Here is a 57,671-nt window from a genome sequence, read left to right as displayed (position 1 = left end):
AAAATGCCCTAAGTGATGGCGTTGTGGATATTTTTAAAGCTAATAATTTAAATATTTTTGGCCCTACGAAATCGGCTGCTAGATTAGAGAGCTCAAAGGCTTATATGAAGGAATTTTTGGCTAAAAACGGCATAAAAACGGCTAAATTTATTAATACTAATAGCTATGAAGAAGCGGCTAAATTTATAGATAGTTTAGGTGATATAGTGGTGGTAAAGGCCGATGGCTTATGTGCTGGTAAGGGCGTTATAATAGCAAAAAGCAAAGATGAAGCCAAAAAGGCTGCAAAAGATATGTTAAGTGGCAAGAGCTTTGGTGAAGCTGGAAGTAGGGTTGTGATTGAAGAGTTTTTGGATGGATTTGAGCTAAGCTTTTTTGCTATTTGCGATGGAAGCAACTTCGTATCCTTGCCAGTAGCACAAGATCACAAAAGATTATTAGATGGCGATGAGGGGCCAAATACCGGTGGAATGGGTGCTTATGCTCCAAGTCCTTTGGCTGATGAAAATTTGATAAAACGAGTTCAAAAAGAGATTATAGAGCCAACTCTTAAAGGAATGCAAGATGAGAATGCTCCATTTTGTGGGGTTTTGTTTGTAGGATTGATGGTGGTAAATGGTGTGCCTTATGTGCTTGAATTTAATGTAAGATTTGGAGATCCTGAGTGCGAGGTTTTAATGCCACTTATCAAAGGCGAATTAGGTGAGATATTGCGTGGTGCGGCGCTTGGGAGATTAAATAAATTTGATCTTGATGATGGATATGCTGTAGGCGTGGTATTAGCTAGCAAGGACTATCCATACAAAAGCAGCCCACTAGCCAAAATAGCAGTAGATAATATCCCGCAAAACTCACACATAGCATATGCTGGAGTATCATTAAAAGATGGTGACTTATATGCTAGTGGCGGTAGAGTCTTAGTAGCCATTGGCAAAGGTAGTAGTGTAAAAGAGGCTAGAGATAGAGCCTATGATTTAGCTAAAAATATTAAATTTGATGGTATGCAATACCGCAAAGATATCGGATATCAGGCACTTTGATGAAAGAGAGTTTAGAAGAGAAATTATATAGAGAAAATATCACTATAGCTAGTATCAATAGACGAATTTTGGCATATGCTATAGATGATATTATCATATCTGTGTTATTTATGCTTATATATTGGGATTTTATAGCTAATACTAGCGCTATTGGGGTTGAAGCGACATTAAATGCGATATCGGGGCTATTTTGGCAAATTGCGCTTATGAAGGTTATATATCATACATTTTTTATATGGTATTACGCAGCCACGCCAGGTAAGATGATCTGTAAAATAGTCTGTATAGATACAGTTATGCTATCTAGGCCAAGCCTTAGTAGTAGTTTTCTTAGGGCTTGTGTGAGACTTTTGAGTGAGAGTCTGTTTTATATTGGATTTTTATGGGCATTTGGAAATTCTCAGCGCCAAACTTGGCAAGATAAATTAGCTAAGACTGTGGTTTGTAATGCGTATTAGATCGCTAGCTTTTGCCTTGCTTTTGTGCGGTGAGCTTTTTGGTAATGTAGAAAATGTAGAATTTTTGGCTAGTGATGTCCAAAAAGATGGCGATATAATCACTGCTAGCGGTAATGTTTTGTTGTATTCGCAAAACTACTTAGCTAGTGCTGATAGTGCTAAATATGATCAAAAAAACAATATTATAGAGCTTTTTGGTAATGTCAGCTTAATGCGTGGAGAGTATGAAACCAGTAGATCTGAGTATGCTAGGATAGATCTAAATAGTAATGAGATGATCTTTGAAAATAGCTTTGTAATGGATAAGAAAAAAGAAATTTGGCTACAAAGCGATGAGAGTTGTAATAGCGATGAGAGAGTTAGCATAACGAACTCTATAGTCTCAAGTTGTAATGTAAGCGATCCAGATTGGCATATAGGATTTAGTAGTGGCGAGCTAAATAAACAGAGTAAATTCTTACATCTATATAATCCAGTATTTTATGTCAAAAATACCCCGGTTATGTATCTACCATATTTTGGTTTTAGCACAGATAAGACTAGAAGAACAGGGCTTTTAACTCCGCAATTATCATATAGCGGGGATGAGGGGCTTGTGTATTTACAGCCTATTTATATAGCTGAGTATAATGAGTGGGATTTGGAATTTGACCCGCAAATTCGAACTAGTAGAGGCGCTGGGATATACTCTACATTTAGATTTGCTGATTCCCCATACTCAAGTGGATATATCCGTGGTGGGATATTTAATGAAAGAAGTGATTATAAACAAAAAGAGAATTTAAAAAACAGGCAGCACGCCGGTATAGAGCTAGGATATGATCGAGATAGACTAGTTGCTTATCTAATTGATGGTGATTTTCAAGAGGGATTGTGGATTGAGTTTATAAATTTAAATGATATTGATTATCTGAATTTACGAGGGCGAAATGAGGGTAATCACGACTCACTAGTTCAATCTAAGCTAAACTATTTTATCACCACTGATAATCACTATTTAGGAGCTTATAGTAAATATTATATCGATACGGCAAAGATAGGAACTAAATACGGCAATGACGATACGCTTCAAGAGTTGCCAAGAATCCAATATCATAGCTTTTTTAATACATTTATATTGCCGAATTTAACCTATGCATTTGATTTTAAATATCATAATTACACAAGAGAGATTGGTGCTAGTGCTAATCAATATGAGATGGAAGTGCCTATTGGGTTTCAATTTGGGTTATTTGATGATTATTTAAATTTATATTTGAGTGAGAATTTATATGCTTCTCATGTAGATTATAATAGAGCTAAATATTATAATGGCAAGGATTTTTATACCAATAATTATGATGATATCATCAACCACTATCACAGAATTTTGCTAGAGAGTGATCTATCTAGGGCTTTTAGTGAGTTTTATCATACTTTGAATTTCAAATTTGATTATATAAAGCCAGGTTATAATAATGGCGATATCAATGAAAAGCTTTTGAAATATTATCTAATTGAAGATGGAGTGGCATATAATGCTGATAATTTAGCACTTTTTGAAGATAATTTCATAGATAGAATTTCAAATACCTACACAACAGAGCGTATAAGATTTGAAGGTTCGCAGTTTTTTTATAACCAAAATGGCGAAAAGATATTAAGGCATAGCCTAAGACAGAGCTATAACTTTGATAGCGATGAGATGGAGAGTTTGGAAAATAGGGTGAATTTATACTATGGAAATTTAGATTTTGCTAATAAGATAGAGTATTCTTATATAGATAATGACTTATCAAAGATCCAAACAGGCCTTTTATATAAATGGAGTAAGTTTAGCGCAAAGGTGTGGCATACATATGACAAAAACTATTATAATGGCAATGCGTATGACAAAGAGAGCTATCTAAGTAGCAATATGAGCTTGAAATTACCGTATAATTATGAGTTTTTTGCGGGAGTGGATTATGACTTACAAAGAGATTATACAAAGATGTGGCAAAGTGGAATTCACTATAAAAGAAAGTGTTGGGACTATAGCTTGATATACAAAGAAGATATCGAACCTAAAAATACAAGCGCTGGTATAGAGTCTAAAAAGAGCCAAGGAGTATATCTATACTTTAGCTTCTATCCATTAGGTGAGGTTTCATATGATTTTGCTGTTGAACAAGATAATAAGGCGTTAAATTGATAAATCCAAATGAGTTAAAATTTAAAGATGAGCTAGATGCTGCGAATAAACTATTAGAGGTATTACCGCAAAAAGAGCTAATAGATGGCGATTTTGTTGTGGTTTGCTCATCATTAGATAGTGTTGTGCTAGCTGATATGGTGGCTAATAGACTTGAGCTTAGCTATGAGCTACTTTTTAGCGAGAGATTATACGCACCAAATAATCCAGAATGCGAGATCGCCATAGTGAGCGAGACTGAAGAGATAGTCTATAATAGTGAGCTAGTAAAGGCTTTTGATATTAGCTTGGATTTTATCTATGGTGAAGCGCACCGCAAATATGAAGAGAAAATTTTAAAAAATGTCTATAAATATCGCAAGGGTAAGCTTTTGGAAAATCTTCAAAATAGAAATATTTTATTAGTTGATTTGGGTTGTCAAACAGGCATTACAGCACTTGTGTGTATAAAATCGCTGATAAATTTAGGTGTTAAATCTGTAGTATATGCTACGCCACTTATCGCATCTGATATATTATCATATTTTAATACCCTAGTTGATAGCTTATATTACGCTAAAAAAATAAGCAATTTTGTAGATGTGGATTTTTATTATAGTTCTAGAGTCAATGTAGAGTCTGTGATGTCTATTTTAGAAGATAGTCCGCACTATTTGCCATTACAAAAAATACAAAAATCAAAAGGAGATATAAATGCAGTGTAGCATAGAGGTAAATAATCAAATTCAAATTTTCGATCTAAACAAGGTCGCTAAACAAGCTAGTGGAGCAGTGCTTTTAAGAGTGAAAAATACCGTAGTATTAGCTACAATAGCCAAAGAAGATAAGCAAGTTGAAGAAGATTTTTTGCCTTTGACTGTTCAATATCTTGAGAAGCAATACGCAGCCGGCAAAATTCCAGGCGGATATGTCAAGCGTGAGACCAAGCCGGGAGAATTTGAGACTCTTACAAGTCGTATAATAGATAGAAGCCTTCGCCCATTATTTCCAAAAGGCTACGCATATCCTACGCAAATAGTAGTTATGGTATTAAGTGCTGATCCTGAAGTAGATTTACAAGTTGTTGGGTTAAATGCAGCTAGTGTGGCTCTGTATTTGAGTGATATACCAGTTGAGCGTCCAGTTTGTGGGGTGAGAGTTGGGCATATTGATGGCGAGTTTGTCTTAAATCCTAGCAATTCTGAATTGAAAAAATCAACCCTTGATCTATATGTAGCCGGGGTAAAAGATGAGCTTTTAATGATAGAGATGAGAAGTTTGCCAACTATGATGAGCGATCTAGCACCTATGATGATAGTAGATCCAGTGGTGGATATGGGGCTTTGTAGTGATTTTATCCAAAAGCAATCTATGAATGAATTTGGCGAAGATAAGATGCTTGAAGCGATTAAATTTGCTAATGAAGCTATCATAAATGGCTCTAATGCCTATGAAGAGGCCTTTAAAGATTATAAAAAACCAGCAGCAAATTTAGAGTATAAAAGCGAGATAGAAAATAACGATATCGCAATTTATATAGATGAGTTTTATAAAGCTGAGGTTAAAAGTGCTATAAATCAGATGGCAAAAAGCGAAAGAGCCAGTGAGTTAAGTAAAATCGCTGACAAAATCGCATCTAGTGATACCGCGATAAGCGAGTCTTGGGATAGGGAGATTATCTTAAATATATTAGGAAAATATAAGAAAAAGATTGTAAGGGAGCAGATAATTAATGAAAGCCTTAGAGCTGATGGTAGAGGTTTAAAAGATGTAAGGCCTATTAGCATTGAGACAAATATATTACCAAATGCTCATGGTAGCTGTCTATTTACAAGAGGGCAGACTCAAGCCTTAGTCGTAGCTACCTTAGGGACTGATAGTGACGCACAAATGAGCGAGATATTAACAGAAAAGGGCGTTGTAGCAGAGAAATTTATGTTTAATTATAATTTTCCAGGATTTAGTGTAGGGGAGGCTAGCCCTATTAAAGCACCAGGTAGAAGAGAGTTAGGGCATGGAAATTTAGCCAAAAGAGCCTTATATCCAAGCATAGATCTAGATAGCCCATACTCTATTAGATTAGTTAGTGAAATTTTAGAAAGTAATGGCTCAAGCTCTATGGCTAGTGTGTGTGGTGGCTCTTTGGCGCTTAGAGCTGCGGGAATTCAAAGTTCTAAATTAGTAGCCGGTGTGGCTATGGGGCTAGTATTTGAAGGCGATAAACACGCAGTATTAACTGATATTATGGGCTTAGAAGATCATGATGGCGATATGGATTTTAAAGTCGCAGGTAGCAAAGATGGTATAACTGCACTTCAAATGGATATCAAGCTTGGTGGGATTAGCTATGAGGTGTTACAAGAAGCACTCTTACAAGCCAAAGAGGCTAGGGAGCATATCTTAGGTATTATGGAAAAAGCCAGTGATGATATAGTTATAAATGAAGAGATATTGCCAAAATTAGAGCTATTTAGCGTAGATCCATCAAAAATAGTTGATATAATAGGTCAAGCTGGTAAGACTATTAAAGAGATAATTGAGAAATTTGATGTAAGCATCGACTTAGATAGAGAAAAAGGTGAAGTCAAGGTCGCAGGAGCACAAAAAGGCAGAGTAGAAGCTGCTAAAGAGTATATAATCCAAATCACCCAAAAAGACCAAAAAATCAAAAGCGGCAAAAAAGATAGCAAAAGTATAGATAACTTCAAGATAGGAGAGGAATTTAATGGAGAGGTTAAAAAGATAGCTACATTTGGTGCTTTTGTATCGCTAAGAGATGGCGTAGATGGACTTTTACATATCTCAAAGATCAAATCTCCTATCAAAGAAGGGGAGTTTTTGAATGTAAAAATAAGCGAGATAAAAGCTGGTAAAATTTCACTAGATTTAGTTTAAAAGGAGTTTCTATGGATGTTAAAAAGATATTTTTCCCATTAGTTCGTAATGATGAGGTAGAAAATCACATATATGGCGGTTTGTTAATAGCTAAGAAATTTGGGGCTCACATAGATTTTTTATCGTCTCAAATAGATCTTGAGTTGCTCTCAAATTTGGATATGACAATCAGTAGAAGCAATATGTTTGAATCCTTAAAAGGTGCTTTTGCTACTGAATTAAATGATCAAAAAAACAAAAATTACCAAATTTTTGAAAAAATTTGCGGTGAATTAGACATCAGTATCGGCGATATCGCAGGCACAGCAAGTGCGAAATTTGAGACACAAAATGGCATTAGAAGTCGCCTTTATGAGTATGAGGCGAAATTTTGCGATTTAGTTGTGGCAGCGACTCCATTAAAGGGTGAGGCGACATCTACATTTGATGCAACTGTGATAAATAGTGGTAAAAATGCGATCATAATTCCAAATTCAATGAAAAAATTTAATATGGATAATATATTAATTGGTTGGAATGGAACAACAAGTATCTCAAGAAGCCTTACAAACTCAATTAATATTTTAAAACAAGCCAAAAATATCCACATAATAGTTACCAAAAAATATGACGATACAGCCTTAGATATCAAATCCAGACTTTTTAATTACTTAAAATATCACGATATAAAGGCTACATTTGAGATTGTAACTACTACAAATATCCCGGGCGAGGCTTTATTAGAAAATACCTTAAAAGGCAATTTTGATATGGTTATAGCTAGTAGCTATGGAGAACATGGGGTAAAAGAGATATTTTTAGGTGGTAGCACGAAGTATTTCTTAGAAAATACTCCAGTGCCGGTATTTATGTAGTTTAGAAGCTACTTTTTGGGTCGTGTTGGTGATTGTCAGTCCATTTAAGCATAGTGCCACCTAGCATATGAAAATGTAGATGCATCACCTCTTGACCGCTATTTTCACCACAATTAGTAACTAAGCGATATCCGGTTTTATCCACACCTATAGCGATTGCGACTTCTTGGATGAATTTTGTCATTTCACCCATTAAAGTTGGATCCATCTCTTGAAAATTTTCATAATGTTTTTTAGGGATTATTAAGATATGAACAGGCGCTTTAGGATTTATATCATGAAATGCTAAAAATTTATCATCTTCTAAAACCTTATTTGAAGGGATTTGACCAGCTACAATCTTATCAAAAATACAAGACATTACTAAACTCCTAATATTAAAATTCGTGTTATTATATCAGATATTTTATATAATTTTTTATAAATTTAAATAATTTTTTATATTTTATTAAAGTTATTAAAATATCTTAAATCACTCACTTTTGGTATATAAATAATCATAAATTTAACTTATAGATATCAATTATTTTTAATTAAATTTTAGATACAATAAAGCTAAATTTAGTTAAGGACATAGTTTGCAAGATATTATTAACAAGATCGACTCTGCTCTAAATTTAGATGAATTGGAGCAAATTCGGCTTGAGCTATTTGGTAAAAAGGGTAGCATTACGGCTGAATTTAATAGATTAAAAGATGTTGAGCCTGAAAATAAAAAGGCTTATGCCCAAAGTTTAAATATCAAAAGAGACACTCTGACAGCTAAGCTAAATGAGAAAAAACTTAGCCTAGAAAGTGAATATATTAAATCTAAGATGAAGAGTGAAGCTATCGATATATCACTATTTAATGAGCCTTTATCTACTGGTGCTTTACACCCTGTTATGGAGACTATGGATAGGATCATTGAGTATTTTGTAGCACAAAATTTTAGTATTGAAACTGGGCCGCTTATTGAAGATGATTTTCATAATTTCGAAGCTTTAAACTTACCCAAATACCACCCAGCAAGGGATATGCAAGATACATTTTATTTAAAAGATTTTAGACTACTTAGAACTCACACTAGCCCAGTTCAAGTCCGCACCATGCTAAATCAAAAGCCACCGATCCGTATGATTGCGCCGGGGTCAGTTTTTCGTAGGGATTTAGACCTTACTCACACTCCGATGTTTCATCAAGTAGAGGGCTTAGTCGTTGAAGAAGATACGAAAGTTAGCTTTGCGAATTTAAAATATATTTTAGAAGATTTTTTGAGATATATGTTTGGTGATGTTAAGGTTAGATTTCGCCCTAGCTTTTTCCCATTTACAGAGCCTAGCACCGAAGTGGATATTAGCTGTATTTTTTGTAGTGGGTGCGGATGTAGAGTCTGTAAGCAAACAGGTTGGCTAGAAGTCCTTGGTAGTGGGGTAGTTGATCCAAATGTATTTGAAGCTGTAGGGTATAAAAATGTAAGCGGATATGCTTTTGGGCTTGGAGTGGAGCGTTTTGCGATGTTGCTTCATAGAATTCCTGATCTTAGAAGCTTATTTGAAGGGGATATTAGACTATTGGAGCAGTTTAAATGATAATAAGCAAAAAGTGGTTAAATGAGATTATAGATCTTTCAAATTTTAGCACCGAGCAGATCTGTGCTAAGCTAAATTCAATCGGATTAGAAGTAGATAGTGTTACTAATATCAAAATTCCAGATAATATAGTTGTCGGCTATGTAAAAAGCTGTCTAAAGCATGAAAATAGCGACCATCTACATGTCTGTGAAGTTGATGTAGGAGATAGAGTTTTACAGATAGTTTGTGGTGCGAAAAATGCAAGAGCTGATATATATGTTGTTGTGGCTTTAGTAGGCGCTGTGATGCCAAATGGGTTAGAGATAAAAGATGCAAAATTACGAGGCGTCCAAAGTAGCGGAATGCTATGCTCATCAACTGAATTAGGCCTACCTAAGATCAATGATGGGATTATGATCTTAGATGATAGCATTGGAGAGCTAGAACTTGGCAAAGCTCTTAATGAATATGATATTTTAAATGATGATATTATAGAGCTTGAGCTAACACCAAATCGTGGAGATTGTCTAAGCATTTATGGTGTTGCTAGGGATCTATCTGCGGCCTTTGATATCACAATGAGAGATGAAAAACCTCTTAGCGAAGATGATAGGCAGCTTGGAATCGGTCGTTTGCTTAGCATACATTGCGAAGATAAGATAGATGGAGCCTTTGCTTATAGAGCCATTGGTATCTCACAAGGCTTTAATCAAAGGCTTAAACTTGCTCTTAGAGTTGCGATGATAGGCTCAAACAAAACTACAAATTTAGAGCGAGTATTGGAGTATATCACCCACTATACAGGGGTTATATTTAGAGCTTATGACCATGGCAAATTAGCAAGCAGTAGCGATGAAAAAATCGCTATAAATATCAAAAAATCAGGTAATAAATTATATGAAATTAGCTCTTCTGATAAGATACTTAGTATAGCAGGAATCTCTCAAAGTAGTGAAGCTAGAGTGGATGAAAATACCAAAATTGCGATAATAGAAGCTAGTTATATAGACCCAAATTTAGTATCGGAGTTACTAGGCGATAACAAAAATATATCAAAAGATGAATTCACCCACAGAACAGCTCGTGGATCAGAGCCAAATTTAAATTATGCTATGAATATCTTATTTAATCTTTTTGCCAAAGATAGCAATATATCGCCATATTCTGGCACCCAACAAGTCCAATTAGATAAAGAGCAGCTAACGATCAGCTTTAGCGCATCTGAGATTAGCTCAATGATCGGAATGCAAATAAGTAGCAGCGATATCGCTAAAATTCTTAAAAAGCTTGGATTTGATATTAATGCCAATGTCGAACAAGAGCAGATATATGCCAAAGTCCCATTATATCGTCATGATATCTTAAATTCACATGATATTTGCGAAGAGATTGTAAGAATAATCGGGATTGATAATATCCCGTCAAAAGCCTTAGAATATAGTGAAAAAAACCGCACAAATCAAGCATATAATAGATATAAATTATCTCGTGATATTAGACAAAAAGCTGCGAATTTAGGATTTTTTGAAAGTGTGCATTATCTATTTGATAATCCAGTCGAGCTAAAAGAATTAGGCGTGGCTTGCTCATCTGAAGCGTTGCTAAATCCGATAAATAGCGAACTTAGTATCTTAAAGCCAACTCTTATAAATCATCTATTAAACGCAACAAGCTTTAATATCAAAAATTCAAAAAGATCAATTAAGTTATTTGAATTTGGCGATGTTATTAGCAAAGATGGGATTCAAAGAGCTAAATTTGGTTTTGTTTTTAGCGGACTTATAGGTGAGCCAACACTTCTAAATGGGGCTAAACCAGCGACGATTGATTTTATATATTTTGCTAATTTAATCCAAAATATTTTAGGTAAAATTGAGCTAAGAAAATCAAATGATATTGAATTCCTAAGCGAATTTGAACAAGCAAAAGTCTATCAAAATGGTGATTATATCGGCTATATCGGTAGAGTAAATGCTACAATAGAACAAAGCAGAGATCTATTTAAAACCTATGTTTGTGAGATAGATTTTGACAATTTAAAACCTATAAAAAAACTAGCAAATCCATACTCCAAATTCCAAAGCTTAAGTAGAGATTTAAGCATCATAATGCCAAAAGATATGCCTTATATCCGCATTAAAGAGACAATTGAGAAGCTAGAAATTAAGAGCTTAAAAGAGTTTTTGCCAGTTGATATCTATAGTGATGAGAGCTTAGGCAATAGCAGCGTGAGTTTGAGTATTAAATTTACATTTCAAGATGATAGCAAAACACTTGAAGATGAAGAGATTGTAGCTATTATGGATAGTATTTTAAGAGCATTAAAAGAGAATTTGGGTATTGGATTAAGATGAGAGTAGAACCTTTAAAATCAAAATTTGATGTAGAGTTTGACCTAGTATCAACAGATAAATCCATTAGTCATAGGTGTGCGATATTTTCGCTTTTGAGTGATGGAGTGAGTGTAATTAGCGATTATCTTGAGGCTGAAGATACTTTAAATTCATTAGAAATTGCTAAAAAACTTGGCGCCAAAATCGAAAAAATTGATAATAAATACTATATCACTCCACCAACCAAAATTAGCTCGGCTAAATCAGTTTTAGAGTGCGGCAACTCTGGAACTGCGATGAGAATATATATGGGGCTTTTAGCAGGTTGTGATGGATTTTATGTATTAAGTGGCGATGAGTATCTAAATGAACGCCCAATGAGGCGAATCGCTGAACCACTTATGAAAGTTGGTGCTACTATCGATGGTAGAGATAGTGCTAATAAAGCACCGATCGCTATTAGAGGTAGAAGCTTAGACTATTTTAGCTACGATTCTAAGATATCTTCAGCACAGGTCAAAAGCGCCTTAATCTTAGCTGGACTTTGTGCGAAGGGTTGCGAATTTAGCGAACCAGAATTGAGCCGAGATCATAGTGAGAGAATGCTAAAAGGAATGGGTGCTGATATCAGCTATAAAAATGGTAAAATCATAGTCCAACCGCTAAAATCAAAAAAGCTAAAACCACTTATAATGAGTGTGCCAAATGACCCTAGCTCGTGCTTTTTTTATGCTGTAGCAGCAGCTATAACGCCTGGTGCTAGGGTGAAATTTAAAAATATCTTACTTAATAAAACTAGAATTGAAGCCTATAAAGTGTTAGAAAAAATGGGAGCAAAAATCAACTATACTCTTACTAGCTCCCAGTATGAAGATATCGGTGATATTGAGATTATCGGTGATGAATTAAATGCTATTATCGTGGATAAAAATATCTCATGGCTCATTGATGAAGCCCCAGCTCTTGCTATCGCTTTTGCTTGTGCTAAGGGGAAAAGTGAGCTTAGAAACGCAGCTGAGCTTAGAGTAAAAGAGTGCGATAGAATTAGCGTAACTATCAACGCCCTAAAAGCTTGCGGTATAGAGGCCGGAGAGTATGAAGATGGATTTTGGGTTGTCGGTACTAAGCCAAATAGGGCATTAGTCGATAGCCACGGAGATCATAGGATCGCTATGAGTTTTGCAGTGCTTGGGCTAAAATGTGGTATGGATATATCAAAGAGCGAATTTATCGCTACATCTTTTCCTAAATTTAGCCATTTCTTACGAATGTTGGGAGCTAGAGTTGAAGATTGAACTTGCTAAAAATTATGGATTTTGCTTTGGTGTTAAAAGGGCGATTAAGATTGCTGAAAATTCAGCTGGATCACAAGAATCCACATCTGCTACAATCGGTGAGCTTATCCATAATAGCTTAGAGATTAATAGATTAAAGGATAATTTCAGGGTTAAAACCTTAAAAAATATAAGCGAATTAACCGATGAAAAAAGAGCAATTATCCGCACTCACGGCATAACAAAAGGGGATTTAGAAAAGCTCAAAACTACAGGGATTGAGATAGTAGATGCGACCTGCCCTTTTGTCACTAAACCTCAAAATATCGTTGAAAAGATGAGTAATGAAGGCTATGAAATAGTGATTTTTGGGGATATTAACCATCCTGAGGTTAGAGGTGTTATGAGCTACTCAAGCAAACCTGTCCATGTAGTCTTATCAATCGATGAGCTAAAAAGTACAAAACTACCACAAAAAGTAGCCGTCATCTCTCAAACAACCAAAAAAATTGAAGAATTTATCTCAATTGTCACCTATCTAATGCAAAGGGTAAAAGAGGTTAGAGTCTTTAATACTATATGTAATGCAACATTAGAAAATCAAGAAGCCGTAAGAGAGTTAGCCTCCAAAGCCGATGTAATGGTAATCGTAGGTGGCAAAAACTCATCAAATACCAAGCAGCTATATCTAATAGCTAAAAATTTATGTAGTGATAGCTATTTGATTGAGAGCGAAAGTGAGTTAAATTCAGCTTGGTTTAATGGTAAAAAGCATTGTGGGGTAAGTGCTGGGGCTAGCACACCTGAATGGGTTATCCAAAATGTTATAAAAGAGCTTGAAAAGATAGATAAAATTTCTAATAGTTAATATAATATAAAGCTAAAAAAAGGTAAAATTGAGCACTTAAATGCTGTAAAGCAGAAAGAAAATCTATAGATAAAAAGGATCAAGATGGCTGAGGCGAATAAATTCGTTAATAATGAAATTGACAAAATCGACCTAGATGAAGATTTTGCTACTATGTTTGAAGAGTCTTTAAAGAGTGAAGAAGCTACAGTATGCGATGGTGTAATCGTAAATATCAAAGATGATGAAGTATATGTAGATATACGCAAAAAATCCGAAGGTGTTATGAACATATCTGAAATCACTGATGAAAGTGGTAAGCTACTATTTAATATTGGTGATACTATTAAAGTAGCAGTAACTGGCTCTAGAAATGGTAGGCCTAGTGTATCGCATAAAAAAGCTCTTAGAAAAGAGAAGGTAAAAGCGTTCATAGATAACTTCAATGAAGATGCTGAAAATATATTTGATGTAAAGATTATATCAAAAAATAAAGGTGGTTTTGTCGCTGTTAATGATGAGGGTATAGAGTTTTTTATGCCTAGATCTCAAAGTGGCTTTAAAGATCCAAATCAAGCTATAAACAAAAATTTCAAAGTAAAAGTAATCAAAATTGACAAAGATAATCAAAGTATCATTGTATCACGCAAAAAACTAGTCGATGAAGATAGAAAAAAACGCAAAGAGATAGTATCAACAATCTTAGAAAATAAAGATGTAATTGAAGGCACTATCAAAAAAATCACTACATATGGTATGTTTGTAGATGTAGGTGGCATAGATGGCTTAGTTCATTATAGTGAAATCAGCTATAAAGGCCCAGTAAATCCAAATACTCTATATAAAGAGGGTGATAAAGTAGATGTCAAAATCATAAAATATGATAATGATAAAAAACATCTATCTCTATCGATAAAAGCTGCTACCCCAGATCCATGGGATGAGATTAAAGATGGATTAGAAGTAGGTGATACTATCAAAGTAACTGTAAGCAATATCGAACCTTATGGCGCTTTTGTTGATTTGGGTAATGATATTGAAGGATTTTTACATATTAGTGAGATATCTTGGGATAAAAACATTAAAAACCCAAAAGATTTTATCAAAGAAAATGAAGAGCTAGATGTAGAAGTTATAGAGATAAATCCTGCTAATCGTCGTTTAAGAGTGAGTCTGAAAAACCTTTTACCTAAACCTTTTGATGAATTTAGCTCTAAATTTAAAGAGGGCGATATAGTAAAAGGCGTGATAACTACACTTACTAACTTCGGTGCTTTTGTAAGAGTTGGTGGATTAGAAGGTTTGTTACACAATGAAGACTCATCTTGGGATAGAAATGATAAGTGTAAAGATATATTTAAAGCTGGTGATGAAGTAGAAGTTAAAATTATCAAAATAGATCCAAAAGAGCAGAAAATATCTCTAAGCCAAAAAGATCTTAAAGCTAGTCCAGCTATGGAGTACGCAAAGTCTCACTCTGTTGGTGATATCGTTAGCGGAACTATAAGAGATATTAAGGATTTTGGCATATTTGTAAGCTTAGATGGCAATGTAGATGCCCTAATCCGTAAAGAAGATATCGGCTCTGTGGATATAGATTCTTTAAAAATCGGGGATAAAATCGAGGCTGCTATAGCTTTTATAGATGAGAAAAAAAATAGAATTCGCCTAAGTGTAAAAAGATTAGCCAAACAAAAAGAGCGTGAAGTCTTAAGCGAGATCAATGATGATGATAAAATGACGCTTGGCGATATCATTAAAGAGCAATTAGCATAATTAAGCTATGAAGATTAACAGCCTTTATCTGATTTTAGCTGTTATATTTGTAGTTGTTTTTGGTGGATTGATAGCTATTCTTGCTTATGCAAATTCCGGGCTATCTTCACCTTTTGTATCTACTACAAGTAGTAATATAAATTTAGAATATAACTATCAAAAATCAGGTAATTGGCTTGAAAAGATTGCGGAGTTTAAAAATAACGATTCTGTTTTACCTACAAATTTAATGATAATTAAGATAGATGATAAGATGGCTAAAGAAGCCAAAGCCACTAAACAATATATCTTGGTTATCAATAGATGTGATTTTTATTCTATGTTTTGTATAAATAGAGTTTTTAAAGATTTTAATCTAAATTTCACAATTGTAAAAGATGGTGATATGGCCAATATTTATATACAAACAGATGATAAAGATATGGTTTTAAATGCAGTTAATGGACTCAAAAAATACAATATTCATACAACTTTAAAGGAAATTAACCTATGAAAACAGTTATAGTATGCGATGCTATTCATCCAGTTGGTTTTGAAATTTTAAATGCTCAAAAAGATATCAAAGTTATAGATGCTGTAGATACACCAAAAGATAAGCTTTTAGATATTTTAGGCGAAGCTGATGTGGCGATTACTCGTAGCTCTACTGATTGTGGTGAGAAATTTATAAATGCAGCTACAAAATTAAAAGCCTTAGTTCGTGCTGGTGTAGGTGTGGATAATGTGGATATAGATGGCTTCTCTAAAAAGGGAATTATAGTTATGAATGTGCCGACAGCCAATACAATCGCAGCTGTTGAGATGACTATGTGCCATCTATTAAATAGTGCTAGAAATTATATTAATTCTGTAAATGACTTACAACAAAATCGTGTTTGGAAGCGTGAAAAATGGTATGGAAATGAGCTTTATGGCAAGACTTTAGGCGTTATAGGTTTTGGAAATATCGGCTCAAGAGTAGCATATAGAAGTCTAGCTTTTGGTATGAAGGTTATAGCATATGATCCATATATCGACCCAAGTAAAGCCACAGATATGGGCGCTACATATACTACAAATTTTGATGATATTTTAGGCTGTGATTTTATCACGATTCACACACCTAAAAATAAAGAGACAACCAATATGATCGATGAAGAACAGATCGCTAAAATGAAAGATGGCGTTAGGCTTATCAATTGTGCTCGTGGTGGATTATATAATGAAGATGCGCTTTATAAGAATTTACAAAATGGCAAGATTGCTTATGCTGGTATAGATGTCTTTGTCAAAGAGCCAGGCAACGATCATAAATTATTAGATCTTAATAATGTAAGTGCAACTCCGCACCTAGGCGCCAATACTTATGAATCACAAAAAAATATCGCCATAGATGCTGCTGAACAAGCTATTAGCGCTGCAAGGGGGATTTGTTATCCAAATGCTCTGAATTTACCTGTGAAAGTAGAGGATTTACCGCCATTTGTAGCGCCTTATACAGAGCTTTTACCTAAGATGGCGTATTTTGCTTCTCAACTTAGCGGTAAAAAGCAGATTAAAGCTATTAGATTAGAGCTTGAAGGCGAAGTATCAGATTACGCTGAAGCTATGCTATCTTTTGGCATTGTGGGTGCTTTAAAAGATGTTTTAGGTGATACTATAAATTACGAAAATGCTACATTAAAGGCAGCTGAAAAAGGGATTGAAGTATCTACAACTATAGTCCCAGCAAGCGGGTATAAAAGCAAATTAACAATCAAGCTAATCACAGATGAAGACTCTGTAAGCGTTGGCGGAACGGTCTTTAGTGAGACAGAGCAGAGAATTGTAAGCGTAAATGGATTTAAAACAGATTTTAAACCAAAAGGCAGAATGATAGTATTTAAAAATCGTGATATACCAGGCGTTATAAGTGATATTAGCGGAATTTTAGCTAAATCTAAGATTAATATTGCTGATTTTAGATTAGGTAGAGATAATGATGGTTTTGCTTTGGCTGTTATATTAGTTGATGAAGATATCAAAAAAGATATTTTAGACCAGTTAAATGCACTTGATGCGTGTGTTTGGGCTAGATACGCAGTATTAATTTAAAAGGAGAAAATATGGCTACATACTCTATGGGCGATTTAAAAAAGGGCTTAAAAATTGAAATTGATGGTAAGCCTTATAAGATTGTTGAGTATCAACATGTCAAACCAGGTAAGGGTGCGGCATTTGTTCGTGTAAAGATCAAATCATTTCTTGATGGTAAAGTATTAGAAAAGACTTTCCACGCTGGTGATAAATGTGAAGCTCCAAATCTAGTAGAAAAAGAGATGCAATATCTCTATGATGATGGTGAATATTCTCAATTTATGGATGTTGAATCATATGAGCAAGTGGCTATCGCTGATGATGATGTTGGTGAAGCTAAAAAGTGGATGATAGATGGTATGATGGTTCAAATTCTATTCCATAATGGCAAAGCAATTGGCGTAGAAGTACCACAAGTAGTGGAGTTAAAAATAGTTGAAACTCAACCAAATTTCAAAGGTGATACTCAAGGTAGCAATAAAAAACCAGCAACCTTAGAGAGTGGTGCTGTGGTACAGATACCATTTCATGTGCTTGAAGGTGAAGTTATCCGTGTCGATACTGTCCGTGGCGAGTATATCGAAAGAGCAAATAAATAGCCACTCTTCTCCTTGTAAATTTATCTTACAAGGAGTTTATTATAATTATTACATAATCTCTGCTTGATTTCGGGGTGATTTATGAAAAGATTAATTTATGCTATTTTATTGATTATTTTAGCTTTTGGTGTTTATAATTTGGTTGATAATAGGCTTAAGATATCTAAATATGATTTTGATGCTAATAGTACGCTTGGAAATGTCAATATAACAAGCTTTAAAGATGAGTATAAAATATTATATTTTGGATATACATTTTGTCCTGATATCTGTCCATCGACTCTTACTATTTTATCATCTGTGATCGATGAAATGAAGCTTAATAATGATATTAAAATACTATTTGTTACGCTTGATTTACAAAGAGATAGCGAAAAAGAGTGCGATGAGTTTGCTAAGTATTTTTACTCAAATTCAGTATGCTTAAAGATGAAAGAAGATGAGTTAAAAAAAGTTGTAAAAAACTACAACGCCAAATACGCAATTGTAAATTTACAAAATTCAGCGATGGATTATAGTGTAGCTCATAGCTCTTCAATCTATCTATTTGATAAAAGTGGGAAATTTTATAAAGAGATTTCAAATTTAACCAAAGATGAGATCAAAAAAGAGATATCGCAATTAATAGGTAGTTAAAAGTTAATTTTAACAAATCTATTTGTTTTATCAAATCTAAAAGTTAATAGATTTTGTAAAATTCCAAATAGACACATAAAGGTGATAAAGCTACTTCCGCCATAGCTATAAAATGGCAGCGGAATCCCAACAACAGGTGCAAAACCTATAGTCATAAAGATATTGATACTCACATATATAAAGACCAAAAACGCCACAGCGCTAACGGCTACTTTGATAAAATATTCATCTTTAAGCTTATAATTTAAGCTTAAAAGGTGAATTATCAAAAATCCATATAACATTATAAGCCCAGCACCACCGATAAATCCATATCTCTCAACCGTATAAGCAAAGATAAAATCGCTAGTGGCGATCGGTAGGAATTTAAATTTAGTTTGCGTGGCCTCATCGATGCTTTTGCCAGTGATACCGCCATTTCCGATTGCGATAATGCTTTGTTTGACTTGATAGCTTGGCTTTTCGCTTATGAAATCGGCTATTCTTTTCTTTTGATAGTCGTGTAAATTTTCGTATAAAATAGGTGAGCAAATTCCAATTAATAAAGCAATACTAATCCAAATTTTGCGATTTACTCCGATTATAAATAGCACCCCATAGCCAGTAATTAATAACATAAGTGCCGTGCCTAGATCTGGCTCTTTTAAGATTAAAAAAAATGGTAGAAGGATATAAAAGCTAATTTTTAAAAATTGTTTAAAGTTATATCCATTTTCATCGGGGGGAGTTTTTTTGATGATATAAGCTAGCATCAAGACAAAAGCAGGCTTCATAATCTCGCTAGGTTGGATGGTGAAATTTATAAATGGTATCTCGATCCACCTTTGCGCTCCAAGCTTGCTAACACCGACAAATTCGACACTCAAAAGCAAAATTATATTAATCCAATATATACTAGGAATCAACCATTCAAGCTTACGAATCGGTAATAAAAAAAATAACATAAACGCCCCAAAGCCAATTATAAAATAGGCTATCATCTTAGCTGAGAGCATATCGCTAGCTTCGTTTATTAGGCTATATGAGAGAAATATAATCGGAAGCATAAGTGCTGGCTGAACATAATCAAAATGTGTTAAAATTCTCTTATCTAATAGTATCAAAATTCAAACCTAAGCAAAAATTGGGTAAAATTCTAGCTAAAAAAGGGTTAAGATTGACTGAATTTATCTCTTCTAAGAGCGTTAGATTGGATCAAGAGTTGGCATCTAAGCTTAATATCGCAAGAAATCAAGTAATAAATTTAATCAAAAATGGCAATGTAAGTGTAAATAATAAAATAATAAATAAAGCCGGATTTAATCTAAATTTAGGAGATAAAATCACCATTTCAACGCCACAAATTTCTGAAATTCAAAGTGAATTTAAAGCTGATTTTGATATTGAGATTATATATGAAGATGATGATATTTTGGTGATTAATAAGCCGATTAATCTCACAATCCACCCAGCCCCAAGCGTCAAAGAAGCCACGCTTGTAGAGTGGCTAAAACAAAATGGCTACACCTTATCAAATTTAGCAGGCCAGGAGCGTGCCGGCATTGTCCATCGCTTGGATAAAGGAACTAGCGGAGTGATGGTAGTGGCTAAAAATAACGAATCTCACGCAAATTTAAGCAAACAATTAAGCACACGAGATATGGGGCGAATCTATCTACTACTTTGCGATTTAGCGCTTAAAGAAAATTGCGTGATAGATAGACCCATTGGCAGACATCCACAAAATAGATTAAAAAACGCTATAATAAGCAACGCAAAGCCCTCTAAATCAGCATTTGCCAATATCTTAACAGGCCAAAATAAGATGATAAATTTAGTCGCTGCTAAGCTATTTAGTGGGCGAACTCATCAGATTAGAGTCCATTTGGCTAGTATAAATCGCCATATTTTGGGGGATGATTTATATGGTTTTAAGAGCAATAGTGCTAAAATAGGCAGAATTTTTTTGCATGCTTATATTTTGAGATTAATTCACCCTAGAAGTAGCCAAATTATGGAATTTAAAGCCACTTTACCTAGTGAGTTTTATGGGCTAATTGGCAAGGAATTTGATAAGGAGATAGTAGATGAGAGCATTAAGGCTAATATTTTGTGTGATATCTTTAATGATATTTCTAACTGGATGTATTACAACTAAGACAACGCAGATTGACCCGAGTCTGCCTACTATTAGTGAATTAAAGACTATTAGCGATATGACAGAGATCGCTTTTGAGTGGCCGTTAATGTCGGATTATAATATTAGTGGATATCAGCTATACCGCTCTAATCCTAATGATAATAATCAATTGAATTTAATCGCTAAATTAAATGATAAATTTGCTACTCACTATGTCGATACCAATCTAGCCCCAGCGACAGAGTATCTATATGAGCTTAGAACTTATAATGAACTAGGTAATATCTCGGCTGAAGGCCAAAAAGTTAGCGCTATGACCCAACCTCTCATTGAGTCAGTTACATTTATACAAGCTCTTTATGGCTTGCCAAATAAGATAAAAGTTTTATGGCGCCCACATCCAGATCTTAGAGTGGCTTCATATATCTTAGAAAAAAGCTCACTATCAAATGATAGTTGGCATGAAGTAGCTCGCATAAATGGTAGATTAAATGTCGAATATATAGATAATGATGTTGAGCCAGGGCAGAATTATAGATATCGAATTTCAGTTAAAACATATAACGGCATAATATCAGCACCAAGCAAGGTAGTAGATGCACAGACAAAAGCATTACCAAATATGGTTATAAATTTAAGCGCTAGTGTGAATTTGCCTAAAAAAATTATCCTAACTTGGGAGCCAAATTCAAATGACGATTTTGATCATTACGCTATTTACCGAGCTACAAATGATATATTTCCTATGGCAAAGATCGCTACTACGCTAGATACAGCTTATGAAGATTTAATTAATGATAATGGGGTAAATTATTACTATAAAGTTACAGCAGTAGATAAAGATGGCCTAGAAAGCCCACGCCAAAACAACGCAGTAGTAGGCTCTACCTTAACAACTCCTAAAGAGCCGATATTTAGCTCTGCTAAATTCAATGGCTCATCAGTAGAGCTAAACTGGGATCAAGGTAGTGATTTAAGAGCTATAAAGTATAAAATCACAAAATCAAGTAGTGAAGGGGAATTTATAATATATGATATAAATTCTCAAAATTACAGCGATTTTGATGTTAGAAAAGGCTTAGAATATACATATAAAATTCAAGCAATAGATGAGTTTGGTCTAGAGTCTAAATATAGCCAAAAAGCCGTAGTGATAACGAAATAATGCCAAATTTCTTAGCTAAAAATTTAAAAGATATTAAGCTTCCTGTATCATTTGATGGAGTGGAGTTTCTTTGGGAGGCTAAAAATGGTGATGAGAAGCTGATCTACACTAAGGCTTTAAATTGCGAGTTTTGCCTTGTTGCTAAGCGTAGTGGCGACAAATTCGTAATCAAATGTGATAAGCTCTCAAGACCAGCTAGATTAGATGCTATACAAATAGCCTTAGAGGCTTATAAGCAGGTATTTGCCACTGATATTATCAGTCAAGCCACAGCAGTCAAAAAGCCTAAAAATATTAATTCTAGCGAATATATTATAAGTAGCGATGAGTTAATAGATAAAATAGATGGTTATGATAATATATTTGTAGAGATTGGATTTGGTAGTGGTAGACATCTACTCTATCAAGCTAAATCCAATCCAAAGACGCTAATTATCGGTATAGAAGTCTATAAGCCAGCGTGTATGCAAGTGGATAATCTAGCTAGGCTTAATGGGTTAAAAAATATTTTATTATTAAATTTAGATGCTAGACTTGTGATGAGTCTTCTAAGATCAAATAGCATTGATAGGCTATTTTTACACTTTCCAGTGCCGTGGCAAAAGAGCAAGATGAGAAGAGTAGTGAGCGATCAGTTTGCTATGGAGTGTAAGAGAATTTTAAAAGATGGTGGCAAATTTGAGCTAAGAAGTGATGATAGAGAGTATGCTGATTATACTATTGGCTGCTTTATGGATCTTAAAAAGGCCAATATAGAGATATATAAAAATAGATTTTTAGAAGTTTCAAGCAAATATGAAGATAGATGGATAAGGCAAAATAAAGATATTTATGATGTAATTTGCTCATTTTATGGTAATAGCGATGAGCTAAGCTTGGAGTGTGAATTTGAGTTTGCCAAGCCAAATTTGGAGCTGATAAAATCAAATTTTACCAATCAAACAATCAAAAATAGCGATCATTTTATACATTTGGAGCGAATTTATCATCTTTTAGATGGTGGAATTTTATTGCGGGTGGCATTTGGGTCATTTTATAGGCCTGAGCATAGATATCTGCTAATTACTAATGATAGTATCTTATATCTATTTAAAAAACCGCTATTAACTATAGAAAATGTCAAAGCTCATAAGAATTTAGAAGGTATGTTAAATGCGTCACATTGTAGAAGCTAGGGATTTAGTCTTAGAGTATGATAGGAGTTTTAAAGTTATAAATGGGGCTAGTTTTAATATAAATGTAAATGATTTTGTCTTTATAACCGGCAAAAGTGGTAGTGGCAAATCCACTTTAATCCGCTCAATGTATGGAGATATGGATATTAGCAGTGGTAGCTTAAATGTCTGTTTGAGTGAATTAAAGGGTATTAGCAGATCTACTTTAGCACTTTTAAGGCAAAGAGTTGGGATAATTTTTCAAGATTTTAGACTTATAAATGAGTGGAATGTAGAGCGAAATGTGATGCTACCACTTATCATTAAAGGTTATAATCAAAGCGTATGTAAAAAACAGGCTGCAAAGCTATTAAATCATGTAAATTTACTTCATAAATCTGATAAATTCCCATTAGAATTAAGCGGTGGCGAACAGCAAAGAGTAGCGATGGCAAGGGCATTAGCACACAATCCGCAATTATTATTATGCGATGAGCCAACTGGTAGCTTGGATGACTATTCTAGTGATGTTATCTGGTCACTTCTTCGCTCGGCAAAGGAGGGTTTAGGCACTTGCGTGGTGGTTGTTACACATAAAATTCCTTCAGGTCTAAGGATGGATTATCGCCACTTTGAGTTATCAAATGGAGAGATAAATGAGATCATTTAAGAGCCATATTAGTGTTATTTTTCCGCTTGTGATCTTGCTTTTTGCTATTGAGTTTAGCTTGATGCTTGGTAAGTTTGTGAGTGATTATGAGTTTAAGATGACTAGTGATTATAATATTATAATTGTCTCAGAAATCGAGCTAAATGACAATATGCTAATTCCGATTATACCAACCTTTGCTTCGCTTACTACTTTGGATGCGAATTTGATTTTAAATCGTCTTAAAAATGATATCTCGGCTAAAAATATCTCTGTATTAAAGAGTATTTTGCCTAAATTTTACTCTCTTAAATTGACTAATTTCCCATCTAAAGATGTTATGGTAAATATTAAAGCAAATTTATCTAAAATCCAAGGCGTAAAGCGAGTTGAAACCTTCTCTAAAACGCATGATCAAGTCTATAATATGCTGATATTATCTAAAAATATAGCCGATTATTTTGCGATTTTAGTTGGGCTTTTGGGGCTTGTTTTGGTATTTAAACAGATGAGAATTTGGCTTTATGAGCATAAAAGAAGAGTTGAGATTATGACGCTTTTTGGTGCGCCGTATTGGCTAAAATCAGCTATGCTTTATAAATTATCAATTATAGATAGTATTATCGCAACGACTCTTGTAGTGATATTTTATGCGATTTTTCCGGCTTTGCCAAGCTTTAAAAGTGCGATTTTTGCCGTTGGATTTGATCAGCCAAATTTAAATTTATTAAGCGATGCTACTATATTATTTGGTGTTTCAATCGGGGTTTCTATCATAGCTGTTAGCTTAGTTATGCTACTTTCAAGGCGTAGATGATGAGAATTTTACTCCTTTTTACCATATCTATTTATATGCTCTTTTCAGCAAATGTATCAGAGAAGATAAAAGATCAAAAAGATAGCATAAGCTCAGCTAAAAAGCTCGAAAATCAGATTAATAAAAAGCTTGAAGAGCTAGCTATCGATATAATCGCTGGCAATAAAGCTGTAGAGAATACCGCTAAGCAAATTGAAGAGCTATCAGAGCAGGTAGAAGCTCTAGAAGATAGCGCTCGCAACGCAAATATAGAGCTTGATAAATTAACTAGCCAAAATGGTGAATTGATTAAGAGTCAAAAAGATATGGAGCTTAGGATGATTAAGATTATAAGCGAGGATTTTGCTTATGATTTGGTTGCTCCAAATGATTATAGCGAGAGTCAAGATAGCATAATCGCAACTGAAATTTTATCAAATTTAAATAGAGTGATGAGTAGTGAGTTTAAAAAATTAGCCAAAGATTATGAAGAGACTACAAATTTGATAAAATCGCAATCAAAAAAGATTGAATCTATCAAATTTGACCTTAAAGAATTTCGCCAAAAGCAGACTGCCCTTAAATCCTTACAAAGCAAACAAAAACGAAATTTAGATATCTTAAATCAAGATAAAAATATCTATTCTAAGAAGTTAGCCGATATCAAAAAACAGCAAGATGAGATGAGAAAAACTCTTGAAAATTTACAAATTCTAGCTGCCAAACCACAAGTTCCAGCCAAAAAACAGACCCCAACTAAAGAGCAAAATAGAGCTAAAACTGATGATGTAAGAATGATTGGATCAAGCTATCAAGCAGGTAATGTAAAGCGATATAGTGGCTCTAAAACCATTGCACCTTTGGATAAATTTAGCGTAAAGCAAAAATTTGGCGATTATGTAGATCCTGTTTATAATATCAAAATTTTTAATGAATCTGTTGTGCTTCGCTCAGCCACTACAGATGCTATGGTGAAAAATGTTTTAGCTGGGACAATTGTATTTGCCAAAGAGACTCCTGTATTAGATAAGGTAGTAATAGTAGAAAATGGCAATGGAATTCACACAATTTATGCTCATTTAGATAAGATTGCTCCTACTATCAAAGTAGGCCAAAAGGTGAAAAAAGGCTATGTTATAGGGCGAGTGAAACAAGATTTGACCTTTGAGGTTACGCAAAAAAACTATCATATAAATCCACTTGAATTGATCGCTATGAATTGATTGGTTTGAATTTAATATTGATTAATGCGTTTTTTAATTTGTTTTAGATATAATTGCCAAATTTTATGGAGATGGTTATGAGTAAAAAAAAGCGAATTTTAGTTAAATTTTCTGGTGAAGCACTTGCTGGTAGTAATGGATTTGGGATTGATTCTCATATTTTAAAGTATATTGCTGGTGAGATTAAGTCTTTGGTAAATAGCGATATTGAAGTAGGCATTGTAATTGGCGGTGGTAATATAATCCGTGGTGTAAGCGCAGCCCAAGGTGGCATTATTAAAAGGACAAGTGGCGATCATATGGGGATGCTAGCTACTGTTATCAATGCTATTGCTATGCGTGAGGCGTTGGAGTATGCTGGATTAGGTGTAAGAGTCCAAAGTGCTATTAAGATGGAGGCTATATGTGAGACATTTATCACAGGTAGAGCCCAAAGACATTTAGAGAAAAAAAGAGTTGTGATATTTGCTGCTGGGACTGGAAATCCATTCTTTACTACCGATACGGCTGCTACTTTAAGGGCTGTTGAGATAAATGCTGATATGATTATCAAAGCTACAAAGGTAAATGGCGTCTATGATAAAGATCCTATGAAATTTAACGACGCAAAGCTATTAAATGAGCTAAGCTATGAAAGAGCTATGGAAGATAATATAAAAGTTATGGATGATACTGCTATAGCTTTGGCTAAGGATAATGCTCTTCCGATTGTAGTTTGTAATATGTTTGAAGATGGGAATTTATTAAAAATCGCAAATGGTGATTATACTAACTGCTCAATAGTTAAAAATTTATAAGAAGGGAATATAATGAGAATAGAAGAGATAGCCGCTAAGGCTTTAGAAGCTGTGGGTGATGATAGATATAAATTAGCGCTTTTGGTGGCTAAAAGGGCTGAAGCTATAGCAAATGGCGCACAAATTTTAGTAGATGCAAATGCTCAAAAGATGAAATATACAGATATAGCACTTTTAGAGATAGCTCAAGGTAAAGTAGCTTTAGAGGGAATAATTGAATCAAATAGATAGCGAGCAGCTCTTAGAGCAGCTTATAGATGAAGTTGTCTGTGCTAAAAGCATAGAGTCGGCAAAGGATGTTTTATACTCTGTAGCTAAGCCAACGGGGATGCTTTTAAAGGCTGTTGATTATTGTATTAGATTACATGATGGGCAGTTTAGAAAGAGTGGTGAGCCATACTCTATTCATCCGATTTTGGTTTGTTCATTTGTAGCGCATATGGGTGGCGATGAGAGTATGCTTATTGCTGCTTTGCTCCATGATGTAGTAGAAGATACAGAATGCAGTGAAGAGGAGCTACAATTTGAATTTGGCGAAGAGGTAGCGGTATTAGTGCGTGGGCTTACAAAGATTGTGGCTATTAGAGAAAATGAGCTTATAAGCTCTAGTTCTAATGAGAAATTGGCAGCTTCGGCCTTGACATTTAGAAAGATGCTTTTGGTATCTATAGAAGATGTTAGGGTTTTGATTATCAAGCTTTGTGATAGATTACACAATATGCTAACTTTGGATGTATTAAGACCAGAGAAACAAAAGCGAATTTCAGAAGAGACCTTGGTAGTGTATGCGCCAATCGCTCATAGACTCGGTATATCATCTATTAAGAATATATTAGAGGATTTAAGCTTTAAATATGTTATGCCTAAAGAGTATGCTGGGATAGATTCATATATAAATGAGCATAAGCAACAACTTCAATTAAAGATAAATTCATTTAGTCAAAAGGTTAGCGAAAAGCTTTTGGCAAATGGCTTTTCTGAAGATAGCTTTGTTATGCAAAAGAGAATTAAACACTACTACTCAATATATCTTAAAATGCAACGAAAAGGGATAAGCTTAGAAGAGGTTTTGGATCTTTTGGCTGTTAGAATTTTAGTCCATAATCCAAAAGATTGCTATTTGGCACTTGGGATTATACATATGAATTTTAACCCATTAATATCAAGATTTAAAGATTATATCGCCTTGCCAAAGCAAAATGGATATCAAACTATCCATACAACGATCTTTGATGATAAAACTATTATAGAAGCTCAAATTCGCTCATTTGACATGCATAAAACCGCAGAGTATGGGGTGGCGGCTCATTGGAAGTATAAAAGCGGCGGCTTGGTATCACCTAAGCTTGATTGGCTAAGTGATATTAAAGCTCAAGAGAGCGATGATAAGAGCATTGAGGATCTATATGAGTATGCTAAGGATAGCTTATATGTAGAAGATATCGCTGTCTATTCTCCAAAAGGTGGGATTTTCACACTTCCTAGGGGTGCTACGGCTTTGGATTATGCGTATGAAATTCACTCCGAAGTTGGCCTACACGCTAAAGAAGCTTATATAAATAGGATAAAGGTTCCTTTATTAACTGAGTTAAAAAATGGAGATATAGTCCGTATTATCACAGGAGATGAGGCCAAATATCGTTGTAGTTGGCTTGATAGTGTTAAGACTGGGAAGGCTAGGGCGACTATTAGAAGTTTTTGTCGCCAAAAGTTGCGTGATATAAACTATCAAGTATCGATTGATATTTTGTCGGCTATATTTAATGTCAATGAAGCTAAAATTTTGGAGTGGTTAGAAGAAGAGGGATTAAGCAAAAAGATCTCAAAAATAGCCACAGACTCTGTCTATCTACAAGAGGTAGTCCAAATTTTAGATACTCACTCTAAAAAAGATAAGCTATTTTCGCTTAAATTTAGCGATAAACACGAGGTTAAAAAGCAGAAATTTGACAATATAGTTGTATATTCAAATTTCACTATTAAGAGTGTGGATTTTGACTATTGTTGTAACCCAAAACGGGGCGATGATATCATAGGATTTAGAAATAATAGCAATGTTACAGTCCATCACAAACTATGTGAGAGAGCCGCAAAATTGATGAGCGATAAAGAGGAGATGATCTTTGTCAAATGGACTAGAAATGCTCCGCATAGATATAAGGTTATTGTAAGTATCGAAAACAAAAGAGGAAGTTTGGCTGAATTTTTAACATATTTAGCTAAACTCAATATTGATTTAGTTACTATCACGCTTAGCGAGAGTGATGATTTGATAGCGGCTGATTATTTCGATGTTGTAATAGAGCTTAGCGATAATCTAGATAGCTCTGTGATTAGAGATAGATTAAAGGATCGTTATAAGATAGCTGAATTTAGCTCTCTAAGTGACGCATATAAAAATTAAGGAAGATTATGATAGCTAAAATTATGAGTGAGATCAAGCGTGGAACCGCTGAGATAATTGATTATGAGAGAATTGAAAAATTGATTAAAGATTACTATGAAAATGGTAAAAATTTCTATATCAAGGCGGGATTTGATCCGACTGCCCCTGATCTTCATCTAGGTCATACAGTGGTGTTAAATAAGATGAGATTACTTCAAGATCACGGCGGTATCGTTCAATTTTTGATAGGTGATTTCACTGCTAAAATCGGTGATCCAACTGGTAAAAGCGTTACTAGAAAGATTTTGAGTGATGATGTTATAGCACAAAATGCCAAAACCTATAAAGAGCAGGTTTTTAAAATATTAGACGAAAGTAAAACTGAAGTAATGTTTAATTCTGCTTGGCTAAATAGCCTTGGTGCTGATGGATTAATAGCCCTTGCTAGCACATTTAATGTAGCTAGAATGCTTGAGCGTGATGACTTTACTAAGCGATATAAGGCTGAAACTCCTATAGCTATAAGTGAGTTTTTGTATCCACTTTTACAAGGCTATGATAGCGTTGCGATGAAGTGCGATATAGAGATGGGTGGAACGGATCAGAAATTTAATCTTTTAATGGGTAGAACTCTTGGTCGCACATATAATATAGGAAAAGAACAAGCTATCATTATGATGCCACTTCTAGTTGGTCTTGATGGTGTCAATAAAATGAGTAAAAGCCTTGGTAACTATATCGGTGTTACTGAATCTGCTAAGGATATCTTCGCTAAAACTTTGAGTATTAGTGATGAGCTTATGTGGGTTTGGTATGAGCTATTAAGTAGTTTAAGTGGTGATGAGATTGAGAAGCTTAAAAATGATGTCAAAAGTGGAGCTTTGCATCCTAAGGTTGCTAAGGAGAATTTGGCTTTAGAGTTGGCTGCTAGATTTAATAGCATTAAAGAAGCTCAAGCTGCTAGAGATGAGTTTAATAGAGTCCATGCTAAGGGTGAATTGCCAAGCGATATGGCTAAATTTGAGATTAATGCTGATGATATTTGGATAGTTGAAGCGCTTAGTTTGTGTAAGTTAGTTGGGTCAAATTCAGATGCTCGTCGCCACATTAAGGCAAATGCTGTTAGTGTAAATCAGGCCAAAATTAGTGATGAGCAGCTTAGACTTTCTAAGGGTGAGTATGTATTACAAGTTGGTAAAAAAGCTTATGCTAGATTAGAGGTAAAATAATGGAATTAAAAAGTTTAAAAATCGGAAAATATGCGATCAAATACCCTATTATCCAAGGTGGTATGGGGCTTGGCATAAGCTGGAATAAATTAGCTGGTAATGTCAGTTTAAATGGTGGTTTGGGTGTTATCAGCTCTGTTGGTACTGGATATTATGAGCATAGAGCTCACATCACTAAAGAGCTAAACTCAAAACCATATGATAGTGTGAATTTCTACTCTAGAGAGGGATTTAAGGCTATAATCGATAATGCGCGTAAAATTTGCGGAGATAAACCGCTAGCTGCTAATATAATGTGTGCTAGTAATGATTATGCTAGAATAGTCAAAGATGCTTGCGAACATGGCATTAATATCATAATTTCAGGTGCTGGACTTCCTACGAATTTGCCTGAGCTTACTAAGGGATTTGCCGATGTGGCTTTGGTGCCGATCATTAGCTCGGCTAAGGCTTTAAAGATAATTTGTAAAAGATGGTATGATAGATATAATAGACTACCAGATGCTGTGGTGCTAGAAGGGCCACTTAGTGGCGGACATCAGGGATTTACATATGAGCAGTGCTTAGATCCAAACTATCAGCTTGAGAATTTGATTAAACCTGTTGTAGATGAGGCATCTAAATGGGCTGATATAGGCGGAAATCCTATCCCTGTGGTGGCAGCTGGTGGGATATGGGATCATGATGATATAGCTAAGTTTATAAATCTTGGAGCGAGTGGCGTTCAGATGGGGACTAGATTTATCGGGACTTATGAGTGCGATGCTGCTGATGGGTTTAAAGAGGTCTTACTAGCGGCTAAAAAAGAGGATATTAGACTTATTAAAAGCCCTGTTGGATATCCGGCTCGTGGGATTCAGACAAATTTACTTGATCTAGTAGATAAAAAGGCTGGGCCAAAAATTCAGTGTATTAGCAACTGCGTCTCTCCATGCCAAAGGGGCAAAGAGGCTAAGCAAGTTGGGTATTGTATCGCTGATAGGCTCTATGATGCTGTAAGTGGCAATAAAGAAACGGGACTATTTTTCAGTGGTGCTAATGGATATAGGCTAAATGAGATAATTAGCGTTAAAGAGCTTATTAAAAAGTTGGTTTATGGGGAAAATAGTTAAGCTTTTATTGCCGTTTTTTTTTGCTATTTTTGCTTTTGGTGGTGGTGTTTTTGATGATTTTGATAATAAATTTACCAAGGCAAATAAGCAAGATAGAATTCAAATCTATCATGAGTTAAAAGGAGTATATCTAAACTCGATATTAAATGATAATGAGAAGTTAAAATTAGAGAGCTTAAAAAGATTAGTTAGCGGTGCTAAGATACTTGGGATTGATGATAGCGTATATGCCAAAGAGCTAAAAAGTATAGAGAATAAAAAAGATGAAAAGCCTAAAGCCACCGCAGAAAATAAAACCCAAACCCAAAATAAAACTGAAACAAAAAATCAAGCAAAAACCCAAAATAAAGCTCAAGCCACAAAGCAAGAAAAAGCTCAAGCTAAAGCGGATGAGAAAAGTCAAAATAAAACAGATAATAAAACACCGGCAAAAGCTGAAGCAAAAGCCGCAACAAAAACGGCAGTAAAAACCACGGCGAAAAGTGAAAACAAAAGCAATCAAATAGCCAAAATTCTATCGCTATCAAGCTCCAAAAATGCTTTTGTCGTGAATTTAAATACCAATAGCAATAAGATTGATATCAAGACTTCTGAGCTAAATCAGAGTAAATCATATCGCAAGATATTTGAATTTGATGGGGTATTAACTACCAAATATGAGAATAAAAAATCTCAAATTTCAGATCATATAAGAGTAGCGCAATTTAATAAAGAGCGAGTTAGAATTGTTTTTACCGATGATAAAGAGCAGGATATAGAGTATAAATTTGATGGCAATAGCATAGTTTTCACACTCAAAAATAGCAAAAACACAACCCAAAAAGCCACCACAAAAGCAGTATTAAAAACAGATAAAAAGCCAACAACACAAAAAAATAGCCAAAAAACACCTACTAAGGTAGCAAATCAAGCCAAAGGAAAGATTGTAGTATTAGATGCTGGCCATGGCGGTAAGGACGCTGGGGCTGTGGGCAAAAATAAATTATATGAAAAAAATATTGTATTAAATATAGCGCTAGAAGCTGGCAAAATACTAAAAAATCGTGGATATAAAGTCTATTATACAAGGAGCAATGATAAATTTATCAATCTTAGAGATCGCACAAGCTTTGCTAATGAAAAAAAGGCCGATATCTTCATCTCCATTCACGCAAACGCCGCTCCAAATGAGAAAAAAGCCAAAGAGATGCAAGGTATCGAGACATATTTTCTAAGCCCTACTAGAAGCGAGCGAAGTATGCAAGCTGCGAATTTGGAAAATAAAGCTGATACTGATGAGATGAATTATTTCACTAAAATTAGCTATCTAAATTTCTTAAATAGAGAAAAGATCATCGCATCTAATAAACTTGCTATTGATGTCCAATCAAATCTTTTAAGTGCGGTTAAATCTAAATTTAAAGTCGTAGATGGTGGCGTTAGAGAGGCTCCATTTTGGGTTTTGGTGGGGGCTTTGATGCCTGCTGTTTTGATAGAGGCTGGATATATAACTCATACAAATGATCATAAACTACTATCAAACAAAAGCTACACAGATAAAATCGCTCTTGGTATAGCAGATGGAATTGATGATTATTTTGCGAAAAATCAATGATAAATTACCAAAATAACACACTTTATAACTCTAAATTTGATGATATATATTTTAATACTTATGAGCCTTTAAAAGAGTGCGAATATACCTATAGTAGTGCCTTAGATGAGGTAGATAAAGATGAAATTGTGGTGGCTGAGGCTGGATTTGGTGCGGGGCTAAATCTCTATTGTACTCTTAAAAAGTTTAAAACTCTAAATAAAAAGAGCCTACACTATATCGCAGTTGAAAAGTATCCATTTACTAAAGATGAGTTAAATACTATCTATAATGACCTTGGGCTTGATGGTGTTATATATGGGGAGTTTTTGGATAGTTATTATATTATCCCAAATTCGCTTTTAAGGATAAATCTAGGCTCAAATATCACTATTGATATATATTTTGGTGATATTTTGGAGTTTTTAGATGAGTGTGATTTTAGGGCTGATATATGGTATTTAGATGGTTTTGCCCCTAGCAAAAATCCGCAAATGTGGAGCGAAGAGTTCATATCAAATTTAGCCGCTTATTCTAATAAAAATGCGATTATTAGGAGTTTTAGCACTGCTAGAGTTGTGCGTGATAGGCTTAGTCAAAATGGATTTGAGATATATAAATTAAAGGGCTATCATAAAAAGCGAGAGATGTTAAAAGCGATCTGTATAACTCCAAAATCTAAGATAAAAAAGCAAATTTGGTTTGAGCCGCCAACTATCACAAAGCCTAATAGAGTTTTGGTAGTTGGTGCTGGTATAGCTGGATTATCGATAGCTACTATGCTTCAAAATGCTGGATTTGAAGTGATCGTAGCTGAGAGCAATAATCAAGCCGCCACCGGTGCTAGCTCAAATTTAGCCGGTGTTTGCGCACCGCTCATTACGCAACCTGGGGTGATTTTGGGTGATATGCATATTAGCTCATTTTTATTAGCTAGGCAATTTTATAGCCGTTTTGGTGGTGAGTTTGTGGATTTTTGTGGATGTGATGAGTATTTGATAAATGATAAAATGCTTAGTAAATTCAACCACAAAAGCGAATTTTTTACAATTAGTAGCGATAAATATCCTAAGGCAAATATAAGCTTAGCTATGCAAATTATGCCTAAAAATCTTTGTCAAAGCCTAGCTAAAGAGCTTGATATACTCTATAATCATGAAGTAAAATCTCTCAAACACCTTGGTAGTGGCTATGAGATTGGCTTTGATGGACTAAATGGGATTAAGGCGGATTTGGTGATTTTTGCTAATGGAAATAGGGCTAGGGAACTTTTTATAAGTGAGTTTAATGATCCATATATGCAACTTAGCAGCGTTCGTGGGCAGACTACGATGGTAAGTGAGTTTATAAATCTCAATAGACCACTTAGCGCTAGGGGATATATCACAAAGGCGATTGATAAAATTCAGCTAATAGGTGCTAGTTACGCTAGGGGCGATGAGTATGCCTTGCCTAGGGATAGTGATGATGAGTCAAATTTGGCTTTGGTAAGTGAGTTTATAGATGGTAAAAATATAGATATAATTGGCTCAAATGTTGGATTTAGGGGTTATAGCGGGGATAGATTTCCTGTAATTGGTGGGATACATAACGCTAGTGAGTATATGCGAATTTATAGTTCGCTCTTATGGACAAAGGCTAAATCAACTCACCAAAATCCGATATACCATCCAAATATTTTGATATCAGCAGCTCACGGATCAAGGGGGCTTAGCACTGGAATTTTGGGGGCTAATATGCTATTAGATATGGTTTTGGGGCGTCAAATTTGCGTTAAAAAGAGCGTAATTAATGCTCTAAATCCATCAAGATTTCTAATTAGAAAACTAAAAAAAGGCTTAGTAAAATCAAGTAGCTAAAATAATAAGCTAAGTCAATTATAAATTTAGTTAAAATTACCAAAAGCTTATAAAAGGATTAAAATGTATTGGCAAGATACGCAAATAGCAGTTGTGGAGTGCGATGGTAGGTTTTTTGCTTTAAATGGCTGGAATGATGAGTGCTTTGATAGATGTTGGGAGTGTTCTAGCAAGGATGGCAAGAGATTTGATAATATTGTAGGCGATGAGACATATCGAATTTGGTGCGATGAAAATGGCGTTAGGTTGGAGCAAAACTGCTTTGGTGCTAAGGATAGTATAGAGTATATGTATAAGGTTTTGGTGCCGTATTCTGGGGCGGCAAATAGCGTAAATGGCGAGATTTTACGAGCTGTTTTAGCTATAGAAAATGGCGAGTCATATAGAAGTGGAGCTATAAAATTTATAAATTCACATATAGATAATAGTGAGATTTTAACTCTTTTAGGCTCTTTAAAAGATGGCGATATGAGTAAATTTAGCGAGTTTAAAAGTATTGTCGAGAGCTATATCTATACTAAGTTTTTGGCAAATGAATTTATAGATAATTTTGTTGATTTTGAAGATTTGGCAGATTGACTCTGCCATCAAGACCAGCTAAAACTGCTAAGCTCATCAAGATCGCCTTTATATTTGGCTTTTAATGAGTTTATGTAGGTTTGGTTTTTATCCATTAATTGCTCTGTTTGGGCTTGGAGTGAGTTTATGAATTTGGTGATAAATGTGGAGTTACCAGTAAATTCACTCTCAAATTCATAGTAGCTTAACTCATTTAAGATTCTCTCATTTATCTCACTAAGTCTAGGATAATAGAGGCTAAAGGCAAGTGGGTCAGATTCATAGTCTTTGCTACTTTTTTCACATTTTTGGGCGATGAAATTTACACTTAATCTAATTGCGTTTTGATAGTTAGCACTAACTTTGATAAATACCCTTTCAAAAAATAGCTCTAAATTTGAAAATTTAGCCAAAAATAGAGTTTCAATATCGCTTAAAAATAGAGAATAAACCTCACTTGAAAATTTACGAATATCAGCAAATAGTAGATCTGAGTGGAGTGGGTCAGATTTTCTAAGGCTTTCATATTTGGCTTTATAGCGAAGTGTTAGCTCTTTTAACTCATCAAAAATAGCTTGTAAATCAGCTAGGATTTCGCTTTGAAATTCGCTTAAATCTCGCTTAAATTTCTTAAATATTTTGGTAAATTTCTCATCATTATAGATTAGTTTAGCCAAAATTTCATCTATATCTAAGCTAACTCTTTCATACTCTATTTTCTCAAAGCTATTTTTATTTAAAAAGCCGGTTTTTTCTTTATAATAGGCGGATTTTTGGTTTTTTAAAGCGGAGTTGATCTCATTTGCGATTAGGGCGGCATTTTGTTTGATAGCTTCAAAAAATATCTCAAATTTAGAGTTATAGATATCTTTTAGTTCGCTGAATTTGAGATTAGTTTTGTTTTGAAATTTAGTGAAAATATCTGAAATTTCATCTAAGATATTGATGAAATTTAAATTTTGATTTTGTGATGATAGGAGTATCTCTTGCGAAGTTGCTTTGATAAAATCCTCTTTTGTGTTTGCTATTTTATCTAGGAATTTAAAGACCGCTTCAAATCCGCTATCGCCGCTATTTTCTCTTTGGAGTTTGGCTGAGATAGCCTCAACAGAGCTAAAATAATTGCTATATGTGAGATTGGCGTGGGCTAAAACTCTAGTTATCTCATCGCTACTTAATTTATCTTTTTGGTTTAATAGGGCAATTGCGTTTTGTTTTAGGCTATTTGGGATGAGAGTTAGCTCATCTAGCTCACTTTTTCTAGCGGCATTATCGATTAAGCTAATCCAAATTAAAGCTACGGCTTCTTTTAATATCATTTTAGTCTCATTGGTATCAGCGTCGCTTCTTGAATTTAGCCCAGGAGTATCGATGAAGCTTATCTTTTTAAGTAGTTCATTTGGGGCGTAGATTGTGAGATTTTTGACATCTTTTAGGGCGTGGCGTTGATCTACAAAGGCACTTAGCTCATCTATATTTTTATACTCATCTCTACCATCATTGTGTAGAATTTTAAGCATATAATTTGGTGCGTACTTGATAAATGTAGGCTTAGCAGTTACTGGCACAACCCCAGTTGGTAATATATCAGCACCTAAAAGTGCGTTTAAAAAGCTTGATTTCCCGCTACTAAACTGCCCGACAATCGCTACAAGCGGTGGTTCGTGGCTTAGTAGGCTAAGGAAGTTTAATCTCTCGATTAGCTCCTTACTAGGGTGAAATTTCGGCTCACAAATAAAAGCACAAAATCTCTCAAATTCACCTAAAAATCCATCATCAAAGCTGATTTGATATACTCTTTTATACTCTTTTATAAACTCTTTTAGCATAGCTCTATCCTATTTTTGATCTCTTGGCATTGCGATATTTTGGTATCTATATCGGTTATTAATTGCTCTTTGTCTTTGATATTTTCAAAGGCTGATTTGGCTAGTTTGTTTATCTGTTCTTCTTTGGTTTGTAGATGCTCTCTCATAGCGTTTAACTCAAATTTAATACCATTTATATACTCGTTTGTACAAGCACTAGCTAGTTTGCTAAGTTGGTTTGGCAGATTTAAACTCACTATAAAATCATCAAAAATTTTGGTTAAATTAGCTCCTATAATCTCAATATTTTTATCACTTTTAATAGCTTTATTTACATCGCTATTTAAAATTTCGTAGTTGATTTTAGGTAGATTTTGGTCTATATAGCCCCTAATATCTGGCAGATTCAAATTCGCATTTTTCGCCCCAAGTTTTAGCTCTAAAATTTTATTAGCAGAGTCAATATCCTTGCTGATTTGTTGCTTAAAATCTCTGAAAAAATCTATAAAAGAGTCATTAAAACCACTCTCTATAATCACCCCAAGTCTAGCGGTATCTAGCTTGATTTTTTTATTTGTGGCGTATTTGACATCGCTGATTACTCTATCTTTGATTTTAGCGCTTATGGCTTTTAGCGTTGCGTTGCTATTTTCGTTATCATAATTTAATCTTTTAAGTAGATTTTCAAGTTCGCTATTTATGCTATTTGTGGCACTGCTTATCTCATCTATCTCATTTTGGAGTGATTTGACAAGCTCTTTGGCTGTGGAGGTATCTGATGTTAGGGCTGTTTTTTGTGCTTTTAGATCATCTTCTATTAAATTTGCGATATTTAAAAGCTCTTTTTTGTAGTTATCGATAATTAGGGTTGCCTTTTTGGAATTTGAGCCAAAAAAGCTCTCATAAAGATAGCTTTTTAGCTCATCTATTCCGATATTTTTAATCGCTGAAATGGTAAAAAACTTCGTCTCATCAGCCAAGCTTTCATCAAACCCACACTCACTAAGCTCGGTTTTTATACTATTTTTGGTGTAGTTTAAAACCTCTTTTATATCATTTGGACTAAGCTTATCAATGTGAGTAAGAGCGATGATTAGACCTGCGCTTTTACCATTTTTTAGAGTATTTACTATAAATGCCATATCTTTTTTTGTTGCGCTTTGACTAGCGTTCATTAGATGAAGTGTAAAATCGCTTTGACTCATATAATTAGCTGTTAAAATCTCACGCAATACCACCGCATCATCAAGGCCAGGGGTATCAACTATATCAATTCCATCTTTTAAAATATCTAATTTAATCCCCAAAATCACCTCTTTAACCATCTTGCTAATCTCATTAGAAGCCGTTGTGTAGGATTTTAGCTCATCTATTGAGATGATTTTGTCTTCTAGGATTTTTGGTTCTAAATCCATTGATTTTAGCTCTTCAGGCGACCAGAAGCAGACTTTGGCAAATTCATCTTCGCTATATGTTAAGACACTTAAATTCGCCGTTTCAGGGATATTTGATGCGCCTAGAATTTTTTTATTCATTAAAGCGTTTAAAGTGCTACTTTTACCAGCGTTGATAACTCCAGTAACTGCTATTTTAAATTTAGAGTTATTGGCGCTATCATAGGCGTTTTTTAACCTTTGGCTAAGATCTTTAAGATTAAATTCGCTTAGAATTTTATGGATCTCATTTAGTGTGTGAAGATTCTTGTGAAAGGGTTGAGTTGTAGCCTCGCTGATATCTTTAAAATCAAGCTCAAGAGAGTTTATAAACTCACTTATCAAAGTGTAGCCATTAAAATCTATAATATCATTTTTAGCTAACTCATTAAGCCCGGCTAAAACTTTGTTAATATCTATTTTTAGGGCTTTTATAGCATTTAATATACCTACTTGGCTAAGCTCTACGCTATACTCATTTAGATTTAAATTTGCTCTATCAAAGATGGATTTTAAGCTATCTAATTTAATCAACCTGTCATAATTTCGTGGATTTATACAAAGTATTATCGCCGCTTCATCGCTATTAAATTCACTTAGATGATTCTCATCTACATATAGGGTTTTAACTCCCCAAATTTGCTCTAATATCTTAATCATTTTTTACCTTTTAATCTTAATATAAATAAAATCAAGCCCAAAATCAAAGCTACACTAAAAATAATAATTGAAATTTGCGCCATATTTAATAGTTTTAAACTTGGGATTAGATACCAACCATCTTGGTAAAGTGCGACGAAATAGCCTTGAATGGCATCAAGCTTAATATCAGTTGGCACCATTGGCATATCTAATCCACATTGCCCAGTTGCTTTAAATAGCGATGGCAAAATCTCATCCCAAGCGATATTTAATTCAAATTTTGGTCTATCCAAACAGCCCTTTACGCCAAATGGATTAGAATCTAATATAGCTTGATGGATCCTATCTAGCTTAAAGCCTTCTAAAATACCGCAAATTACGCCATATATAAAGATCAAAAATCCAGCCATATATATCCAAATTGACTTGTAAAACAGCGCTATCAAAATCGCTCCAAAGCTAGCAATCACCATATAATAGCGTATATAAACGCATTGAACGCAAGGACGCATATAAAAGTAATTTTGTAAAACAAAGTGCGCCACAGCCACACAAAAAAGCATAAAAATGCCACTAAATAGCCATAAATTTCTACTCATTAAGATACCATTTGTTTGAATTTTGATTATTATAACCAAATCTTGCTATAATTTTGTAAATTTAAAAGGCTAGGATGAGTTGAAAACCATAAAATATCTACAATTTTATTTTGTTTTTGATAGGGTTATGAGTGGTTATGATGATATTTTTGTGGCGATTGAGTCTGAAATTTTGAATAAATTTGATAATTTTATGGATGAGTTTAGCTTTGATTATGATGAGACAAAAAGATTTTTAATGCGTCTAGCAAAGGGCGATAGAAAGAGATTTGCCACTAGTAAATATCTACCAAGACCATTAAGTAGCGCTATAATAAGCGAGCTATTGGATAAAAAATTTATTAAAATTGAGCAATCTAAGGAGATAAAACCTATTAAAAATCGCCACCAAAAGTTAAAAAAAGAGCTTAGAAGATATCAAATTCAAGATAAAATTCACTTTACAAAGAGATTTTATAGATTTTGGTTTAGATTTATAGAGCCAAATTTGGATCTCTTAAAAAACAATCAAAAAGATATAGTGATAAATGAGATAAAAAATGAGTTTGATCACTATTGCTCGCTTGAGTTTGAGCTAGCTTGTATCGAGCTTTTATCTAAGAGTTTAAATATCCCAAAAGGGCAAATCTCAAGCTATTGGGATAGAGAAAATGAGATTGATATCTATGCCAATTATGATGGTTTTACCATAGTAGCAGAGGCAAAATATAAAGAGAGAAAAATATGTAAAAATATCTTAAATTTACTAATCCAAAAGTGCGAAAAATCCAAAATAAATTGGGATAAAATAGCGTTATTTTCAAAATCAGGCTTTAGCAATGAGCTTTTAGGGCTTAGGGATGATAGAGTGATTTTGTTTGATATTGATGATTTTAAGGATTTATATGAGTGATAAAACTAAAAGCATAGAAGATGGGCTAAAAAGCCTAATAGAACAGACATATCTAATAGAAAAAGAGTATAAAATTCTAGGCGAATCATATGCGAATTTGCAGAAATTCACCCAAGGGATCGTAGAGAGCTTAGGTGCTTCATTGTGGGCTATTAGCACAGATGGCGAAGTGGTGTTAAGCAATGATAAGGCCAAGCAGATTATGGGAATTTTAGATAAAATTAATATGCAAAAAAGCACACAAGAGATTGAATTTGATAATAGAGTTTATGCTATCAAAATAACTCATAGTATGAAAAATCAAATAATCCTAGCCACCGATATAACAGATGAAAAAAGAGCCGCTAGGCTCGTTTCTATGGGGGCAGTAGCGGCGCATTTATCACATGAAATCAGGAACCCTATAGGCTCGATTTCTTTGCTGACTAGCACGCTTTTAAAGCGTATTGATGAGAAAAATCGCCCATTGATATTAGAGATTCAAAAGGCCATTTATAGAGTTGAAAGAATCATCAAAGCCACTCTTTTATTTACCAAAGGCGTCCATATAAAAGCAGTTGAGTTTAAGCTAGAAAATCTAGAAATTCTATGCCGTGAAGCTATCAATCAATATGCTTTTAGCAAGGAGATTGAGTTTAAATTTAGTGGATTTGATGGAGTTATATGCGGTGATATAGATCTGCTTGATTTGGTGTTTAGTAACTTTATATTTAATGCTATTGATGCGATTGAAGAGAGTGATGATGAGAGTGGGAGTGTGAGTTTGGAGCATAAATTTGAGAATGGATCGCACCATTTTTATATCAGTGATAGTGGGGTGAAATTGCCTAGTGATGCGATATTTGAGCCTTTTAAGACAACAAAATTAAAAGGTAATGGCCTTGGCCTAGCTCTAAGTTTGGAGATTATCAATGCTCACAAAGGCTCTGTATCAGTCCAAAGTGAGCCTAAAATTTTTACAATAACTATCCCTTGAAATTATATTTTAAGTAAATTTAGTGTAAATTTGTCAAATTTAATTTATTATAAGGATTATTTAATGATACAAACCTGCCTTTTCCCGGCTGCTGGATATGGAACTAGATTTTTACCAGCGACTAAAAGTCTGCCAAAAGAGATGTTACCGATCCTTACAAAGCCCTTAATCCACTATGGTGTAGATGAGGCTAGAGAGGCTGGTATGAGTAATATGGCATTTGTTACAGGGCGTGGAAAGAGAGCTTTGGAGGATTATTTTGATATAAGTTATGAGCTTGAACATCAGATATCAGGGAGTAGCAAAGAGTATCTACTAAATGATATTAGAGAGCTTATGGATCAATGTACCTTTACCTTCACTCGCCAAATGCATATGAGAGGCCTTGGGGACGCTATTTATAGCGGTAAGGGGCTTGTGGGAGATGAGGCTTTTGGGGTGATTTTGGCTGATGATTTGTGTGTAAATGAAGATGGTGAAAATGTGCTTTCTCAAATGGTAAAAATCTATGAAAAGTATCGTTGTAGCATAGTTGCGGTCATGGAAGTACCTAAAGAAAATGTAAGTAGCTATGGCGTTGTAGATGGTAGATTTATAGAAGATGATTTGATAATGGTAAATGATATGATAGAAAAGCCAGACCCAAAGGATGCCCCTACAAATTTAGCTATCATCGGTAGATATATATTAACTCCTGATATTTTTGACATTATAGAAAATACAAATCCAGGCAAAAATGGCGAAATACAGATCACAGATGCACTCTTAAAACAGGCTCAAAATAATATGGTTTTGGCCTATAAATTTAAGGGGCGAAGATTTGATTGTGGTAGTGTGAGTGGATTTGTAGAGGCTACAAATTTCTTTTTTGAGAGTGAAAATGGTAGAAAATAGACTTCAATTTCATAAGCAAAATATAAGTAGCATTAATAGCTACACAAGACGCATTAATGATGAGATGAATGATGGAGAGATTGGTTATTATCATCTACCAAAGCTTGAGATAAATGAGCTAGTAAGCTCTATTTCTAATATTAAAAATACTGATTTTGATAGTGTGGTTTTGATCGGCGTTGGTGGTAGCTCTCTTGGTGTTAAGGCTCTTTATGATATGTTAAATTTAAAAAAAGAGCTTATATTTTTAGATAATCTCGACCCATTTAGCATAGAGCAAAAATCAGCCAAAATCAACCCACAAAAATCGATTTTTATAGTATCTAGCAAATCAGGCACAACTATAGAAACTATATCTATATATAAATATTTATTGGATAAATTTAAGATTAAAGAGCATAATAATTTTATATTTATAACCGACCCAGATAGCCCTTTGGAAAACTACGCTAAGAGCATAAATGCTATGGTGTTTAATATACCTAAAAATGTAGGCGGTAGATTTAGTGTGCTCTCTGCTATTGGCTTGGTTCCGCTTGGGCTTTGTGGCGCTGATATCAAAGCCTTGCTAGATGGTGCTAGTAGCGTAAAAGAGCAGTATTTACATAACAGAGATGATACAATCATACAAAAGGCCTATCACTACGCAACACACAAAAATGCTAAAATTAATGTTTTGTTTAGTTATAGTGATAGATTGACTAGCTTTAATGAGTGGTATATTCAGCTATGGGCTGAGAGCCTTGGTAAAAAGCGTGGCTATAAAAGAGTTGGCCTAACGCCTGTTGGATTAGTAGGTAGCAAGGATCAGCACTCATTTTTACAACTTATAATGGAGGGTATAAAAGACAAAACCGTTACATTCATAACTATAAAAGATCATAAAAGCGATATCATGGTGCCAAATTTGAGTTTAGAGTATTTAAATAGCTGTGATTTTGCTAATTCTAAATCAATTAGTGATATATTTAACGCTCAAGCTCACTCAACCATACAAGCCCTAGCTAGTGAGTTAATAAGCATTGATGAAATCGCCTTAGATAGGATAGATGAGTGGCATTGTGGGTGGCTTATATATTATTATGAGTTGCTTACTAGTGCGGTGGGAGTTATGCTTGGTATTAATACCTATGACCAACCAGGTGTTGAGACAGGCAAGAGAATACTTAAAAAGCTGTTAGAAAATAATAATAAATTCTAATTAATAAATTTTATTATTTAATTTATCAGATTTTAAGCTATTTATCTGTATAATTATGCGACTTAAAAATAAAGGATCAACAATGAAAAATGTAGTAACACAACTAAACCAACTTCAAGCTGATGCTCATAGCCTATTTGTAGCATTTCATGATTATCACTGGAATGTCAAAGGGCTACAATTTTTCTCAATTCACGAATACACAGAAAAAGAGTATGATGAGTTAGCAGAGCTTTATGATGAGATGGCAGAGCGTGCTATCCAAATAGGCGGTAAAGCTATCACCAAAGCTGATGAACTTCTAAAAATTGCTAAAGCACCAAAAATTAGCAAAGATAACTACACAGCTATAGAAGTTATAGATGCTTTGAAAGTTGCGTTTGAATACTTAGTAGCTGAGTTTAAAAAGCTAGAAGAGATAGCCCAAAAAGCTGATGATAATACAACAGTAGCAATAGCTCAAGAAAACTACGCTAAATTAGAAAAGAAAATTTGGATGCTTAAAGCAACCTTGGCGTAATCTTAGGTGTAAAGCGGCTTAAAACCGCTTTACTAATTAATTATTTTTTAACAGCTTCAATCTCGATATTTAGTTTAATCTCATCACCAAGTGCCACTGTGCTAGAATCTGGCGCAAAGTTAAAATCACTTCTTTTGATCTTGCCTTCTAGGCTAAATCCTACTATTTCGGTGCCTTGTTTGTTTTTACTTACGCCACCAAATTCATAGTTTAGCACTACTGGTTTAGTAACATCTCTAATTGTTAAATCGCCTTTGATTTTGCCTTCACCATCTCCGCTTTTTTCATAGCTTTTCATTGCGAATTTGATTTGTGGGAATTTCGCAGTATCGAAAAAATCAGCCTTTTTAAGGTGCGCATCACGACCTTGATTATTTGTATCTATAGAATCTACTTCTATTGTAGCTGTTAGATTAGATGGGATTTTGTCTGTGATATCTAGCTCACCACTAAATTTGCTAAATGTCCCTGTGACATTGCTAACTTGAAGGTGTTTGATCTTAAAAGCTGTACTAGAATGAACCGCATCAACGCTATAAATTGTCGCATTTGCCGCACCAAAAAGCAAGCCTAAAGCCGCAACTGAAGTTAAAATTTGTTTTTTCATATTTTCTCCTTTTGAGTTTGTAAAATGATTATATTTAGCTAAAAATAATATATATTAAATAGTTTAAATTTTATTAAAAACTCTTTGTAATCTACTATTTAAAAATTTGCTAAATTCATCAATTTTGATATCTCTTATCACGCTATCTCGCTGTTTTTTGCCCCATAATGACTCAGGGAAGAACTCATCATCTCTAAATCTAGCTTGTATATGTATATGAACTCTAGGCAGATAATTAGCAAAACTCGCCCAATTAATCTTATCAGGATTATAGAACTCTATCATCGCTTTTTCACACTCTAAGGCTGCTTCAAATAGCCTTTTTCTAGTATCATCATCGCAGTGGCTAATCTCTTTAAATTCGCCCTTTGTGAAGATTTTGACCCATGGCAAGGTATTTGGCTCAACTTCAATATAGATAAACTCATCGCTATAAATCATAATTTAACCTTTATAAAATTTGCTAAATTATACCAAATTTATCACTATTTTATAGGAGTTTTGATAAGATGACGCAAAATATTAAGGTATGAGATGAAAAGTTGTATAATAGTTTATGATGGTGTAAATATCCTTGATTTTGCTAGAATTTATGATATTTTTGTTAAGTGTGGGATTGAGTTTGTTGTGATTGGTTTTAGAGATGATGCTACTGATGAGATAGGGCTTAGACTTCCTATGCATATAAGCTCTGAGAGCTTATATGGTTATGATATTGTGGCTATTCCTGGTGGGAGCGGCGCTGAGATTTGGGCTGATGATGGTATATTTTTAAGCTGGATGAGAAGCAGTGAAGAGTCAAAAGATATAATATCATTAAATAATGGTAGCAAAATTTTAGATGGAGCTAAGCTTAACGGGGTTAAATTTAGATCATCAAAGGCGATTTTAGAGTGGATAAAGAGCAGATCGTAATATCGTATTTTGCTAACAATCTAAATGGCGATGATGGTGCCGTAATCGGCGATATGGTTTATAGCAAGGATATGTTTGTTGAGGATATCCATTTTAAATCGCATTGGCTTAGCCCAAAGCAGATTGGCTCAAAAGCAATGATAGTAAATTTAAGCGACGCAATAGCGATGAATGCTACACCAAAGTATGCTCTATTAGGGCTTGGATTGCCTAGAAATTTAAGTAACAAATATATCAAAGAGTTAAGCAACGGTCTTAAAGAGACTGCGGCGAAATTTAACACTCAAATAATCGGCGGTGATACGATTTCAAGCGATAAACTGATAATTAGCCTAACGATAATATCTCATTTAAATGCTAAAAAACCATTAAGCAGATATGGGGCCAAAGTAGGGGATATAGTCTGTTATACTGGTAGATTGGGCGAGTCATTAAAGGGGCTTAAAACGCTTTTAAATGGTGGTAAAATAGGCTCAAATTCACGCTTTGTAAAGCCAAATTTGAGATTTGAGTTTATCAAAAATAGTGCTAAGTGGCTTAGATCTGGTATGGATATCAGCGATGGATTAGCAAGCGATCTAGCCAAAATCACAGGCAATAAAGCGGTGAAATTTGCTAAAAAGCTATCTAAAATTGAGTTTATCAGTGGCGAAGAGTATGAGATGCTAATCGTCGTCCCACCTAGAAATCTCAAAAGGGTATTAAACCAAGCCAAAATATCTAGAATCAAGCTAAATATCTTAGGTAAAATTATAAACGAAAGGGCAAAATTCCATGGAAAATTCAGCCATTTTTAAGCCATTGCTTACCACTACTCACGCACCGATTAATGCCTATTTTAGTAAAAATTCAAGCGATTTTGTCGTGCGTGAAATTCCATTATATGAATTTAGCGGAAGTGGCGAACATCTAATGATAGAGATTCAAAAAAAGGGCTTAAGCACCTTTGAAGCATTAAGTATATTCTCATCTGCTACTGGGGCAAAAATCAGAGATTTTGGCTATGCTGGATTAAAGGATAAAGATGGGATGACTACGCAATTTATATCGATACCATCAAAATTTGAAAGCCAAATCAATAATTTTACTCACCCAAATATCAAAATAATAAAGACAATTTATCACAATAATAAGCTAAGAATCGGCCATCTAAAGGGCAATCACTTCTTTATCCGCCTTAAAAAGGTCTTGCCAAGCGAGGCAAAAAAGCTAGAAAATGCGATAAATTTGATTGATAGTCGTGGCTTTGCTAACTACTTTGGCTATCAAAGATTTGGTAAATTCGCTGATAACTATCTAAAAGCCAAAGAGCTATTAATCGCAATTTCAAAAGGTGATAAAAAAGCCTTAAAAAGATATAATCCAAAGCTTAGAGATTTTTTGATTAGTGCGTATCAAAGTGAGATTTTTAACCGCATTTTAAGCAAGCGTGTGGAGATAAGTCGTTTTTGCGATAGTTTTAGCGTTAGGGAGTTGAGTGAGATTTATAAATTTGACCTTGACACTATCAAAAATTTAAAACGCCAAAAGCAGTTTTTTAAGCTAATTTGCGGTGAAGTAATGGGGCATTATCCATTTGGTAAGCTTTTTTTGTGTGAAAATTTGGATTTAGAAGTTGAAAAATTTATCCAAAGAGATCGCACTAGTTGTGGGTTGCTTATGGGATTTAAGGCTTATGAGTCAAGTGGGGTAGCACAAGAGATAGAAAGGGAGATTATAGCTCAAAATATGGAATTTGCTAATCTTATGAGTGGTTCAAGGCGATTTAACTGGGTTTGGGCTGATGATATGAAGTATAGTTATAATGAAGAAGATGCTCAATTTAGCCTTAGTTTTACACTACAAAAGGGTTGTTATGCTACAATTTTGTTGCGTGAGATTTTAGGTAGAGAGATATTTGATGGTGGGGATTTGTGATTTAAATTGCAAATTTGGAATTTTTGATTTATGAAATTTGGAATTTTAAAATAACTTAAATTTGTAAATCTTGAATTACAAAATCTTAAATTCCAAATTCACAAATCCAAAGTGAAAATTCAAAACCAGAAATTTAAATTTTAAAACCAAAAATTTAATCCCAAAATCCACAAATTTAAAATTTCAAATCCAAATCATTAAAATTAAAAATTCCAAAACCATAAATTCCGAAATACTAAATTTTAAAATAAGTTAAACGTATAAATCTCAAATTTCAAAGTATAATTTTAAATCCAAAATTCGCAAATTAAAAATATAAAGTATAAATTCAAAATAAAATTAGATTAAATCACAAAGGTAAATTTAGCAGATTTCTCTGCTAAATTCTATTTAAAGCTTGATAGTTTGTTGTTAAGTTTGGTAGCACTATCTAAGATTTCATCTGATGAAGACTCTATTTGAGTGGCTAATTCTGTGAGTTGAGTAGCTGCGGTGCTGACTTTATCTATATTGTTATTTAGCATCGCCATTCTATCTTTAGCGTCGTTGGATTTTTCTTCTACTGTTTTGGTAGATTTGATACCAGAGTCTAGTTTGTTGATTGAATGGACTATCTCATTTTTGAGATCTGCGGCCTTGGATGATGTATTGCCCATTGATAGATGGATATCATCCATTAGCGATTTATTGTTATTTACTTGTTGGACTATGGTTTGGACTATGATATTGATATCACCTAGTGATTTGCTAGTTTTTTCAGCTAAGGCACGGACTTCATCAGCTACCACGGCAAAGCCTCTACCATGCTCACCAGCACGAGCAGCTTCTATAGCTGCATTTAGTGCTAGAAGGTTGGTTTGGTCTGCGATATCTTTAATAGAGTTAGTCACGCTATAGATTGTATCTGCGCTTTGGACGAGTTGATCCATATTTGTTACCACTTCGTTCTCTTGTTGGCTACTTACTTCTATTAATTTTATAAGCTCTAAAAGCGTGTTTTCTACGGTATTCATAAGATTTTTTAGATCTTGCATATTGGCCGTAGCGTCATTGGCAAGCTGTTTATTTAAATTTATAGTGTCGTTTAGTAAGATTGTCAATTTTTGTACGCTTGCTACTTGTTCGTGTTGGTGAAGTGAGTTCTCTTTTAATTTATGTGCGTTTTGTTGTAAAGAGATTGAGTTTTTATGACTGCTATTTGCACTATCGATCGCTTCTAGAACGGAGTTTTGGACTATTTGAATAAATTTGTTTATATATCCAGCACTAGTGGCTAATTCGCTTTTTGGGTCTATTTTTAAGCGAGAGTTAAGATTTGCTCTGTTGCTTGCTAAATTTGAGCTAAGCGATTCTAGATTTTTAGTTGGGATAACTACTTTGACAAGTGTCAAATATATCAATAACGCAAATATAAGCAAGGTTACACCAAATACTATAATTGAGATATATAGTTGGTTTTTGTTGTTTTCTTCTATTTGATTTGCGATTATGGTTTCAAATTTGGTTAATTTTTTGTTTAGCTCTTGATTTAGGTATAGGGTAGAGTTATCTAGCATTACGCTGATTTGGCTTAACATCATAGAGTAGTGCTTTTTAAATAAATTTAATAGCTCACTATCATCTAATCTAGCTTGATCTACCTTTTTAACAAGCTCATTAAGCGTATCTAAAACATCTTTAGCCAATATATTTTGAGTTGATACAATGGCTAAGATTTGATCCATCGCCTCTAATAGAGCTAGGTTTTCTGGAGTTGGGTTTGCCACTACTAATTTATCTATATCGTGGCTTAGAGTGAATAGATATGCTTTTGAGTTTATAGCGATTGAATTTGCTGATTTAAATCTCTCTAATTGTATCTGCTTATCCTCAAATGATTTAGATATTGAGCTTAGCATATTAGCATCTACATCCAAAGTGGCTAAATATTTTAAAGTTTCTCTAAATTTATTGCTATTGATTACGCTTTGGTCGTAGTTTATGAAATTAAATCTAGTTTTGAATACATGATCGATTTGTAGATCATAAATTTGTAGATGTTGCGTAGCCATTGTTATCTTTTCATTTTTTAGAGCGGATCTATAATTATTAAAAATAAATACCAAAAGAATAAAAATAAATACCAACACAAGCACAGTAAGTGCGATAAACTGCTTTAAAAAAGTGATTTTTCTAGAATTGTTCATTATATTCCCCTGTTAAACTCTCTAAAAATGCGACTATATCTTCTACTGTTTGCTGATCTAGGAATTTGCCTAATTGATAATAAGCCATAAATTGCACGCACGCATCAAGTGTAGGAATGCTACCATCGTGATAGTATGGGGCTGTTTTGGCTATGTTTCTTAGGCTTGGGACCTTAAAGACCATTTTATCAGATTCTACCTTTGTAATCTCATAGCGACCCAAATTCTCTTGATTTGGATATGGCTCGAAAATTCCGATCTTTTGATACATTGTCCCACCGATATTTTGACCTTGATGACAAGCTACGCAACCATTAGTTTTAAAGGCATTCCAGCCTCTTTTTGCTGCTTCACTAATGGCATTTTCATCGCCTTTTTGGTATCTATCAAATGGAGCATTTGGGGTGATTAATGTCTTTTCAAACTCAGCTATGGCATCGGTGATATTATCCATATTTATTTCACCATAAATTTCATTAAATTTAGCTTTATAATCAGGATTTTGCTCTATTATCTTTATAACTTCAGCTTCATCATTTAGTCCCATCTCTTGCGGATTAGTAAAAGGCGCTCTAGCTTGATCAGCTAAATCTTTAGCTCTGCCATTCCAAAATTGAACGAAATTAAATGCCGCATTGAATGTAGTTGGCGAGTTAAAAGGAGTATCCATAACTCCATTTATACCAGTTGAAAATACTTGATTATCCACACCAAAGGTCTTTGTATCGTGGCAGGTATTACACGAAACTTTCCCATCTGCTGATAGTGTAGTATCCATATATAGCTGCTTTCCTAGCATTGCTTTTTCTTTGTTATATGGGATACTATCAGGAATAGGCGTAATCATCTGATTTTGATTTATCTCAGTTTGAGCATTACATATTGTCAAGGCTGATAAAGCTATGATTATCGCTCTTTTCATCTTATCTCCTTATACAGTGAAACTAAATTTAAAAATTTAAATTTAAAAGTTAAAATTATGCCTTAAATTGAATTAAAATCTTATAAAATTTATTAAAACAAATAAAAAAACTAATAGTAAATTTAAGTTATTTTTAGGTAAAATTACAAATCGGTGCGATGGATGGTCGCAAGGCTTATAGTCTTGAGGAAAGTCCGAGCTGCAATAAGACAGAGTTCCACCTAACGGGTGGCTGAGGCAACTCAAGGGATAGTGCAACAGAAAGCAAACTACCACGCAAGTGGTGATGGTGAAACGGCGGAGTAAGAGCCCACCAGTGCTAATAGAGATATTAGCAGCTATGTAAACCCAACTCGCAGCAAGAAGGGGTGGTTTGGAGTCTTATATTCAACCCTTCGCTTGAATTTGATCCAAAATCAAATCTAGATAAATGATCATCATAACAGAACTCGGCTTATAATCGCACCGCATTAAAAATCATATTTTTTAGCTTTTTTAACCTTATTTAGCTCTACTTCAAGCTCTTTTTGCTTTTTTTTAAATAACTCGATCGCACCCTTTAAAAGCGATGCGGTACATTCTAATTCTTCTGGGCTTAGCTTTGGTGGATAGTTGTTTATAAGGTATTCTATCCTATCTAAATTCTCACTTACTAAAGCAGATTTAAAATCATTGAGCCAATTCATTTATCATCCTTTGTTGCATCTCTCCACGCTTCTAAAAGCTCTCTTGTTACATGGACGACTTCGTCTAATTTGCTTTGGTCATTTGTGATATTGGCTTCAGAGATTAGCTGAATTTGTCTGCCGTATAACCCTTGGAGATACTCACTGATTTGGCCTTGACTCATATCTAGCGAATTCATTAGCTCAAAAAATATCGCATTTGTTTTGTTTAAAAATAGCACCTTACTCTCTATATCACCAGAATCCATCGCTTTTTTGGCTCTATATATAAAGCGTAAAATTCCCTCATATAGCATAGTTACTAACTTTTGTGGGGAGTCAATCCCCATGTTATTTTGGCTATAAGCCGCATAAGCGGCGTTAGATGATGGCATTGGTATTCCTTTATTTGTTAGCATTAGCTGCCGCCTCGATCATACGAGTTACGGTACTCATTTGAGTTTCTAGTTTAGATATAAGGACATCATATTGCGACCATTTTTCAGCCATTGTGGTGTATTTGGTATCTAGCTCTTGTTGTCTTTTCTCTTTGCTTTCGGTTAGAGATTTGTGTGAGCTTGTTAAGCTCTCTCCATATTTTGTTAGGGTGCCATTGGTGCCGATTAGACCATTTAGCGTATCATTTAAACCTTTGAAAAATCCACCCACAACTTCTGTTTTGCCCTCTAATTTCTGTTCTTTTAAGCCTAAACTCTCTAAAAATGTTGAATCACCTTTAATCTCGATATTTGTGCCACCTGAGCCTTTTAAGACTAGTTTTCCATCTTTGTCAAATGAGGCTGATATATTGCTTAGGCCAGATGCGTTGGTGATGGCTTTTAATAGGGCGTTTTTCTTATCTTTTTCATCTCCTGTGCCACCAGTGCTACCACCAGTGCTACCGGCGGTATAATCTTTTGGGATATTGATATCTATTTCTACGCCATTTATAGTTAATTTGCCTTTTATCTCATCGCCCCATTCTACTTTTTTATCCCCTCTTGCGGTGACATTGGTAAATTTAGTTTCAGAGCTAAAGAAATTTTTAAACTCATCAAAATTTGTAGTTATCATATCATTTAATTTAGTTGAGTCTATGGTTAAAAGCCCATCTTCGGTAATTGTGATACCAAAACTAGCTAAGGATTTACCATCGCTACTTACGCCATTTATAATCTTATTTAGATCGCTTGATATAGAAGTTATCTCTCTTACACCTTGAAATGTCCCAGCTAGGCCAGTTTCGCTATCATATTTGGTAGCTTCATTTATATTATTCATTAATGAGTTGAAAGAATCCACCATCGCTTTGATATCTTCTAGTATCCCTTCGGTGCTTTGCTTGATAGATGAATTTGTGCTTTCACCAGCTTTATCTACTTTATTTAGAGTTAAGCTAACACCTAAGATTAGATCTTCAACTTTATTTGAGCTTCTAGTGATATCTATGCCGTTATATTTGAATTTAGCATCTTGTGCTGTGGCGATTTGAGAGCCGGCGTTTTTCTTCTGATCATCACTTAAGCTATTAGGATCTTTTAGAGTTAATCTATTAATCTCATTGCCGTAGCTATCTTTTTCTCCGCTTCCACTAGATTTATCAAAATAAAATCCTAAAGCTTCTAGAGTACTATCAGAGCTTGTATTGCTGCTACTTGAATTTGTAATACTATAAAAGCCAATTTTATTTGCCTCTCCAGTTTCGGCTGATTGGATAATCAATCTAAATGGCTCATCTCCGCCGACATTTAAAATTTTAGCTTGGACTTTGCCATCTGTGGCTTCATTGATCTTTTCAGCCAATTGCTCTAGCGTAGTAGTAGAATCTGCGTCAATCACATAATCCTTACCACCGATACTAATCCCAAAGCTAACATCTTGAGTAAATACACTATCAGTTCTTGAGCTAAATTTTTTAGATTGAAATGAGTCTTGACTAGCTAACTGCTCTACACTTAGATTTAACTCTTGCTCCGCTACACCAGAGCTTACTGATACTGAGACGCTACCGCTACCACTTGTGCTAGCTTCACGCTTTAGATATGTGCTATCACCAGTTAGATTAGATACATTTGATTTAAATGTGCTTAGTAGCGTGGTGATAGCGGTTAGATCCTTTTGTTTGGTTAGATTGCTTTGTATCTCTGTTTCTAATGGCGTGATTAGAGCCTTTGTATCTGCTTCTTTGAGTTTATCTATAGTATCCCAGCTTAGGATATTGCCACTACCGACGCCTAATTGTGATTTTTCAGTATTGATTGCCATTTTTATTCCTTTTTATCAAATATCATACCGATTATATCTCTAAAATGCTCTGTGAGCTTCATTGCTTGTTCTGTTGGGATTTTGCGGATGATATTTCCGGTATCTTTTTCAGTAACATTTATAAACATACTATCAATCTTGTCATTATAACCAAATCTAATATTTGTATTTAGCAAGCTAAGATTCTCATTAGCCTTGGCTAAAATATCTTGAATTTGCTCATTTGTTAGACTCTCATTAGCTCGATTTTGTGTAGCAGAGTCTTGCTGTAGATTTAAATTTTCCACCTCTCTTGTTTGGGTATTAAACTGTGATTGCGTATTTTGAGTGCTGTAAGTATCCATTTGCTGTTGGGCTGCTACTTTTAAAATTTCCATTTTACATCCTTTTGGTAAATTTAATCAGATGATAAATCGGCTGAAATTTACCAAAATTTATAGTATATTTATAGATTTATCTGTTTTAAAAGCAAATTTTATACCAAATTTAGAGATATTTTGATAATATTTTAGCCTTATTAAGGAGTAGGGTGATGAGAGTTTGTATTGATTGTGAATGTCTTTTGTTGGCTGAGAGTTTAAGGCTATTTTTAGGTTCAAGTGTAACAACTAGAAAAGATTGTGATTTTATCGTTAGTGATAGACCATCTAAGGGCAATAAACCAGTCTTTGTAATAGAAGATAACTCCCCATATCTTCGTGTGCCTTTCAATAAAGAAACGCTATTAAACACCTTAGGTGAGTTCTATTCAGCGATGCAAATAAGTGGCAAAATCCAGCCAAGTGAGCTTACTAGCTTAGAGCGTAGAATTAGCGATTTGGTGGATAAATTTAAATCTGATCTAATAAAAATAATAAAAGATGAATATGAAAAATAGTCTATTTACTACTATCTCAAGCGGTAAATATAAGGGCAAAAAGTTAAATTTACCAAGCCTATCCACTACTAGAAGCACCAAATCTATAGTAAAAGAGTCAGTATTTAATAGCTTACAAAATGATATTTATAACTCTGTATTTATCGAATTATTTGGCGGTAGCGGATTGATGGCAGCAACCGCAGTGAGTAATCACGCCCAAAAAGCCTATGCCATTGAGCTTGATAGGGCGGCATTTAATATCCTAAAATCAAATTTCGCCACTTTAAATGATGAAGCTTTGATCGCTATCAATGGCGATACATTTGAGCTAACCCCAAAGATAATTAGCGAAAATATAGAGCAAAATACTATACTTTATATCGATCCGCCATTTGATATTAGAGATGGATTTGATGGAATTTATACTAAAATTTATAAAATGCTATCTAAAATAGATGTAAATATCGCTATAATCGAGCATATATCAGCCCATACTACCCCACAAACAATAGGCAAATTAAATTTATATAAAAGCCGTAAATTTGGCAATACAACCCTAAGTTACTACTCAAAATGTATATAGTCAAAGAGTGCTATTGCCACGAGCAATATATCAAAAAATCAAATTTTGCTAGTTATATCTGCCCATTTAGCGAATTTGAGAGTTTAAGAGCAAGATTAAAAGAGCAAAACCCAAAAGCCGCACATATCGTATGGGCATATCGCTACTATAATAAATATTTTCAAATCGTAGAAAACTCTAGCGATGATGGTGAGCCAAAAGGTAGCTCTGGGCCTGCGTGTTTGGATGCTTTGCGTGGGGCAAATTTGATCGATACTGCTGTGCTGGTGGTGCGGTATTTTGGCGGGATAAAGCTTGGTGTCGGTGGGCTTGTTAGGGCGTATGGAAGTAGTGCAAATTTGGTTATCAATGAAGCAAAATTGATTAAATATGAGATACGCAGTATAGTTATACTTTTTGTGCCGTTTGCGCTACTAGCTAGATTTGATCACTATATAGATAAATTTCAGTTAAACCCAAATAGAAATTATAACGATTCTGGATGTGTGTATGAATTTAGCCTAAGTAGCGATGAATTTGCTAATTTATATGAATTTGCCTTTGAATATGAGATATCTGGCGTTGTCTATTACGCATTACCCCTTATAGCAAAAAATTTCTACAATAATCAAATATCTTAAATAATTTTGTGGTGAAAATTGTAAAAATTAACAAATTTATTTATTTTGATTTTATTTATTATTTTGAATTTTAGGGAATTTGAAATATCTATAAGTTAATTTTTTATTATTAGATGTTTATTATTCCGAATTTCTTTTAAAAAGGACATTATGTTACTATCATTCGTAGTATAGCTAAACGATAATTTCTATCGTTTATTTCTCACGCTACTCAGCTGCCAAAAATCGCTTTTATCTTTACCTACTTTTAACGCACGAACAAAGTCCGTGCTAAAGTAGCAAACTATTTTAACTCCGCACGGCAACAAGTCGCCGTTTGCGGCAAGCCCCATCGGCTTGACCCCGCACTAAAGCCCCACTTGCGTGGGGTACCTCCAATTATCCACCCCAAATCTTTTTTAGTAAATTTAAAATTTATTAAAAACTCAAAAGAGTTTTTAATAAAATTAGTTAAATCTGTGTTTAGCACAGCACCTTGAAAGGCTTTTACAAAATTTTCGCAATAGGCGTTTTATCTTGCAGATGAAACGACGGCGAAAATTTGGAATGTTAAGAGGGAAGCCAAGATGCTACTATCCTTCGTAGTGTCGCAAACGATAATTTATATCGTTTAACTATGCTACTCATCTGCCAAAAAAGCGCTCCCCTTCCCGCTTAAAAAAGAAATATTTTTAATATTTTAACTTTGGTCGCAAAGTGGAGCTTTGCTCCACTGCGAAGTATAAAATTTAAATTATTGTAACAATCTTAAAATATTTTGTTGGACGGCGTTGGCTTGGCTCATAGCGTAGCTACCGCTTTGAGCTAGGATATTGAATTTAGAGAAATTCGCACTCTCACTAGCAAAATCCACATCTCTTATCTGACTTTCAGCTGATTTGACATTGACTTGGGTAACTGTTATGTTATTGATAGTTGCTACTAATTGGTTTTGGACTGAACCTAGATCTGCTCTTAGTTTATCTAAAGTTTTTCTAGCTGATTCTGCTACATCCACCATAGCTTGAGCGCCACCATAGGTATTTACCCCACCAGCTTGATCACCATATCCAATACCGGCTACTGAAGCACCACCATCAAAGTAACCCATAGCTTTAGCTAGAGTTGAACTAATTGTACCAGAATTCATATATTTAAGATTAACTGAAGTTTGATTATAAGCTTGAGATGCTATAGATGCATTTGTGATCATTGCAGCGCTAAAATTCGTTACAGTAGCAGATAAACCTTGAATACCTATTTTAATATCTCTAGCATCTTGGCGGACAAAAGTTAACTGACCTAAATAAGCTGATCCTTCTGTGCTTGTACCTTGAGATGCTCCACTTACACCTATAATAGATGCCGTTGTAGATAATTTAGTAGTAATTCTTATAGCTCTACCATCTTTAGCTGCTAATACTAAATGGCCATTATTCAAGCTAGCTTCTACGCCAGTTTCATCTTTTTTAGAGTTAATTGCGGCAATTAAAGCGTTATCGCTATCGTTAGCTTTTACGGTAATATTACCAATTGCTACGCCATTAATTGTTAAATCTTGCAATGTACCAGCTTCTACGGCGTTAGACATAACTTGAGTGTTATTTACGGTCGCTTTTACACCGGTTTTATCACTTACACCATTCATCATTTCAGCAATTGCTTTGTAGCCGTCTACTAGAAAAGTCGCTTTATCAATTGTTTGAAATTCATAACCATTAGGGTAGCCATCTATACCACTGAGTTTTATTTGTACTGAAGCCATATCTGAAATCACGGAAGTTACAGCATTACACACAGTCTCAAACCTAGTATGCCCAATTGTATTTGAGTTAGTAGCACCTATGCTTACTTTGGCTGTTTCATTACTATAAGCACCTATTTGGAAGTTTTTATTAGAGAAGTTACCATTTAAGAGTTGTTGGCCATTAAAGCTTGTAGTAGTAGCTATCATATCTAGCTCTTCAAGAAGTCTGCTAATATCATTTTGAAGAGCTCTTCTAGAATCACTATTTTGACCATCTTGAGCTGCTTGGATAGCTTTGGTTTTAATAGTATCTAGTATTTTAATCTGTTCATCCATAGCTTTATCAGCT

Annotated in this window: 55 protein-coding genes and 1 other RNA gene (1 of these 56 running past the window's edge); 41 read left to right on the top strand and 15 right to left on the bottom strand. The window is 34.4% G+C overall.

Features of this window, described 5'->3' with window-relative positions; genetic code table 11:
- The 6 genes in view from purD to CCAL9328_RS08060 are tightly spaced (at most 11 nt apart) and all read left to right on the top strand, a layout consistent with a single transcriptional unit that may run on beyond the window.
- Positions 1-1,040: the 3' portion of a phosphoribosylamine--glycine ligase gene (gene purD, locus CCAL9328_RS08085; RefSeq protein ID WP_170000419.1), read on the top strand. The gene continues 205 nt to the left of window position 1, outside the view; only the last 1,040 of its 1,245 coding nucleotides appear in the window; its start codon lies off the left edge, out of view; its stop codon occupies positions 1,038-1,040.
- A complete protein-coding gene (locus CCAL9328_RS08080; RefSeq protein ID WP_170000418.1) occupies positions 1,040-1,498 on the top strand; it encodes an RDD family protein in 459 nt (152 codons plus the stop codon). Before purD ends, CCAL9328_RS08080 begins: the two co-directional genes overlap by 1 nt.
- Positions 1,488-3,671: an LPS-assembly protein LptD gene (locus CCAL9328_RS08075; protein WP_096021837.1), complete on the top strand. Its 2,184-nt coding sequence runs from the start codon at positions 1,488-1,490 to the stop codon at positions 3,669-3,671. Before CCAL9328_RS08080 ends, CCAL9328_RS08075 begins: the two co-directional genes overlap by 11 nt.
- Positions 3,668-4,375, top strand: coding sequence for a phosphoribosyltransferase family protein (locus CCAL9328_RS08070; RefSeq protein ID WP_096013396.1), 708 nt, complete (start codon positions 3,668-3,670; stop codon positions 4,373-4,375). Before CCAL9328_RS08075 ends, CCAL9328_RS08070 begins: the two co-directional genes overlap by 4 nt.
- Positions 4,365-6,545, top strand: coding sequence for a polyribonucleotide nucleotidyltransferase (locus CCAL9328_RS08065; protein ID WP_096021836.1), 2,181 nt, complete (start codon positions 4,365-4,367; stop codon positions 6,543-6,545). The genes CCAL9328_RS08070 and CCAL9328_RS08065 overlap by 11 nt, the downstream gene beginning before the upstream one ends.
- Before the next feature lie 11 nt (positions 6,546-6,556).
- Entirely contained in the window at positions 6,557-7,399 is an 843-nt protein-coding gene (locus tag CCAL9328_RS08060) for a universal stress protein (protein ID WP_096014798.1), read from the top strand.
- Position 7,400: 1 nt separating this feature from the next.
- On the opposite strand, the gene CCAL9328_RS08055 is transcribed toward CCAL9328_RS08060, so the two are convergent.
- Complete coding sequence (locus CCAL9328_RS08055; RefSeq protein ID WP_096014797.1) at positions 7,401-7,760, bottom strand: histidine triad nucleotide-binding protein; 360 nt, start codon at positions 7,758-7,760, stop codon at positions 7,401-7,403.
- A gap of 217 nt (positions 7,761-7,977) precedes the next feature.
- Here CCAL9328_RS08055 and pheS point away from each other — a divergent pair, with 217 nt between their 5' ends.
- The 9 genes from pheS to CCAL9328_RS08010 all read left to right on the top strand — a co-directional run bounded on the left by pheS (position 7,978) and on the right by CCAL9328_RS08010 (position 18,472).
- Complete coding sequence (pheS, locus tag CCAL9328_RS08050) at positions 7,978-8,970, top strand: phenylalanine--tRNA ligase subunit alpha (protein WP_096016464.1); 993 nt, start codon at positions 7,978-7,980, stop codon at positions 8,968-8,970.
- Positions 8,967-11,306, top strand: coding sequence for a phenylalanine--tRNA ligase subunit beta (gene pheT / locus CCAL9328_RS08045; RefSeq protein ID WP_170000417.1), 2,340 nt, complete (start codon positions 8,967-8,969; stop codon positions 11,304-11,306). Before pheS ends, pheT begins: the two co-directional genes overlap by 4 nt.
- Positions 11,303-12,580 carry a 3-phosphoshikimate 1-carboxyvinyltransferase gene (gene aroA, locus CCAL9328_RS08040; protein WP_096023661.1) on the top strand — a complete coding sequence of 426 codons (1,278 nt, stop codon included), beginning with the start codon at positions 11,303-11,305 and terminating at the stop codon, positions 12,578-12,580. Before pheT ends, aroA begins: the two co-directional genes overlap by 4 nt.
- Positions 12,570-13,427: a 4-hydroxy-3-methylbut-2-enyl diphosphate reductase gene (locus CCAL9328_RS08035; protein WP_096023660.1), complete on the top strand. Its 858-nt coding sequence runs from the start codon at positions 12,570-12,572 to the stop codon at positions 13,425-13,427. Before aroA ends, CCAL9328_RS08035 begins: the two co-directional genes overlap by 11 nt.
- An 84-nt stretch (positions 13,428-13,511) precedes the next feature.
- Complete coding sequence (locus tag CCAL9328_RS08030; protein WP_096014792.1) at positions 13,512-15,182, top strand: 30S ribosomal protein S1; 1,671 nt, start codon at positions 13,512-13,514, stop codon at positions 15,180-15,182.
- A 7-nt stretch (positions 15,183-15,189) separates the two neighbouring features.
- The gene (locus CCAL9328_RS08025; RefSeq protein WP_096014791.1) at positions 15,190-15,675 is read left to right on the top strand and encodes a hypothetical protein; all 486 of its coding nucleotides are present in this window, start codon (positions 15,190-15,192) and stop codon (positions 15,673-15,675) included.
- The gene (gene serA / locus CCAL9328_RS08020) at positions 15,672-17,255 is read left to right on the top strand and encodes a phosphoglycerate dehydrogenase (RefSeq protein WP_096014790.1); all 1,584 of its coding nucleotides are present in this window, start codon (positions 15,672-15,674) and stop codon (positions 17,253-17,255) included. The genes CCAL9328_RS08025 and serA overlap by 4 nt, the downstream gene beginning before the upstream one ends.
- Positions 17,256-17,266: 11 nt before the next feature.
- Complete coding sequence (gene efp / locus CCAL9328_RS08015; RefSeq protein WP_086224751.1) at positions 17,267-17,836, top strand: elongation factor P; 570 nt, start codon at positions 17,267-17,269, stop codon at positions 17,834-17,836.
- Between the two features lie 81 nt (positions 17,837-17,917).
- Positions 17,918-18,472, top strand: coding sequence for an SCO family protein (locus CCAL9328_RS08010; RefSeq protein WP_096013386.1), 555 nt, complete (start codon positions 17,918-17,920; stop codon positions 18,470-18,472).
- On the opposite strand, the gene CCAL9328_RS08005 is transcribed toward CCAL9328_RS08010, so the two are convergent.
- Positions 18,469-19,575 (bottom strand): FtsW/RodA/SpoVE family cell cycle protein, encoded by a 1,107-nt coding sequence (locus CCAL9328_RS08005; RefSeq protein ID WP_096023657.1) that lies wholly within the window; start codon positions 19,573-19,575, stop codon positions 18,469-18,471. The two genes, CCAL9328_RS08010 and CCAL9328_RS08005, sit on opposite strands and share 4 nt — an antisense overlap.
- A 53-nt stretch (positions 19,576-19,628) precedes the next feature.
- Here CCAL9328_RS08005 and CCAL9328_RS08000 point away from each other — a divergent pair, with 53 nt between their 5' ends.
- From CCAL9328_RS08000 to CCAL9328_RS07935, 14 genes are all read left to right on the top strand, one after another.
- A complete protein-coding gene (locus tag CCAL9328_RS08000) occupies positions 19,629-20,609 on the top strand; it encodes an RluA family pseudouridine synthase (RefSeq protein ID WP_096021849.1) in 981 nt (326 codons plus the stop codon).
- Complete coding sequence (locus tag CCAL9328_RS07995; protein WP_170000416.1) at positions 20,539-21,756, top strand: fibronectin type III domain-containing protein; 1,218 nt, start codon at positions 20,539-20,541, stop codon at positions 21,754-21,756. Before CCAL9328_RS08000 ends, CCAL9328_RS07995 begins: the two co-directional genes overlap by 71 nt.
- Positions 21,756-22,931 (top strand): tRNA (guanosine(46)-N7)-methyltransferase TrmB, encoded by a 1,176-nt coding sequence (gene trmB, locus CCAL9328_RS07990; protein ID WP_096024318.1) that lies wholly within the window; start codon positions 21,756-21,758, stop codon positions 22,929-22,931. The genes CCAL9328_RS07995 and trmB overlap by 1 nt, the downstream gene beginning before the upstream one ends.
- Positions 22,909-23,580: a cell division ATP-binding protein FtsE gene (locus CCAL9328_RS07985; RefSeq protein WP_096013383.1), complete on the top strand. Its 672-nt coding sequence runs from the start codon at positions 22,909-22,911 to the stop codon at positions 23,578-23,580. Before trmB ends, CCAL9328_RS07985 begins: the two co-directional genes overlap by 23 nt.
- Complete coding sequence (locus tag CCAL9328_RS07980) at positions 23,567-24,376, top strand: cell division protein FtsX (protein WP_170000415.1); 810 nt, start codon at positions 23,567-23,569, stop codon at positions 24,374-24,376. Before CCAL9328_RS07985 ends, CCAL9328_RS07980 begins: the two co-directional genes overlap by 14 nt.
- Positions 24,376-25,578 (top strand): murein hydrolase activator EnvC family protein, encoded by a 1,203-nt coding sequence (locus CCAL9328_RS07975; protein ID WP_502707300.1) that lies wholly within the window; start codon positions 24,376-24,378, stop codon positions 25,576-25,578. Before CCAL9328_RS07980 ends, CCAL9328_RS07975 begins: the two co-directional genes overlap by 1 nt.
- A gap of 77 nt (positions 25,579-25,655) precedes the next feature.
- A complete protein-coding gene (pyrH, locus tag CCAL9328_RS07970) occupies positions 25,656-26,375 on the top strand; it encodes a UMP kinase (protein WP_096021831.1) in 720 nt (239 codons plus the stop codon).
- Positions 26,376-26,387: 12 nt separating this feature from the next.
- Positions 26,388-26,606 (top strand): DNA-directed RNA polymerase subunit omega, encoded by a 219-nt coding sequence (locus tag CCAL9328_RS07965; RefSeq protein ID WP_086224742.1) that lies wholly within the window; start codon positions 26,388-26,390, stop codon positions 26,604-26,606.
- Positions 26,590-28,779, top strand: coding sequence for a RelA/SpoT family protein (locus CCAL9328_RS07960; RefSeq protein WP_170000413.1), 2,190 nt, complete (start codon positions 26,590-26,592; stop codon positions 28,777-28,779). Before CCAL9328_RS07965 ends, CCAL9328_RS07960 begins: the two co-directional genes overlap by 17 nt.
- A 5-nt stretch (positions 28,780-28,784) precedes the next feature.
- The gene (tyrS, locus tag CCAL9328_RS07955; RefSeq protein WP_236847195.1) at positions 28,785-29,990 is read left to right on the top strand and encodes a tyrosine--tRNA ligase; all 1,206 of its coding nucleotides are present in this window, start codon (positions 28,785-28,787) and stop codon (positions 29,988-29,990) included.
- A complete protein-coding gene (locus CCAL9328_RS07950; protein ID WP_096028498.1) occupies positions 29,990-31,102 on the top strand; it encodes a nitronate monooxygenase in 1,113 nt (370 codons plus the stop codon). Before tyrS ends, CCAL9328_RS07950 begins: the two co-directional genes overlap by 1 nt.
- Entirely contained in the window at positions 31,086-32,696 is a 1,611-nt protein-coding gene (locus CCAL9328_RS07945; protein WP_170000412.1) for an N-acetylmuramoyl-L-alanine amidase family protein, read from the top strand. The genes CCAL9328_RS07950 and CCAL9328_RS07945 overlap by 17 nt, the downstream gene beginning before the upstream one ends.
- Complete coding sequence (mnmC, locus tag CCAL9328_RS07940; protein ID WP_170000411.1) at positions 32,693-34,534, top strand: bifunctional tRNA (5-methylaminomethyl-2-thiouridine)(34)-methyltransferase MnmC2/FAD-dependent 5-carboxymethylaminomethyl-2-thiouridine(34) oxidoreductase MnmC1; 1,842 nt, start codon at positions 32,693-32,695, stop codon at positions 34,532-34,534. The genes CCAL9328_RS07945 and mnmC overlap by 4 nt, the downstream gene beginning before the upstream one ends.
- Before the next feature lie 63 nt (positions 34,535-34,597).
- On the top strand, positions 34,598-35,113 hold the full coding sequence (locus CCAL9328_RS07935) for a hypothetical protein (protein ID WP_170000410.1): 516 nt from the start codon (positions 34,598-34,600) through the stop codon (positions 35,111-35,113).
- An 8-nt stretch (positions 35,114-35,121) separates the two neighbouring features.
- Here CCAL9328_RS07935 and CCAL9328_RS07930 read toward each other — a convergent pair whose 3' ends face one another.
- From CCAL9328_RS07930 to CCAL9328_RS07920, 3 genes are read right to left on the bottom strand one after another with little or no spacing between them, the layout of a single operon-like run.
- On the bottom strand, positions 35,122-36,921 hold the full coding sequence (locus CCAL9328_RS07930; RefSeq protein WP_096021826.1) for a dynamin family protein: 1,800 nt from the start codon (positions 36,919-36,921) through the stop codon (positions 35,122-35,124).
- The gene (locus tag CCAL9328_RS07925) at positions 36,915-38,993 is read right to left on the bottom strand and encodes a dynamin family protein (protein ID WP_170000409.1); all 2,079 of its coding nucleotides are present in this window, start codon (positions 38,991-38,993) and stop codon (positions 36,915-36,917) included. The genes CCAL9328_RS07930 and CCAL9328_RS07925 overlap by 7 nt, the downstream gene beginning before the upstream one ends.
- Positions 38,990-39,574: a disulfide bond formation protein B gene (locus CCAL9328_RS07920; RefSeq protein ID WP_170000408.1), complete on the bottom strand. Its 585-nt coding sequence runs from the start codon at positions 39,572-39,574 to the stop codon at positions 38,990-38,992. The genes CCAL9328_RS07925 and CCAL9328_RS07920 overlap by 4 nt, the downstream gene beginning before the upstream one ends.
- Before the next feature lie 79 nt (positions 39,575-39,653).
- Between CCAL9328_RS07920 and CCAL9328_RS07915 the strand changes: the two genes are divergently transcribed.
- The 5 genes from CCAL9328_RS07915 to CCAL9328_RS07895 all read left to right on the top strand — a co-directional run bounded on the left by CCAL9328_RS07915 (position 39,654) and on the right by CCAL9328_RS07895 (position 44,057).
- Entirely contained in the window at positions 39,654-40,466 is an 813-nt protein-coding gene (locus CCAL9328_RS07915; protein ID WP_236843129.1) for a DUF234 domain-containing protein, read from the top strand.
- Complete coding sequence (locus CCAL9328_RS07910; protein WP_502707299.1) at positions 40,459-41,442, top strand: sensor histidine kinase; 984 nt, start codon at positions 40,459-40,461, stop codon at positions 41,440-41,442. The genes CCAL9328_RS07915 and CCAL9328_RS07910 overlap by 8 nt, the downstream gene beginning before the upstream one ends.
- A gap of 63 nt (positions 41,443-41,505) precedes the next feature.
- The gene (galU, locus tag CCAL9328_RS07905) at positions 41,506-42,336 is read left to right on the top strand and encodes a UTP--glucose-1-phosphate uridylyltransferase GalU (protein WP_096013371.1); all 831 of its coding nucleotides are present in this window, start codon (positions 41,506-41,508) and stop codon (positions 42,334-42,336) included.
- Positions 42,323-43,537, top strand: coding sequence for a glucose-6-phosphate isomerase (locus tag CCAL9328_RS07900; protein WP_170000406.1), 1,215 nt, complete (start codon positions 42,323-42,325; stop codon positions 43,535-43,537). Before galU ends, CCAL9328_RS07900 begins: the two co-directional genes overlap by 14 nt.
- A gap of 82 nt (positions 43,538-43,619) precedes the next feature.
- Positions 43,620-44,057, top strand: a complete 438-nt coding sequence (locus tag CCAL9328_RS07895; protein ID WP_096014772.1) for a Dps family protein — start codon at positions 43,620-43,622, stop codon at positions 44,055-44,057.
- A gap of 40 nt (positions 44,058-44,097) precedes the next feature.
- Here the strand turns inward: CCAL9328_RS07895 and CCAL9328_RS07890 are convergent, their stop codons facing one another.
- A complete protein-coding gene (locus CCAL9328_RS07890) occupies positions 44,098-44,664 on the bottom strand; it encodes a YceI family protein (RefSeq protein ID WP_096021819.1) in 567 nt (188 codons plus the stop codon).
- Between the two features lie 63 nt (positions 44,665-44,727).
- Complete coding sequence (locus tag CCAL9328_RS07885) at positions 44,728-45,105, bottom strand: HIT family protein (RefSeq protein ID WP_096016486.1); 378 nt, start codon at positions 45,103-45,105, stop codon at positions 44,728-44,730.
- A gap of 93 nt (positions 45,106-45,198) precedes the next feature.
- Between CCAL9328_RS07885 and CCAL9328_RS07880 the strand changes: the two genes are divergently transcribed.
- The 3 genes from CCAL9328_RS07880 to truD are packed head-to-tail and all read left to right on the top strand — an operon-like array spanning position 45,199 to position 47,496.
- Entirely contained in the window at positions 45,199-45,579 is a 381-nt protein-coding gene (locus CCAL9328_RS07880) for a type 1 glutamine amidotransferase family protein (RefSeq protein WP_096016487.1), read from the top strand.
- Positions 45,558-46,376, top strand: coding sequence for a thiamine-phosphate kinase (locus tag CCAL9328_RS07875; protein WP_170000405.1), 819 nt, complete (start codon positions 45,558-45,560; stop codon positions 46,374-46,376). Before CCAL9328_RS07880 ends, CCAL9328_RS07875 begins: the two co-directional genes overlap by 22 nt.
- Positions 46,354-47,496 carry a tRNA pseudouridine(13) synthase TruD gene (gene truD, locus CCAL9328_RS07870; RefSeq protein ID WP_170000404.1) on the top strand — a complete coding sequence of 381 codons (1,143 nt, stop codon included), beginning with the start codon at positions 46,354-46,356 and terminating at the stop codon, positions 47,494-47,496. The genes CCAL9328_RS07875 and truD overlap by 23 nt, the downstream gene beginning before the upstream one ends.
- 386 nt (positions 47,497-47,882) lie before the next feature.
- On the opposite strand, the gene CCAL9328_RS07865 is transcribed toward truD, so the two are convergent.
- Together CCAL9328_RS07865 and CCAL9328_RS07860 are read right to left on the bottom strand one after the other, a co-directional pair.
- Positions 47,883-49,682 carry a methyl-accepting chemotaxis protein gene (locus tag CCAL9328_RS07865; protein WP_096021816.1) on the bottom strand — a complete coding sequence of 600 codons (1,800 nt, stop codon included), beginning with the start codon at positions 49,680-49,682 and terminating at the stop codon, positions 47,883-47,885.
- Positions 49,669-50,604 carry a cytochrome-c peroxidase gene (locus tag CCAL9328_RS07860; RefSeq protein WP_096014766.1) on the bottom strand — a complete coding sequence of 312 codons (936 nt, stop codon included), beginning with the start codon at positions 50,602-50,604 and terminating at the stop codon, positions 49,669-49,671. The genes CCAL9328_RS07865 and CCAL9328_RS07860 overlap by 14 nt, the downstream gene beginning before the upstream one ends.
- 150 nt (positions 50,605-50,754) lie before the next feature.
- On the opposite strand from CCAL9328_RS07860, the gene rnpB reads away from it, so the two are divergent.
- An RNA gene (rnpB, locus tag CCAL9328_RS07855) (RNase P RNA component class A) lies at positions 50,755-51,077 on the top strand.
- Here rnpB and CCAL9328_RS07850 read toward each other — a convergent pair.
- From CCAL9328_RS07850 to CCAL9328_RS07835, 4 genes are read right to left on the bottom strand one after another with little or no spacing between them, the layout of a single operon-like run.
- The gene (locus tag CCAL9328_RS07850; protein ID WP_096014765.1) at positions 51,075-51,290 is read right to left on the bottom strand and encodes a hypothetical protein; all 216 of its coding nucleotides are present in this window, start codon (positions 51,288-51,290) and stop codon (positions 51,075-51,077) included. The two genes, rnpB and CCAL9328_RS07850, sit on opposite strands and share 3 nt — an antisense overlap.
- Positions 51,287-51,664: a flagellar export chaperone FliS gene (gene fliS, locus CCAL9328_RS07845; protein ID WP_096013360.1), complete on the bottom strand. Its 378-nt coding sequence runs from the start codon at positions 51,662-51,664 to the stop codon at positions 51,287-51,289. The genes CCAL9328_RS07850 and fliS overlap by 4 nt, the downstream gene beginning before the upstream one ends.
- Positions 51,665-51,674: 10 nt before the next feature.
- Positions 51,675-53,534 (bottom strand): flagellar filament capping protein FliD, encoded by a 1,860-nt coding sequence (fliD, locus tag CCAL9328_RS07840; RefSeq protein ID WP_170000403.1) that lies wholly within the window; start codon positions 53,532-53,534, stop codon positions 51,675-51,677.
- A 2-nt stretch (positions 53,535-53,536) separates the two neighbouring features.
- Complete coding sequence (locus CCAL9328_RS07835; RefSeq protein WP_096013358.1) at positions 53,537-53,911, bottom strand: flagellar protein FlaG; 375 nt, start codon at positions 53,909-53,911, stop codon at positions 53,537-53,539.
- A gap of 155 nt (positions 53,912-54,066) precedes the next feature.
- On the opposite strand from CCAL9328_RS07835, the gene CCAL9328_RS07830 reads away from it, so the two are divergent.
- The 3 genes from CCAL9328_RS07830 to CCAL9328_RS07820 are packed head-to-tail and all read left to right on the top strand — an operon-like array spanning position 54,067 to position 55,596.
- The gene (locus CCAL9328_RS07830; RefSeq protein ID WP_096014763.1) at positions 54,067-54,411 is read left to right on the top strand and encodes an ornithine carbamoyltransferase; all 345 of its coding nucleotides are present in this window, start codon (positions 54,067-54,069) and stop codon (positions 54,409-54,411) included.
- Complete coding sequence (rsmD, locus tag CCAL9328_RS07825; protein WP_236842806.1) at positions 54,401-54,976, top strand: 16S rRNA (guanine(966)-N(2))-methyltransferase RsmD; 576 nt, start codon at positions 54,401-54,403, stop codon at positions 54,974-54,976. Before CCAL9328_RS07830 ends, rsmD begins: the two co-directional genes overlap by 11 nt.
- Positions 54,967-55,596 carry an IMPACT family protein gene (locus CCAL9328_RS07820; protein WP_096014761.1) on the top strand — a complete coding sequence of 210 codons (630 nt, stop codon included), beginning with the start codon at positions 54,967-54,969 and terminating at the stop codon, positions 55,594-55,596. Before rsmD ends, CCAL9328_RS07820 begins: the two co-directional genes overlap by 10 nt.
- Positions 55,597-55,784: 188 nt before the next feature.
- Here the strand turns inward: CCAL9328_RS07820 and CCAL9328_RS07815 are convergent, their stop codons facing one another.
- Both CCAL9328_RS07815 and CCAL9328_RS07810 read right to left on the bottom strand, forming a co-directional pair.
- Positions 55,785-55,928, bottom strand: a complete 144-nt coding sequence (locus tag CCAL9328_RS07815) for a hypothetical protein (RefSeq protein WP_170000402.1) — start codon at positions 55,926-55,928, stop codon at positions 55,785-55,787.
- A gap of 401 nt (positions 55,929-56,329) precedes the next feature.
- Positions 56,330-57,671 (bottom strand): flagellin B (locus CCAL9328_RS07810; protein ID WP_170000401.1); only part of this gene is annotated, 1,342 nt, incomplete at its 5' end.

It is taken from the genome of Campylobacter sp. RM9328 (assembly GCF_012978615.1).
This window is presented reverse-complemented; position numbering and strand designations above follow the sequence as displayed.

What these genes read in the sequence shown, in the direction of transcription:
- CCAL9328_RS08080 (WP_170000418.1), top strand. Translation starts at nt 1,040, where the DNA reads ATGAAAGAGAGTTTAGAAGAGAAATTATATAGAGAAAATATCACTATA.
- CCAL9328_RS08075 (WP_096021837.1), top strand. Translation starts at nt 1,488, where the DNA reads ATGCGTATTAGATCGCTAGCTTTTGCCTTGCTTTTGTGCGGTGAGCTT.
- CCAL9328_RS08065 (WP_096021836.1), top strand. Translation starts at nt 4,365, where the DNA reads ATGCAGTGTAGCATAGAGGTAAATAATCAAATTCAAATTTTCGATCTA.
- CCAL9328_RS08060 (WP_096014798.1), top strand. Translation starts at nt 6,557, where the DNA reads ATGGATGTTAAAAAGATATTTTTCCCATTAGTTCGTAATGATGAGGTA.
- CCAL9328_RS08055 (WP_096014797.1), bottom strand. Translation starts at nt 7,760, where the DNA reads ATGTCTTGTATTTTTGATAAGATTGTAGCTGGTCAAATCCCTTCAAAT.
- pheT (WP_170000417.1), top strand. Translation starts at nt 8,967, where the DNA reads ATGATAATAAGCAAAAAGTGGTTAAATGAGATTATAGATCTTTCAAAT.
- aroA (WP_096023661.1), top strand. Translation starts at nt 11,303, where the DNA reads ATGAGAGTAGAACCTTTAAAATCAAAATTTGATGTAGAGTTTGACCTA.
- CCAL9328_RS08030 (WP_096014792.1), top strand. Translation starts at nt 13,512, where the DNA reads ATGGCTGAGGCGAATAAATTCGTTAATAATGAAATTGACAAAATCGAC.
- CCAL9328_RS08025 (WP_096014791.1), top strand. Translation starts at nt 15,190, where the DNA reads ATGAAGATTAACAGCCTTTATCTGATTTTAGCTGTTATATTTGTAGTT.
- serA (WP_096014790.1), top strand. Translation starts at nt 15,672, where the DNA reads ATGAAAACAGTTATAGTATGCGATGCTATTCATCCAGTTGGTTTTGAA.
- efp (WP_086224751.1), top strand. Translation starts at nt 17,267, where the DNA reads ATGGCTACATACTCTATGGGCGATTTAAAAAAGGGCTTAAAAATTGAA.
- CCAL9328_RS08010 (WP_096013386.1), top strand. Translation starts at nt 17,918, where the DNA reads ATGAAAAGATTAATTTATGCTATTTTATTGATTATTTTAGCTTTTGGT.
- CCAL9328_RS07995 (WP_170000416.1), top strand. Translation starts at nt 20,539, where the DNA reads ATGAGAGCATTAAGGCTAATATTTTGTGTGATATCTTTAATGATATTT.
- trmB (WP_096024318.1), top strand. Translation starts at nt 21,756, where the DNA reads ATGCCAAATTTCTTAGCTAAAAATTTAAAAGATATTAAGCTTCCTGTA.
- CCAL9328_RS07985 (WP_096013383.1), top strand. Translation starts at nt 22,909, where the DNA reads ATGCGTCACATTGTAGAAGCTAGGGATTTAGTCTTAGAGTATGATAGG.
- CCAL9328_RS07980 (WP_170000415.1), top strand. Translation starts at nt 23,567, where the DNA reads ATGAGATCATTTAAGAGCCATATTAGTGTTATTTTTCCGCTTGTGATC.
- CCAL9328_RS07975 (WP_502707300.1), top strand. Translation starts at nt 24,376, where the DNA reads ATGAGAATTTTACTCCTTTTTACCATATCTATTTATATGCTCTTTTCA.
- pyrH (WP_096021831.1), top strand. Translation starts at nt 25,656, where the DNA reads ATGAGTAAAAAAAAGCGAATTTTAGTTAAATTTTCTGGTGAAGCACTT.
- CCAL9328_RS07965 (WP_086224742.1), top strand. Translation starts at nt 26,388, where the DNA reads ATGAGAATAGAAGAGATAGCCGCTAAGGCTTTAGAAGCTGTGGGTGAT.
- CCAL9328_RS07950 (WP_096028498.1), top strand. Translation starts at nt 29,990, where the DNA reads ATGGAATTAAAAAGTTTAAAAATCGGAAAATATGCGATCAAATACCCT.
- CCAL9328_RS07945 (WP_170000412.1), top strand. Translation starts at nt 31,086, where the DNA reads ATGGGGAAAATAGTTAAGCTTTTATTGCCGTTTTTTTTTGCTATTTTT.
- mnmC (WP_170000411.1), top strand. Translation starts at nt 32,693, where the DNA reads ATGATAAATTACCAAAATAACACACTTTATAACTCTAAATTTGATGAT.
- CCAL9328_RS07935 (WP_170000410.1), top strand. Translation starts at nt 34,598, where the DNA reads ATGTATTGGCAAGATACGCAAATAGCAGTTGTGGAGTGCGATGGTAGG.
- CCAL9328_RS07930 (WP_096021826.1), bottom strand. Translation starts at nt 36,921, where the DNA reads ATGCTAAAAGAGTTTATAAAAGAGTATAAAAGAGTATATCAAATCAGC.
- CCAL9328_RS07925 (WP_170000409.1), bottom strand. Translation starts at nt 38,993, where the DNA reads ATGATTAAGATATTAGAGCAAATTTGGGGAGTTAAAACCCTATATGTA.
- CCAL9328_RS07920 (WP_170000408.1), bottom strand. Translation starts at nt 39,574, where the DNA reads ATGAGTAGAAATTTATGGCTATTTAGTGGCATTTTTATGCTTTTTTGT.
- CCAL9328_RS07910 (WP_502707299.1), top strand. Translation starts at nt 40,459, where the DNA reads ATGAGTGATAAAACTAAAAGCATAGAAGATGGGCTAAAAAGCCTAATA.
- galU (WP_096013371.1), top strand. Translation starts at nt 41,506, where the DNA reads ATGATACAAACCTGCCTTTTCCCGGCTGCTGGATATGGAACTAGATTT.
- CCAL9328_RS07900 (WP_170000406.1), top strand. Translation starts at nt 42,323, where the DNA reads ATGGTAGAAAATAGACTTCAATTTCATAAGCAAAATATAAGTAGCATT.
- CCAL9328_RS07895 (WP_096014772.1), top strand. Translation starts at nt 43,620, where the DNA reads ATGAAAAATGTAGTAACACAACTAAACCAACTTCAAGCTGATGCTCAT.
- CCAL9328_RS07890 (WP_096021819.1), bottom strand. Translation starts at nt 44,664, where the DNA reads ATGAAAAAACAAATTTTAACTTCAGTTGCGGCTTTAGGCTTGCTTTTT.
- CCAL9328_RS07885 (WP_096016486.1), bottom strand. Translation starts at nt 45,105, where the DNA reads ATGATTTATAGCGATGAGTTTATCTATATTGAAGTTGAGCCAAATACC.
- CCAL9328_RS07880 (WP_096016487.1), top strand. Translation starts at nt 45,199, where the DNA reads ATGAAAAGTTGTATAATAGTTTATGATGGTGTAAATATCCTTGATTTT.
- truD (WP_170000404.1), top strand. Translation starts at nt 46,354, where the DNA reads ATGGAAAATTCAGCCATTTTTAAGCCATTGCTTACCACTACTCACGCA.
- CCAL9328_RS07865 (WP_096021816.1), bottom strand. Translation starts at nt 49,682, where the DNA reads ATGAACAATTCTAGAAAAATCACTTTTTTAAAGCAGTTTATCGCACTT.
- CCAL9328_RS07860 (WP_096014766.1), bottom strand. Translation starts at nt 50,604, where the DNA reads ATGAAAAGAGCGATAATCATAGCTTTATCAGCCTTGACAATATGTAAT.
- CCAL9328_RS07850 (WP_096014765.1), bottom strand. Translation starts at nt 51,290, where the DNA reads ATGAATTGGCTCAATGATTTTAAATCTGCTTTAGTAAGTGAGAATTTA.
- fliS (WP_096013360.1), bottom strand. Translation starts at nt 51,664, where the DNA reads ATGCCATCATCTAACGCCGCTTATGCGGCTTATAGCCAAAATAACATG.
- fliD (WP_170000403.1), bottom strand. Translation starts at nt 53,534, where the DNA reads ATGGCAATCAATACTGAAAAATCACAATTAGGCGTCGGTAGTGGCAAT.
- CCAL9328_RS07835 (WP_096013358.1), bottom strand. Translation starts at nt 53,911, where the DNA reads ATGGAAATTTTAAAAGTAGCAGCCCAACAGCAAATGGATACTTACAGC.
- CCAL9328_RS07830 (WP_096014763.1), top strand. Translation starts at nt 54,067, where the DNA reads ATGAGAGTTTGTATTGATTGTGAATGTCTTTTGTTGGCTGAGAGTTTA.
- rsmD (WP_236842806.1), top strand. Translation starts at nt 54,401, where the DNA reads ATGAAAAATAGTCTATTTACTACTATCTCAAGCGGTAAATATAAGGGC.
- CCAL9328_RS07820 (WP_096014761.1), top strand. Translation starts at nt 54,967, where the DNA reads ATGTATATAGTCAAAGAGTGCTATTGCCACGAGCAATATATCAAAAAA.
- CCAL9328_RS07815 (WP_170000402.1), bottom strand. Translation starts at nt 55,928, where the DNA reads ATGGGGCTTGCCGCAAACGGCGACTTGTTGCCGTGCGGAGTTAAAATA.